This is a genomic window from Ciceribacter sp. T2.26MG-112.2, assembly GCF_900492205.1.
In the GTDB taxonomy this organism is placed as follows: Bacteria; Pseudomonadota; Alphaproteobacteria; order Rhizobiales; family Rhizobiaceae; genus Allorhizobium; species Allorhizobium naphthalenivorans_A.
On record NZ_UEYQ01000016.1, the window covers coordinates 1 to 55,978 of the forward strand.

The window sequence follows — 55,978 nt, forward strand, 5'->3', positions numbered from 1 at the left end:
TACATCCGCTACTACAACAATGATCGAATCCGGATGAAACTGAAAGGGCTGAGCCCTGTGCAATACAGGACCCAGCCCTTAAATCATTCCAGCCAATGAACCGTCCAAATTTATGGGGTCAGTTCACTGCCGATCCGGGTTTTTGTTTTTGAGCTTCAGGGACGGACGGTCAGTTGCCGGGCCCGCCCAGTGCCGTCCATTCCTTCATCACCTGGTCGAAGACAGCAACGCCCGCGGCGCCCTTGTCGAGCGTCAGCAAGGCGCGGCGGCCGTTGCGATAGCTGATCGGGATATCGATCCAGCCACGGGTCGCCAGAAGGTCGAGATTGGCCTTCATGATGTCCTCGAAGTCGTTGAGCGCCACCAGATAGGTGTCGTCGGTGACCTTGGCCGCGACGGCGACGAGCGGATCGCCGCGATCCTGCTCCGTCCGCTTCATGGCGATACGCTCCAGCTTGTCCACCGCCCCACCTTCGAAATCCGGCGGCACGGAGAATACCACCTCGATCAGATGGCTGGCCGGCAGCGAGCTGTCGGTGTTGCGCTTGATGGTGATCAGCGCGGTCAAGCCGCGATCCGGAATAGTGATCTTGCCCTGGATCTCTGGATTGGGCTTGCCGTCCTCGCCGGTTTCGCGCAGCGCGCTCCAGGCGATCGTGCCGGGCACGGCGGTCGGCGTGGTCTGGCCGAGACGTTCCTCATAGAGGAAGGCCCGCTCACCGTTCGCGGCCGGCGCCACGCTGTCGCCGGTGGAGGGAGCCGTGGTGGTCGGTGTGGCCGGCTGTGCAACCCCGGCATTGGTTCCAACCGCCGGCTGGTCGGTCGGCTCCACGGTCGAGGCGACATTCTGCTCGGAAACCGATTTGCCTTCGCTCGACGGACCACCCGCAGCGGTCGTGCCGGCGCCTTCGTCGACTTCCGTTCCGTCCGGCATGAGGCGCTGGGTGAACTTCTGTCCGGCGACCGATCCGTCGTCCGCAGCACCATTGGTCGGTTGACCCGTCTCGGCGGCCGGCGCGGGCGTGCCCGTTGCCGTCTCCGCACCATTGCCCGCTTCGGGCGCCGGTTGTTCGTTGACCGTGGCCGGCACGGTGTCCGTCAGGCCGCTGACATATTGGGTGATCTGATCGCGATAGGTCCAGGCGGCAAAGCCGCCGCCTGCGACCAGAGCGACACCCAAAAGGCCGAGCACGACCGGTGCATAATTGCGCCGCTCCTTGGGCTCGATGCGATAGGCACGCTGCTGGGTTTCGGCGAGGAAGGCGTCGACGTCCTCCACGCTGCTTGACGCCGGCGCTGCGTCCGCAGTCACAGGCTGCGGCCGAATGACCGTGTCGGCGACCGGCACGACAGCGGCCGCACCCTCATCGGCCGCAGTTTCCTTCGGCTTGTCATAATCGGCGAACCAGTCGGAAAAATCGTCGCTCGCCACCGGCATGTCCGTGGATGGGCCGTCCTTGGCCCCCGCGGACGGCAGAGCATAGGCCGTGCTGTCCCAGTCGAGGGCGTCGAGCGTCCCCGGTGCCGCAGGCTCGGACTTCACGCCAGTCACATCGCCGGACGGTGTGGCAAGCGCGTCGGCGTCGGCCGGTCGAGCCGGTTCGCTGCGCCAGGATGCGTCCGCGGGAAGCTCCCACGGCTCGTACGCCGCCGGCTGCACCGTTGCCGCTTCCGGCTCTGGCGCCACCGCCTGATCCTGTTCGGCACCGGCATCCGCCGCGCGCCTGGGCATCCAGTCGTCTTCGCCCGTTACCGGGATTTCGACCAGCCGGTTATAGGAGGGAACCGTGGGCGCAACCTCAACCGCTGGCGTTTCCGCCTCCGTCTCAAGCACTTCGGCCTGGGCTTCGGCTGCGCGCTGGCTCTCGCGATACTCTTCCGGTTCTTCCGCGGTAACCGGAGCGGCATAGCCTTGCTCCGGCTCGACCGTCGAAACGACATCGCGATCGGCGTCCGAATAGGCCGGGAACGCGGCCGGTGCGAGCGCCTCGACGGCCTCGACCGGCTCCTCGGCCCATCGAACGGGCTCTTCCTGAGGCGCCGGTTCGAACACATGCGCTGGCTGAGGCTCGGGCGCGGGCTGAAGTTCGGGTGCCACCTCGGCAATTTCCGGGGACGGCTCCACCTGTTCCGCCTCGAAGCGCCGTTCGGCTTCCGCATGGTCTTCCGGCTCGGCCTCTTCGGGCGCCGCCTGTTCGGGTTCGGCAGGCGCCGCCCAAGGATCGGGCTCTGCCGGGGCCGCTTCTGCCTGCCATGCCTCGGACGCTGTTTCAACCGGCCGTTCGGGCTCGACTGCGGCCTCTTCTGCCTGCTCGGCCGCCGGCTCCTGCCAGTCCTGCGCGATGGCAGGCTGAGGCGTCATCGCCTCCTCGAAGGTTGCGGCGGCCTCATCGTCCGGCAAGGCTTCGGCATGCTCCGCCTCGACCTCGAGGATCGCGGCGTCCAGCTTCGCCAGCTGCCGCTGCAGCATCTGCTCCGGCGGTCGCGGGTTCATGTTCTCCAGCTGCCGCAGCACGGCGCTGCGTGCCTTGTCATAGACCTTGGCACGCATCTCAGGTGTATTGTTCGACAGGCCGTCCACGGCACGCCGGATAACCGCAATGAAGTCAGCCATCAGCACTTTCTCGTTGTCGCCGGCGCGCGCCGGCTGGCAAAAGCTTAACGAAATCCAAGCTTAGTCTTCAAATGGATCAGTCACAAGTATGGTGTCGTCGCGCTCGGGGCTGGTGGAAAGCAGCGCCACAGGCGCACCGATCAACTCCTCGACCTGACGGACATACTTGATCGCCTGGGCCGGAAGATCCGCCCATTTGCGGGCACCGACAGTCGATTCCTTCCAGCCTTCGAGCGTGATGTAGATCGGCTCGACCCGCGCCTGCGCCGCCTGGGCGGCCGGCAGATAATCGATTTCCTGGCCGTCGAGCTTGTAGCCGACGCAGATCTTCAATTCGTCGAGGCCATCGAGAACGTCGAGCTTGGTGAGCGCGATGCCGGTGATGCCGTTGGTCGCTACCGACTGGCGAACCAGCGCGGCATCGAACCAGCCGCAGCGACGCTTGCGGCCGGTGACGGTGCCGAACTCATGGCCTTTTTCGCCGAGGAACTGGCCGATTTCGTCGGTCAGTTCGGTCGGGAACGGGCCTTCGCCGACGCGGGTCGTATAGGCCTTGGTGATGCCGAGGATATAGCCGAGCGAGCCCGGCCCCATACCGGAACCGGCAGCGGCCTGGCCGGCGACGGTGTTCGACGAGGTGACGAAGGGATAGGTGCCGTGATCGATGTCGAGCAGCGAGCCCTGCGCGCCTTCGAACAGGATGCGCGAGCCCTTGCGGCGCTCCTTGTCGAGCAGAACCCAGACCGAATCCATGAACGGCAGGACGCGATCGGCGATTGAGGTCAGCTCCTCCATGATCGTCTTGTGTTCGACCTCGGGCGCGCCGAAACCGCGGCGAAGCGCATTGTGGTGAGTCAGGATACGTTCGACCTTGCCTTCGAGCGCGTCGAGATCGGCGAGGTCCATGACGCGAATCGCACGACGGCCGACCTTGTCCTCATAGGCCGGGCCGATGCCGCGACGGGTGGTGCCGATCTTTGTGCCGCTATTGGTGGCCGCATCTTCGCGCATGCCGTCGAGTTCGCGGTGCAGCGACAGGATCAGCGTGGCGTTCTCGGCGATTCGCAGATTGTCCGGCGTCACCTCGACGCCCTGATCCTTGAGGCGGCCGATCTCGGCGATCAGCGCATGCGGATCGACGACGACGCCATTGCCGATCACGGCCTTCTTGCCGGGCCGAACGACGCCCGAGGGCAGCAGAGACAGCTTGTAGCTGATGCCGTCGATCACCAGCGTATGGCCGGCATTGTGGCCGCCCTGGAACCGGACGACGATATCCGCCCGTTCGGAGAGCCAGTCGACAATCTTGCCCTTGCCCTCGTCACCCCACTGCGAACCCACAACCACGACATTCGTCATTTCGAAATCCTGTCTATCGCGCAACAGACTGCGCCTTATCCAAACCCGCGCATCTATACTGTGTTGTTTTTGTGAAATCGACTCGTTATGCGGGCGAAATCGGCTTTTTGCGTGACAAAACGCTGCTCCTCGCCTATCTGATCCGGCGGATCAAAGCCTTAGCGCGCCCTCCCGCCCAACCTCCCGGTGCAATCCTGTGCTTCTCAGAGCCTATTTCTTTCTGACCGTTGCAACGCTTTTTTGGGGCGGAAACACCGTGGTGGGCAAGCTGGCCGTCGGCCATGTCAGCCCGATGGTGCTCAATTTTTCGCGCTGGTCCATCGCGCTGATCATCATCTGTTCGATCTCGGTGCCGCAACTGAAAAAGGACTGGCCCGAACTGAAGCGCCACTGGCTGCTGCTGCTCGGCTATGGCGCGATCGGCTATACCGCCTTCAACGGCTTTCTCTATACCGCCCTCAAATACACCAGCGCGGTCAACGGCGCGATCGAGCAGGGCGGCATTCCGGTGCTGATCTTCATCCTGAACTTCCTGCTGTTCCGCATCCCGGTCTCCGCGGTCCAGATCCTCGGCTTCGCCATCAGCTTCGTCGGCGTGGCGCTGACCGCAACCCGTGGCGATCTTGATGTGCTGCTGTCGCTGGCGCTTAATTTCGGCGATGCGCTGCTGCTGCTCGCGGTTGCCGCCTATGCCATTTATACGATCGCGTTGCGCTGGAAGCCGGCGATCCACTGGAAGAGCCTGATGGCCGCCTCCGCGCTGGGCGGCGCGCTGACCGGCCTGCCGCTCGTTCTTTGGGAAGAGGCCAATGGCACGATGATCCTGCCGGATCTCGCCGGAATGGGCATGATCGCCTATGCCGCCCTGTTCCCCTCGCTGATTTCGCAGGTCTTCTATGTGCTGGGCGTCGAGGGCATCGGCGCCAACCGGGCGGGCCTGTTCATCAATCTCGTCCCGGTATTTGGCACGCTTTTGTCACTCGCGGTGATCGGAGAGGCGCTTCAGCCGCTGCACCTGATCGCGCTTTCGCTGGTTCTCGGCGGTATCGCCATTGCCGAATGGGGCAAGCCCAGACCGACCGCCTGACGCGCTTCGCGCAAGACCTGGTGCCGACCGCAAGCTACCGCTCGCTTTAAGGCAGCACCCTGCACGCAATATGGTGCTTTTCCAAGCCCACCCAAGTGTCCTATCGATTCTCCTGATACTTGCGAGGGAGCCGACCATGGCCAAGCCATTCTTCTGGAACGAACTGAACACTGCCGACTTCGCCGGGCTTTCCCCCGACACCACCATCGCCATACTGCCGATCGCCTCGACCGAGCAGCACGGCCCCCATCTGCCGATCGCCACCGACGTCGCAATTGCCAACGGCATGCTCGCCGAATTGAAGAACCAGCGTCCGGACGATCTCGATTTCCTCGTCCTGCCGACCCAGGAAATCGGCAAGGCCAACGAGCACATTTACGGCCCCGGCACGCTGTCCTTCGGCCCGGAGATCCTGATCCCCGCCTGGACCGCGATCGGCTCCAAGGTGGCCGAGGCCGGCATCCGCAAGATGGTCATCGTCAACTCGCATGGCGGCAATGTCGACGTGATGAGCATCGTCGCCCGCGAACTCAGGGTGCGCCACCAGATGGCCGTGGTCTCCACCCAGTGGGGCCGCTTCGGCAATCCGGACGGCATGATCTCGGAACACGAGACCCGATACGGCATCCATGGCGGCGAGGTCGAGACCTCGCTGATGCTCCATTTCCGCCCGGATCTGGTGCGCATGGACAAGGCCGGGAATTTCGTCTCGCGCGCCGAGGAGATGAAGGCCAGTTCGAAATACCTGACCCCGCTGCCGCCGCATTCGCTGGCCTGGATCGCGCACGACCTCAACCCGAACGGCGTGGTCGGCGATGCCTCGAAGGGCACGGCGGAAAAGGGTGCGGCGATCTGCAGGCACCAAATCGCGGGCTTCATAGAACTCTTGCGCGACCTGACGCGCTATCCGCTGGCCAATCTCTATTCGCGCTGATCTTCGTCGCGCATCGCAAGGGCCCGCTCGCCCGGCTTCTCGCCCGCCGGTATATGGCCCTTGCCCTGCAGTTCGTGCACCAGACCCACCAATTCCTGCATCAGATACTCGACGAACAGGCTGGTCGCCGCATCGAGCGGCGCCCGCGCCCGGGCAAAGAGCTTCATCGGCTGGTGGCGCAACTGGCCCTCGAGCAGCGGACGGAAGACCAGTTCCCCGGCCCGGCACTCGCTGATCACGTCAAGCGGATTGAGCAGCGTCAGCCCCACCCCGCATTTGACCAGTTGCTTCATCAATTCGGATGAATTCGTCTCCAGCACCGGCTCGACCGGCAGCGGCACCGGTGCGAGCGCCAGGTCGATGATGTTGCGCAGGCTGGTGCCCGACTGCGCCAGCACCAGCTTTTCCTGCACCACATCGGCGAGATCGATCGGTCCCGCCTCGTGCGACAGCGGATGGCCGGGCGGCAGCACGACGCCGACCGGCACATCGAAATTGGCAAGCGTGCGAATGCCGGGGGTCGCTGGGATGTTGAAGCCTAGGCCGATGTCGACCTCGCCGGTCAGCACCGGGTTTATGGTCGTCGAACCGCCGTCATTGCGCAACTGGATGCGGACCCGCGGGTGCGATTCGAGAAAGCGCGCCAGGATTTGCGGCAGGGGACCAGCGGCCAGGCCCACCGTCGTCACCAGCGTCACCTTGCCGGCCTGCGGCATTTTCAGGCCGCGAATGCGGGATTCGAGCTTTTCGTAGTTCTTCAGCACGTCGCGGATATGCTCTACGCACAGCTCGCCGGCAGCCGTCAGGCGAAGACCGCGCGGCAGCCGCTCGAAGATCGGCGCCCCGAGTTCATCTTCGAGCGCCAGGATCTGCCGGTTGACCGCCGACGAGGCGACGTTGAGCCGCGCCGCCGCCTTGCGGATCGAGCCGCAGCGGACGATTTCATTGATGTATTGAAGCTTTCGGGAATGAAGCACCGGGTCACCATTGCATAATTTTTAATCGAATAGCATAAATTGGGCATCAACCTGCACAGCGGTGCAAAAAAGGCATCAATGCGGACGAATTTTGATGCTTTTCAAAGCGCAAGGCAACCGCTCAAATATGGAAAACGGAGCCCAATGGCGGAGCTTCGGCGAATGGACAGGGGAACTCGATCGACATGCGCGACACTCTCAGCAAGACCACCTTCCTCGCCCTTCTCGGGCTCGGAACGGCGCTTTCGGCACAGCAGGCCTATGCCCTCGACGAGGTCAGCTACGGCACCAACTGGCTCGCCCAGGCCGAACATGGCGGTTTCTACCAGGCCGTCGCCGACGGCACCTATGAAAAGCACGGACTCAAGGTCACCATCGTCCAGGGCGGCCCGAACGCCGCCAATCGCGCGTTGCTGATCGCCGGCAAGGTCGATTTCTACATGGGCAGCCCGCTCGGCGAGATGGATGCCGTCAAGCAGGGCATTCCGCTGGTCGACGTCGCCGCGATCTTTCAGAAGGATCCGCAGGTCCTGCTCGCCCATCCCGACCAGGGCATAGAGACCTTCGCCGACCTCGCCAAGCTCGATGCGATCTTCATGGGCAAGGACGGCTACGTCACCTATTTCGAGTGGATGAAGAAGAACTATCCAGGCTTCAAGGACGAGCAGTACAAGCCATACACCTTCAACCCGGCGCCGTTCATCGCCGATCCGAAGTCGGCCCAGCAGGGCTACCTGACCTCGGAACCCTATGAGATCGAGAAGCAGGCCGGCTGGGCACCGAAGGTCTTCCTGCTCGCCGACAACGGCTACAACCCCTATTCGACGATGATCACCACCACCGCCACTATGGTCGAGACCAAGTCCGACCTGGTCCAGCGCTTCGTCGATGCCTCGATCGAGGGTTGGTACAATTATCTCCACGGCGACAACAAGGCCGCCAACGATATGATCAAGAAGGACAATCCGGAAATGACGGATGGCCAGATCGAGTATTCCATCGCCAAGATGAAGGAATACGGCATCGTCGAATCCGGCGAAGCGCTCGACAAGGGCATCGGCTGCATGACCGAGGAGCGTTACAAGAAGTTCTTCGACGACATGGTCTCGATCGGCGTCCAGACCGCCGACCTCGACTACACCAAGGCCTTCACCACAAAGTACGTCTGCAAGGGCGTCGGAATGGCCCTGAAGAAGTGACACCGCCCCCTTCTCCCCCGCGGGGAGAAGGGCCGAGCGGATGCAAGGCGATGAGGGGGAGGCCGGAGGCCTTGCTGACGCCCCCCTCATCCGGTCCTTCGGACCACCTTCTCCCCGATGGGGAGAAGCGGGAATGCGCCGATCCCGACCAACAAGAAGCAATCAAGGCCCGAAATGACATCTCCAGACGCCGAGACGGCAACCTCCTCCGCCCAGAACGGCGCATCGCCGACCGACGCGCGGCACCGGCCGCTCGTCGTCATGGACCAGGTGACGAAAGTCTTTTCCAGCGGCACCGTGGCCCTCTCCGACATGTCGCTCACCGTCAATGGCGGCGAGTTCGTCAGCCTGCTCGGCCCCTCCGGCTGCGGCAAGTCGACGGCGCTCAGGATCATCGCCGGACTGGGCGACGTCTCGACCGGTATGATCGACTGGCCAAGCTCGCGCATCAATTCCAAGGGCCTGCCCGAAGGCGACATTTCCTTCGTCTTCCAGGAACCGACGCTGATGCCGTGGCAGACGGTGTTCGGCAATGTCCACCTGCCGTTGAAGCTCAAGGGCATTTCCAAGGCCGCGGCGCGCGACGAGATCATGGCGACGCTTGCGACCGTTGGCCTTGAGGATTTCGCCGAGGCCTATCCGCGCGAACTCTCCGGCGGCATGAAGATGCGCGTCTCGATCGCCCGCGCGCTGGTCACCCGGCCGAAGCTGCTTTTGATGGACGAACCCTTCGCGGCGCTTGACGAAATCACGCGGCAAAAGCTCAACGACGACGTTCTGCGCCTGTGGAAAGAGACCGGCATCACCGTCGTCTTCGTCACGCATTCCGTTTTCGAGAGCGCCTATCTGTCGAGCCGCATCGTCGTGATGAAGTCGCGGCCCGGCCGGGTCCATGCCGACTTTGCGCTGCACACCAGTCTGGAGCGCGACGCGCACTACCGCACCTCGGAAGAATATCGCCAGGCCTGCGAGACCGTTTCGGAAACACTGCTGGAAGCCATGGACGGAGAGGACGCACACTGATGGTTACGAGCCCCTCCTCCCCGATCGCGGCCAAACCCGTCGCAGCCTCCCGTTCGCGCGACACGCTGTTGAAGATCATCGTGCCGATTATCGTGGTCTTCACGCTTCTGTCCGCCTGGCAGATCGGCGTCGTCCTGTCCGGCGTTCCGCAATACATCCTCCCGAGCCCGATTGCCGCGGGCACCGCGCTCGTCACGGACTGGGGAACACTGGCGCCGGCACTCTGGGTCACGACCAAGATCACCCTTGCCTCGCTGGCGCTGGCGCTGATCGGCGGTGTCGGTATCGCCATCTTCCTCGTCCAGTCGCGCTGGATCGAGCTCGCCTTTTATCCCATCACCGTCATCCTTCAGGTGACCCCGATCGTCGCGATCGCCCCGCTGATCCTGATCTACGCGCCATCGACCCAGGTCGCGCTCCTGATCTGCGCCTTCCTCGTCGCCTTCTTCCCGATCCTGTCGAACATGGTGCAGGGCCTCAAAAGCGTCGACCACAACCTCTTGAACCTCTTCGACCTCTATGGCGCGACACGGCTCCAGACGCTGCTCTACCTTAAGCTCCCCGCCTCGCTTCCCTATTTCATGACGGGGCTTCGCATCGGCGGCGGCCTTGCCCTGATCGCCGCCGTGGTCGCCGAATTTGCCGCGGGCTCGGCCGGCGCCGGCTCGGGCCTCGCCTTCCGCCTGCTGGAGGCACAGTATCGACTGAACATCCCCCGCCTCTTCGCGGCCCTCTTCCTGCTGTCCTGCCTCGGCGTCCTGATCTTCGCGATCACCTCCTTCCTGTCCTGGCTCGCCCTGCATCGCTGGCACGAAAGCAGCCTCAAGAGAGAAAACTGATGCCCTTTCCCGCCTTATCCCTGCCCACCGCCGACCGCTATGTCCTGACGAACGCCACGCTGCCGGCCATCACCGTCGATGGCTTTGCCGGGCCGAGCGGCCGCGAAGGTCTGATCGATGCGGATATCGTTATTGCCGACGGCAAGATCGAAGCGATCCTGCCCGCCGGCTCCACGCCGACGGATATGCCGGCCACGGACCTCGCACAGGGCATGGCATGGCCATGCTTCGCCGACATGCACACCCATCTCGACAAGGGCCATATCTGGGACCGCCGACCCAACCCGACCGGCGATTTCGTCGGTGCGCTCGACGCCGTGCGCAGCGACCGTGAGGCCTGCTGGTCGGCAGCCGACGTGCGTGCCCGCATGGAGTTTTCGCTAAAGACCGCCTATGCCCACGGCACCGGCCTGATCCGCACCCATCTCGACAGTCTGCCGCCGCAACATCGCATTTCCTTCGAGGTCTTCTCCGAACTGCGCGATGCCTGGAAGGACAGGATCACCCTCCAGGCCGTCGCCCTCTTCCCGCTCGACATGATCACCGACGAGGCCTTCTTCGGCGACCTGACCGACGTGGTCGCAAGCCATGGCGGCCTGCTCGGCGGCGTGACCTACCTGATGCCGGATCTCGAAACCCGCCTCGACAAGCTGTTCCGCACCGCTTCCGAGCGTGGGCTGGACATCGACCTCCACGTCGACGAGACCCAGGACCACGAGGTCCTGACCTTGAAGACCATCGCCGAGGCAAAGATCCGCAACGGATTCGAAGGCGCCGTTACCGTCGGTCACTGCTGCTCGCTCGCCCGCCAGAACGACGAGCTGGCCAAGGCGACGATCGATGTCGTGGCAAAGGCCGGGCTTTCCGTCGTCTCGCTGCCGATGTGCAACATGTACCTGCAGGACCGGGCGCCGAACCGCACGCCGCGCTATCGCGGCGTGACGCTGTTCCACGAACTGGCGGCGGCCGGCATCCCGACCGCGATCTCCTCCGACAATACCCGCGACCCGTTCTACGCCTATGGCGACCTCGATCCGGTCGAGGTGTTCCGCGAAGGGGTGCGCATCCTCCATCTCGACCATCCGCTCGACGAGGCCGCGCGCGTCGTCACGCGGACGCCCGCCGACATTGTCGGCCGTGCCGACCGCGGGCGCATCGCCGCCGGCCTTCCCGCCGACCTCGTGCTGTTTTCGGCGCGACGCTGGAGCGAATTCCTTTCCCGTCCGCAGGCTGACCGCATCATCGTGCGGAATGGCAAGGGCATCGACCGCAGCCTGCCGGATTACCGTGACCTTGACCCGCTGATGAAAGACTGACCATGGCCGACTACCAGCAGATCAAAAAGGAACTCGAAGGCATTGCGGTCGAAGACAATCCGGCGCTCGTCAAACAGAAGAGCCGCGACTTCTATTGGTACTCGCCGATCCTCAAGGCCCAGCTCGACAATGTCGTCGGAGACCTCGTCGTCTCGCCGAAGAGCGAAGAGGAAGTCATCCGTACGCTGAAGGTGGCTTACGCCCACGGCGTGCCGGTCACGCCGCGCGGTGGCGGCACCGGCAATTACGGCCAGGCCATGCCGCTCTCCGGCGGGATCATCCTGAACCTGATGAACATGAACAAGATCAAGGCGATCCATCCGGGTCGGGTGATCTGCGAACCGGGCGTCATCGTCTCCGAACTCGACAAGGAGACCAAGGCCCATTCCGGCCAGGAGCTGCGCTTTCATCCCTCGACCGCCCAGACCGCGACGATCGCCGGCTTCATCGCCGGCGGCTCCGGCGGCGTCGGCTCGATCACCTGGGGCGGCTTGCGCGACCTCGGCAACATCCTGCGCCTGCGCGTCGTGACCATGGAAGCGGAACCGCGCGTGCTCGAACTTTCGGCCTGGGACCTGCAGAAGGTTTCCCACGCCTATGGTACCAACGGCATCATCACCGAAGTCGAGATGCCGCTCGCCCCGGCTTACGACTGGGTCGACGTCATCGTCGGCTATGACGACTTCATGGATGCAGTGCGTTTCGCCGATGCGCTCACCCATCGCAACGGCATTCTTCTGAAGGAAGTCGCGCCGATTGCCGCCCCCGTGCCTTTTGAGTATTTCACCCGCCACAAGCCCTGGCTGAAGGAAGGCCAGTCGGTCGTGGTGCTGATGGTTGCCCCGCATTCGATGGAACCCTTCGCCGCCTATGTCGAGAAGATGAAGGGGGAAATCCGTTTCCGCTCCGACACGGTCGACAGCATGAAGGGCATACCGCATGCCTATGAACTGGCCTGGAACCACACCACGCTGCGCGCCCTGAAACTCGATCCGGGCTTCACCTATCTGCAGGTCCAGTATCCCGGTCCGGACCATGTCGAGAAGGTCGGCAGAATGGTGGAGATCTTCGGCGACGAGGTGATCGGCCACCTCGAGTTCATCAAGTTCGACGGCGCGATCCAGTGCTCGGGCCTGCCGCTGGTGCGCTACACCACGCCGGAACGGCTCGAAGAGATCATCAGGATCCACGAGGACAACGGTTGCCCGATCTTCAACCCGCACCGCTACACGCTGGAGGAAGGCGGCATGAAGCAGACGGACACGGTTCAGCTCGCCTTCAAGAAGGAAACCGATCCGAAGGGCCTCCTGAACCCCGGCAAGATGATCGCCTGGGACAATCCCGATTTCGACTTCAAGGCCGGCAAGAACTACCTCTTCCCCGGTCTCCAGGCATTCATGGAGACCTGATACCGCCACGACAGACAGAACATCCGAAGGTACTCCCGATCGGGGCTGACAAACGGCCTCGACGCATGGAAACGACCATGGTGGTCAAAGGCCCGGCTATGGCGGCGGGCCGCTGATCATCGGGACAAACGGCGCGGAAAATTTTCACTCAACGCTCGGCGGCATTCGGTGCCGGGCCACGACATGGAGCTTTTCAACACGATGCGCGTACTTGTCCTGCATTCCCATCCGCTCGACGAAAGCTATGGCCGGGCGCTCTATCGCCAGACCTGCGAGAGCCTGACCAAGGCGGGCCACGAGGTCGATGGCTGCAATCTCTATGAGGAAGGTTTCGACCCCGTCCTCTCCGCCCACGACCGCACCGTCTACCACGACTATCCGGAAAACACCGTCCTGGTGAAATCCCATGTCGAGCGGCTGAAGGCGGCGGAAGCCCTCGTCATCGTCACCCCGGTGTGGAACTTCGGTTTCCCCGCCATGCTCAAGGGCTATTTCGATCGCGTCTGGGTCAAGGGCGTGTCGTTCGACCTGGAGGACGGCAAGCTGACGCCGACGCTGCGCCACATCCGGAAGCTGGCCGCGGTGATGACCTATGGTGCGACGCCCTGGCGCGCCTTTCTGGTCGGCAATCCACCGAAGAAGATCGTCACCCGCGTGCTGCGCGCACAGATCAAGATCGGCGCGCCGGTGAAATATCTCGCCCACTACGACATGAACAACTGCACCGAGGAGACACGAGCGGCTTTTCTCGCCCGCGTCCGCAAGGTCATGGAAGACTTCTGATCATGAAAAAGCCGGCCCCCCTCATGGGGAGCCGGCCTTTTGCACGAAGCTGGGCAGCGAGGGGGTTACTGGCCAGCCGGTGCGGGGGTCGTGGACGGAGCAGGAGCGGCCGGGGCAGCCGGAGCGGCATCGGTCGAAGGAGCCGGCGTTGCCGGGGCAGCCGGAGCCGGAGCGGCATCGGTCGCGGGGGCAGGATCAGCCGGTGCCGAGCTGGTAGGAGCGGTGACGTCTACGTCAACCGAATCGCCGTTCAGGGAGAAATCGGTGAACATGAAGACGGCGCCGATGCCGAGTGCGACGGCAACCAGAAGGGCGACAGCCCAGCCGGCACCGCTGCTGCGGTCATTGTTGACGACCGTCGCTCCACGGTCCGCCGGGGTTCTCGGATCCTGCGGATGGACGGGACGGGTGGTGTTGGTCTGATAATCGGTCATGTCAGGTCTCCTCGGTTTCAGCGCCCGAGATCGAGCGCGTGGGTCGGATCGGGGAAAAAGCGCGGCCCCACCCGACGAATGTTCAGTCTGTTCTCAGGGATCGGACGCGGTGCGAATACATCGACCGGCCGATTGGTTACGACATCCTGCGGTTCCTGTTGAAGCGCCGCCTCCACCCTCCATCCTGCGGCTTGCGCCTCCGGCTGGAGTACGACCGCCTCTTCAGGGCGATCGCTGGATTGACTTGCGGCCTTCACCGAAAGGGCGACGGAAAGACCGATGACTAACGCACTCAGTGCGAGGACCGACGTTTTCATCGCCCGCTCCTTGATCAGGGTTATCAGAATGTCAGAATGTTGGTGGATGCCGCCGGGCAGCTATGCGCCGCCCGGCATCATCATTGATCGTTACTCGACGACCTGGACGACCACATGAGTCTGCGGGTCGACGATGACTCGCTGATTGTTGACCACGGCATAGGAATAGGTCGGGTCTTCGGCGACCGGGGTCAGCACGACCGTTTCCGGGATCGGCTTGCCGACGACGATCGGCTGTTCGATCACGACGGTTTCGGTCGGAACAGGCTGCTGGCGGACATAGGTCACGACCTGGGCCGGCGGCGGAGCAACGGCAGTGCCGGCAATGGCGCCAACGACGCCCCCGACGGCCGCGCCGACCGGACCACCGACGATCGCGCCAGTCACGGCGCCACCGGCAGCACCCGTGACGGTGCCTTCCTGGGCGATGGCAGGGACAGCGATCGAGCCGAGCACGATGGCGCTAACTGCAAGAATCTTCGTCTTCATGGCGGTATCCTTTCTTGTTGATGTGCCATTGACCGTAAGAACTTGCGGGGCTCCCTTTTGTTCCTGAAAATACCCTTCGAATGGTGGGGGAAAATCCGCGCGTCGGCACGGAAATGTCCAGCAAGCAGCCGCCAGCAGGCATTCAACGCCGCAAATGCGGGCGTTTCAGACGAGTTTTGCCGCCGTAACCTCGACCTCGACGAGAAACTCCGGCCGGGTGAAGCCACCGACCACGATCAGTGTCGATACCGGCTTCGGTTCCAGCGTGTACCGGTCCCGAACCGCCATATAGGCCGCGAAGTCCTCCCGCCGTGTAACGAAGCCCGAGATCCGGACGACGTCGGCAAAGCTCATCCCGGCCTCCTCCAGAATGGCCTTGATCGCCTCGAAGCACAGTTCCGCCTGGCCGGTCACATCGTCAGGAATGCTGTCATCGGGACGAATGCCCAACTGGCCCGACGTCACCAGAAGGCTCGCGCCCGGCGGTACGAGCAACCCGTGATTATATTGGCCGAAGGGAGGGCGAACGGATGGCGGATTGAAGACGCGTTTCATCGTGAAGAAAGGCCCTTGGACATCGGGTGGACGGTGCAATCAGTTAAACGGCAAGCGACGGCGCTTGCAAGGCCGCGGCGACCGATCATCGCCTCGACAGGCTTTGCCTCCCCGGGTCGTATCCGCGAACTCGACCGAACATCGGCTACCCCTCCAACCCGTCCAGCATACGATACCAGGCGATCGTGACGCCGACACCAAGCGCGCGAAGCGAATGAAACGGGATTGGGCGGATCGGCGTCAGTGGAAACGGCAAGGCAGCCGGATCGCCACTCTGGATGTAATCGACCAGACGGGGCCCGAGCGCGGTCATCAATCCGACACCCCGTCCCTGGCAGCCGGCAACGGCCAGCAGGCCCCTTTCCGGTTCATGGACATGCGGGAAGTGGTCCGGCGTCATCGCCACGCGACCGAACCAGCGGTGCTCGACGGTCACGCCCTCAAGCGCCGGAAAGAGCCGCACCATCGCCCTTTGCAGATGGACCCAGTCGGCTTCGCTTTTCGGCTCTGCCATCCGGCCACGCCCGCCCAACACCAGGCGGCCGTCCGGGCTCTTGCGGTAATAGACCACGATACGGCGACTGTCGGAAACGGCCTGCCCATGCGGCAGGATGGTCTCCCGCAGGTCCGGCGGCAAGGGCGCGGTGGCGATCTGAAAGGAATGCAATGGCAAGAGGCTTCGCGCCAGCCCCGCAACGAGCCGGTCGGAATAGGCATTGGTGGCGACCACGACCGAGCGGGATGTGACCGGATATCCAGCCGAGGTATCGACCAGCCAGTCCGCCCCCTCGCTCCGCAACCCGATCGCTCTCGTTGCCGTGGCGATCCGGGCACCGGACTGGGTCGCCAGACGTGCCAGTTCGAAGACGAAGGCAAGCGGATCGATGGTCCCGCCGCGGCGATCGAGCCAGCCACCGAGATAGCCGCTCGCCCCGGTGAGCAGCGCCACTTCCGCGCCGTTCAACAGCATCACATCGGCGCCCCGCGCCCGCCATTGACGATTGCGTTCCTCGGCGGCCGCAAGGGCCGCCGGCGTATGGGCGGCCTGAATCCACCCGGACCTGACATGTTCGACGTCCAGCCCCTCCGTCTGGATCAGGTCGAAAACCGCATCGGCGGCGCCCGCGGCAAAATCGATCAACGCGCTGCCTCGGGTTTGGCCGAAATGCTGCAGCAGCCAGTCCGGATCCTGTTTCAGGCCGGCAATGACCTGTCCGCCGTTCAGGCCGGATGCCCCCTCACCCAGTTCGCGCGCCTCGATCACCCGCACAGAAAGGCCCCTACGTGCCGCCGCATAGGCCGTCGAAAGCCCCAGCAGGCCGCCGCCGACGACGGTCAGGTCGACGCGCTCCGGCGAGGATATCGGCTCGCCGGCGAACAGGGCGCGCGGGGGCCGCCGCCAGAGTGGCTGCGAAAAATGCAACGGGGTCATGCCAATACGTCCTGAAAAATGCCTTCAAAAATCAGCGGGCATGCTGGACCGGGCAAAGGCCAAAATCAATAAAATTTTAGGGAGTATACGGAGGGTCGACTACAGTTCAGGATGGTTCCCGAGCGGCGCATCCGGCAGTCTCCAATCGATCGGATCGAGCCCCCGCGAAACGAGGAATTCGTTCGCCTTGGAGAAATGCCGGCAACCGAAAAAGCCGTTATGGGCGGATAGCGGCGAGGGATGCGGCGCCTTCAGCACCAGATGGCGCTTGCCATCGACGAAAGCCGCTTTCTTCTGCGCATAGGAACCCCAGAGCATGAAGACGACATTGTCGCATTCGTCGTTGACGGCCCGGATGACCGCATCGGTGAAGCGCTCCCAGCCTCGGCCCTGATGGGCGCCGGCGCGCGCCTCCTCGACGGTCAACACGCTGTTGAGCAGCAACACGCCCTGTCGCGCCCAGCTCTCGAGGAAGCCATGGGACGCGCGCGGTATGCCCAGATCGCTCTCCATCTCCTTGTAGATGTTGACCAGCGACGGGGGAATGCGCACGCCGGGCCTGACGCTGAAGCACAAGCCATGGGCCTGTCCCGCGCCGTGATAGGGGTCCTGGCCGAGAATGACGACCCGCACGCGAGAAAGCGGCGTCAGGTCGAGGGCGCGGAAATACTCCGCACCCTTGGGAAAGATACGCTTGCCGTCGCCTTTCTCGGCAAGCAGGAACTCCCTGAGCTGGCCCATGTAAGGACTTGCGAATTCCGGCCCGAGCACCCTCTTCCAGCTTTCCTCGAGACGAACATCAGAAGCGTTCATTGCCGCAACGTGCCTTTTCCGTTTAGATGATCGCGGACGATTGAAAGCCAGAGACCACGGCTGTCAAGTCCGGCCTCGGGCGACATGGAGAATTCGGTGGGGAACGACAGGTGACGGCTCTTGCGATACTTTGGCAGCGCCATCGCCTGCTGCTCGGCGGTTTCCTGGGCGCGACGCTGATCGCCTTGTTTTTTGCCGCCCGCTTCCTGCTTTCCGTGCTCTACTGGAGCGACCCGGCCCACCGCAACCAGCCGCTCGAAGGCTGGATGACGATCGGCTACATCGCCCATTCCTACGAGGTGCCGCGCGACCGCTTGATCGAGCTCCTCGACCTTCAGCCGCCGGACAATCAGGACCGGAAGACACGGCCGACGCTCGAGCGGATCGCCCGCGAACGGGGCCAGCCGCTCGACGCATTGGAGAAGGACATCGAGGCCGCGATCGCACAGCTGCGTGCCGAAGAGCAAGTCAGATGACGGATCAGTTGCTGGCGCTCCTGCCCATCTACGGCCTGCCCCTGCTCGCTGCCGTCACCGGCTTGAGCTGCCTTGGCCTGCCGCTTCCGGCCTCGATCGTCATGATGCTGATGGGTGCCTTCGCCGCCGCCGGCGACTTCAACCTGACCGCGGTTTTCTTGACGGCGCTTGGCGCGGCGGTGCTCGGCGACCAGACGGGCTTTGCCATCGGCCGGCTGGGCGGCGCCACCATCGTGTCGCGGTTGGCAAAAACCCCGGCTCGACAACAGGCACTCGCCAGCGCGCAAGAGCGGATCAACACCCGTGGCGCTGTTGCCGTTTTCCTCACCCGCTGGCTGCTCGCCCCGCTCGGGCCCTATGTCAACCTGCTCGCCGGAGCCACGGCATTCTCCTGGGCGCGCTTCACCTTCTACGGCGTGGCCGGCGAAGTTTTCTGGGTCGGCGGCTATACCAGCCTCGGCGTGACCTTCAGCGACAATGTCATGACCATTGCCGAGATCGTCGGCGATCTGAGCGGTTTCCTCGCCGCCGGCGTGATCGCGCTCTACCTCGGCTGGCGCATCCTCCGCATCCTGCGGTACAAGGAAGGCAAGGCCTAGCGGCGCTCGTGAAGCGCCTGGCGCCGCTCCACGACTTGGCGCGCGTCTGACGGGAGGCTATGGTTGCCGAACTGTCATATGCCGGTGCTATGCCGGAGCGCCCCCGCCATGAGGATGTGCCATGACTGTCTTGTTCTGGATCTGCGCAATCGCCCTTTGTGTTCATCTGCTCAGCATCCTGATCGTACTGATACGCAAGAAGCGGGCGGAACCCGATGCGACCTGGACCGTCCGCCCGGCCGTCACCATTCTCAGGCCCTTGTGCGGGCGCGAAAACAATCTGGCCGAGACGCTTGCCTCGACCTTTCGCCTCGACTGGCCCGACTATGAAGTGGTCTTTTGCGTCGCGTCAGCCAACGATCCAGCCATCAAGATTGCCCGCGACTGCATGGCAGCGCACCCGGACAGGGCCTCGCGGCTGATGGTCGGCGAGGACGTGTTCAGCGTCAACCCGAAGATGAACAATCTGATCAAGGGTTGGCGCTCGGCCCAGCATGACTGGATCGTCATTGCCGACAGCAATGTGCTGATGCCGCCCGACTACCTGCAACGGCTCTTCGTCCGATGGACAACCGGGACCGGTCTGGTTTGCTCGCCGCCGATCGGCGCAGCCCCCCAGGGCTTTGCAGCCGTTCTCGAATGCGCCTGGTTGAACAGCTTCCAGGCGCGCTGGCAATTGCTGGCGGATGCCATCGGGATCGGCTTTGCCCAAGGCAAAACCATGCTGCTCAATCGTCAGGTCATGGCGCGCGCCGGCGGTTTCGAGCGCCTCGGCGAGGAAGTGGCCGAAGATGCGGCCGCGACGGACCTCGTAAGAAGCCTCGGCCTCAAGGTGAGGCTGGTGACCGAGCCCTTCGACCAGCCGCTCGGCCGGCGCACGCTCATCACCGTGTGGGGGCGGCAGCTGCGCTGGGCCCGCCTGCGCCGCTCGTCCTTCCCGCTCTTCTTCCTGCCCGAACTTCTCGCCGGCGGCGCGCTGCCGATCCTGACGCTTGCCGGCCTGACCGCGGCCGGCATCTGCTCGCCGCTGACCTTCATGCTCTACGTGCTCGCCTGGTATGGTGGCGAGATCCTGCTGACCCGCGCTTTCCATTGGCACATGGGACGCCTGACGCTGCCCGCCATGATCCTTCGCGATCTCGCTTTGCCAGCCCTCTGGATCACCGCCTGGTTCGGCGATGGCTTCGTCTGGCGCGGCAACCCGATGACCGTCGCCTCGGGCACGCAGGACAGGGCGCCGGCCACCGTGCGCATCCGCCGCATCGTCGACAAGACGAAGGAACGCGCCAAGGCGTTTACGGCGCTGCGCCACTGACCCCGACCGACGCCTGACGAAGACCGCCCCCTCCGATGGATGAGAACGTCGGGTTCGGCGGTCAACCCATGCGCAACGGGAACGGTGTCTTCGCACCGCCCCCGCCCGCAGGGAGGTTTCCGTCAGATCGAACCGGCGCCCATCTGTTCGGCGATGTAGTCTGCTTGCCGGATCGCCAGCGTCACGATGGTGAGCGTCGGGTTCTCCGCGGCCCCGGTGGTGAACTGGCTGCCGTCGGAGACGAACAGGTTCTTGATGTCGTGCGTCTGGCCATGCTTGTTGACCACGCCGTCCTGCGCCTTCTCGCTCATGCGATTGGTGCCGAGATTGTGGGTCGACGGATAGGGCGGCGTCGGGAAGGCGCGGGTTGCCCCCACAGCCTCGTAGAGCTTGACGCCCTGGCTGTAGGCGTGATTGCGCATGGCCTCGTCGTTCGGGTGGTCGGTGAACCACACATCCGGGATCGGCATGCCGTATTTGTCTTTCAGCTCGCCATGCAGCTTAACCGCATTCTGCTCCTGCGGCATGTCCTCGCCGACGATCCAGAGCCCCGCCATGTTGGCATACTGGTCCATGGCCGAGGCAAACGACCGGCCCCAGCCACCCGGATCGAGGAAGGCCGCCATGAACGGGATGCCGAGCGCCAGCGTCTCCAATTCGTAGCCGCCGACGAAACCGCGCGACGGATCATGCCTGGCCTCGTCGCGGATGATGCCGGCCATGGTCGTGCCGCGATAGAAATGCACCGGCTTTTCGAACACCGCATAGACCGAACCTGTCGTATGGCGCATGTAGTTCTTGCCGACCTGACCGGAGGAATTGGCAAGGCCGTCGGGGAACATCGAAGAGTGCGAGTTGAGCAGCAGGCGCGGGCTTTCGATCGAATTGCCGGCGACGCAGACGATGCGCGCCTTCTGGCTCTTCATGTTGCCGTCCTTGTCGGCATAGACGACGGCCGTCACCTTGCCCGACTTGTCGTGCTCGATCTTGACGACATGCGAATTCGGTCTGACTTCCAGCTTGCCGGTCGCCTCGCCCTTGGGAATTTCGGTGTAGAGGGTCGACCACTTGGCGCCCCATTTGCAGCCCTGGAAACAGAAGCCGGTCTGCTGACAGCTGTTGCGGTCGTCGCGCTGCGCCGAGTTGATCGCCATGTTGCCGGTGTGGCAGTCCTTGTAGCCGAGCTTGTCGGCACCGGCCTTGAGGATCTTGAAATTGTTGTTTCCGGGCAGTCCTTCGATGCCGTTGGTGCGGGTCACGCCCATCTTGTCCTCGGCCTTGGCGTAGTAGGGCTCGAGATCGGCAAGGGTGATCGGCCAGTCGAGCAGGTTGGCGCCCTCGACCTTGCCGTAATTGGTCAGCGCCTTGAACTCGTGCTCCTGGAAGCGCAGCGAGGCGCCGGCCCAGTGGGTGGTGGTGCCGCCGACCGCCTTGACGATCCAGGCCGGCAGGTTGGGGAAATCCTTCGCCACGCGCCAGCCCCCGCCGGTGGTGCGGTTGTCGAGCCAGGCGAGTTGGGCAAAACTGTCCCATTCGTCGTTGATGAAATCCTCGACCTCGTGCCGGCTGCCGGCTTCGAGAATGACGACGTCGATGCCCTTCTGGGCGAGTTCGTTGCCGAGCGTGCCACCGCCCGCACCCGAACCGATGATGACGACCACGCTGTCGTCGTTGAGATCATAAGGCGCTGCCATGATTTCCTCCCAGGAATGTCAATTCGGCATTTTCGGAATAGGCCGCCGTTCCCATCCGCGATGGGCCTCCTTAGGCGGCTATGCTGTCTCTTGGGCCGGCGTCAGAGCCATTCGATGTCGTCGAAGCCGCGCTCGATATAACCGCCCTTGGAATAGGACTCGCCCTCGTAGCCGAAGATCGGCCACAGCTCCTTCTGGTTATAGAGGCTGACGACGAGGTCGCCGCGCACCGCCTGGAAGAAGGGCGTCGTCTCGATATCGCGCAGGATGGCCACCCGGTCGTCCTCCCAGCCGAGGCCGCGATAGCCGCCCGGACCGGCCCGCTTGTCGAGATCGGCGATGCCATCCTCGATCAGCGTCTTGTGGGCCTCGTCCTTGCCGGCGCGATCGTCCTGGCCCTTGACGGCGATCGCGTAGAAGCGGTCGGCCAGTTGGTCGTGCGGATAGATGTCGCGGGCGAGCTTGATCAGCGTCGCCATGGTCTCGGGTTTCAGCGCCTTGGCCTCCAGCGCCCAGGCGGCCTGCGGACAGATCACCGCCGAGCCGCTGATCACCAGCAGCGCGCCGACGCTGCCGCTGCGCTTGAGCAGGTCGCGGCGGGAAATCCCATTCGATTTTTCGTAAAGCGTAACCACGTCAGTCTCCTCCCAGGGTCATGTGGCATGGTCGACGGACCGTTCTCCTGCCGGTCCGTCGTCGGGCGGCGCGGCGGCCGCGCCCTCCCCTTTCAAGAATATGCCAAGCTCGCGGAGCCTCCCGTCCCGCGGCGGCTTCCGTCCTTACTTGTAGCGCCCGTGGCGCTGCAGAACCTCGATCTTGTAGCCATCGGGGTCGGTCATGAAGAAGAAGCGGGCAAGCAACGCCCCGTCGCGGTTGAACTCGACGATCTTGCCGGGGTCGAGCCCAAGATCGGTCACCCGTTTGTGCTCGGCATCGAGGTCGGCGACGCTGACGGCGAGGTGGCCGTAACCGGTGCCCAGATCATAAGCCTCTTCCCGCCCCTTGTTGACGGTCAGTTCGAGCTCGAACTCGCTCTCTGAATTGCTGAGATAGATCAGCGTGAAGGTGTCGAAATCCAGCCGCTCGGCAATGTCGAGCCCGAAGGCCTTGCTGTAGAAATCGAGCGATCGGGCTTCTTCCATTACCCGGATCATCGAATGGATCATTTTCGCCAAGGGATGCTCCTCGTTTCAGGCAAATCATCGAATGGTCGAAGTTTCCGCCACCGGCGGCAAATCGGGTAGCAGCCCGCTACCGCACCGACAATTTTTGCCGGATCGGCAGCTGCCAGGCTGCGGCCCGCGCGAAAAACCGCCACGTTTTGGGAAATTGACCGGCAAACCATCGGGCCGCATAATGCGTATCAAAAGAAAAGCCGGAGGAGCATGCCATGTGTGAAGTCTTTGCGGGACAGGACCCCGCCCGTTACCGCGCGGTCAACCGATCGGTGAGGATCGCCGGCCATTCCACCAGCATCCAGATCGAGGCCGCGTTCTGGGACCTGATCGACGAAATTGCAGGCAGCCAGTCGATGTCGACCTCGCGTTTCCTGTCGACGCTCTATGACGAGGCGCTGGAGATCAACGGCTCCGTGTCCAACTTCGCGTCGCTCCTGCGCACCAGCTGTCTGATCTATCTGATGGGCAAGGCACAGCACCCGGAAGCCCATCACGAGTTCCACATCATCGCGGCGGAATGAACCGAGCCGATTGGCGCGTTTCCCTTTACGACGGATGAAGGTTCATTCGTCTCCGTCGTCGCTTGGCTCGCCCTCGCCTCCGCGAAGCGGCAGCTGAATATTGGCCATCACCGCTTCCAGGTCTTCGAGCAGCTTCTGCATCTCCCGCATGCGCTCGGCACCGAAGGCACGGGTGATTTCGGCATATATCTCCTCCGAATGGGGAGAAACCTTTTCGATCAGGTCGAGACCGGCCGCGCTGATGGTAATGCGCGCGCGACGCAGATCGTTCTCGTCGGGATGACGCTCGATCAACTGGCGGGCCTCGAGATCGCGCAGGATGCGCGACAGGCTCGGGCCGAGCAGGAAGGTGGCGCGGGCAAGCTCGGTCACCTCGATTTCCTTGACGGTCATCAGGGCCCTAAGGATGCGCCACTGCTGCTCGGTCAGGTCATACATCCGCAGCGAATTGCGGAAGTGTTTCATCACCGATTCTCGCGCCCTGAGCAGAAGCATCGGCAGGGAGCGGGAGAAATGCCGGAGCCGCACGCGGGGCACAGGTCCCCCACTCTCGCGCGGCGGCTCGGCGTTCTCGGACTGATCCGCGGTCTTGTCCGCCATTTCCTCTCCCGCTCTAAGGGCCAAGGCTCAACCCTTCTTGACCTCGGCGAGGAGCGTCTGTGCGCCCTTCGCCAGGACCCCGACATCGCTGCCGACGGCGATGAAGCAGGCGCCGGCGTCGCGGGCAAGCCGGATCATCGTCGGATCGGTGGTCATGATGCCGGCCGGCTTGCCGAGCAAGACGACCTTGCGGATCAGCGCATCGACTGCCGCCATCACGTCGGGATGACGCGGATTGCCGGTATGGCCCATATCGGCGGCAAGGTCCGAAGGCCCGATCAGCACCCCATCGACGCCCTCCGTGGTGACGATCGCCTCGGCATTGTCGATGCCAAGCTGGCTCTCGATCTGCACGATCAGGCAGATCTGCTCGTTGGCGGTTTCGACATAGTCGGCGATCCGGCCGAAATCGGAGGCACGGCCGAGACCTGCCCCCATGCCGCGAATGCCCTCCGGGGGGTAACGGCAGGCACGGGCAAGCCGCAGCGCCTCTTCCCCCGTCTCCACCATCGGAATCAGCAGCGACTGCGCGCCGATATCCAGCGCCTGCTTGATCAGCCAGGTTTCACCGACCGGAAGGCGGACCACCGGATGGGCGGCATGACGCGCGACGGCGGCGAGCTGCGCGGCGATCAGCGGAATGTCGTTCGGCCCGTGCTCGGCATCGATCAGGATCCAGTCGAAACCGGAGCCGGCAGAGACTTCCGCTGCATGCGGGCTCGCCAGCGCGACCCAGAGACCGTAGAGCGTCTGGCCATCGAGAATGGCCTCCTTGAAGACATTGACCGGTGCGGGCATGAACATTTCTCCTTAGGCAAAATAGCAGCTGACGGTGCCGTGCGGCCCGAAATCACTGGTGATGGTGTCGCCGTGGCGGGCCTCGATCGGACGGATGAACGACCCGGCCAGTACGACCTGCCCCGCTTCGATCTTTCCGCCATACTGATGCAGCCGATTGGCAAGCCAGGCAATGCCGCGGGCCGGATGATTGAGCACGCCGGCACCGAGACCGGTTTCTTCCACCTCTGCATTGCGCGAAACGATCGCGCCCATCCAGCGCATGTCGACCTGATCGGGGCGCATCGCCCGGCCGCCGAGCACGATTCCCGCATTGGCGGCATTGTCGGAAATGGTATCGACGATGGTGCGCGACTTCATCGTCTCGGGATCGACGCGCAAAATGCGCGTATCGAGGATTTCCAGCGCCGGCGTGACATAGTCGGTGGCGTTCAGCACGTCGAAGACGGAAACGCCGGGGCCGGACAGATCCTTCTTCATGATAAAGGCGATCTCGGCCTCGATGCGCGGCTGGATGAAGCGATGATCGGGGATCACCGCGCCGTCGTCGAAACGCATGTCGTCGAGCAACACGCCGGAATCCGGAATGTCGATGTTCAGCGCATACTGCATGGCCTTGGAGGTGAGCCCGATCTTCCAGCCGATCGAAGTGCGCCCCGCCGCCATCTTCAAGCGAACCCATTCGGCCTGCACGGCATAGGCATCGTCCATCGTCATGCCCGGATAGGCGAGCGACAGGAGCCCGGTCTGCTTGCGGGTTCTTTCCGCCTCGTCGAGGCTTTTCGCAGCGGCGGCGACCTGTTCAGGCGTCATCATCTTCAAACCTCGTCTTTGACCGTGTTGCGCAGGATACCGATACCGTCGGCCTCGACCTCGATCACGTCGCCGGGTTTCAGCCAGATCGGCGGATCGAATCGCGCGCCCGCCCCGGTCGGCGTTCCGGTGACGATGATATCGCCCGGCACCAGCGTCGTGAACGTCGAAACATAGGCGATGATCTTTCTGAAGGAGAAGATCATGCGGCTGGTGCGATCGCTCTGGCGCACCTCGCCATTGACCCGCGTCTCGAGCCTGATGTCGGCAATCTGGCTCTCGTCGGTGAAGGGCACGAGCCAGGGACCGATCGAACCGGAACGGTCGAAATTCTTGCCCTGGGTGACGTTGAACTTGGCATGGCGCACCCAATCGCGGATCGTGCCTTCATTGCACAGCGACAGTGCAGCGATGTGGGACAGTGCATCGGCTTCCGCAATGCGCCTACCGCCTTTGCCGATCACGATGACCATCTCGCCCTCATAGTCGAGTTGCTCGCTTTCCGGCGGTCGGATCAGCGGCTGGTCATGGCCCGTGAACGAGCGCGGGAAGCGGACAAACAGCGACGGGTTCGGCGGCGCCTCCTGGCCGTCCTTGTATTCGGCATTGCGGTCGGGAAAATTGACACCGACACAGATGATCTTTTCCGGCTGCGGGATCGGGATTTCGTAGGTGATCGCGCTGACGGGATCGTCCGGCTTCATCTCCGCCGCCGCCGAGACGAGTTCACCGAGCGCTCCTGCCTCGATCACTTGCTTCAGCGTCGGCCAGCGGGCACCGAAGCGGGTCGAAAGATCGACGACGCCGTCATCGGTAATGGCACCATAGGCGGCACGGCCGTCGATCGTGAAGCTTGCCAGTTTCGTCGTCATTGTCATTCCTCTTCAAGACCCCTCCCCGACCCTCCCCACAAGGGGGAGGGAGTCTGTCGCGCCAGACGCGCCGGCTTCAGTCAGTCGACACCGTCCGTAGTCTTTCGACACCGCCCGTCTGACCAAACCGAGGACCCAACCGGCTTGCCACAAACTCGACCCGCCCCCTCCCCCTTGTGGGGAGGGTTGGGGAGGGCTCACGCCACCGTCTCACGGCGCGATGATCGGTTGCGCCTTCAAGATCGCCTCGCTGACTTCCGTCCCGGCAAACAGGCTGCCGTGCTCGAACCAGGAACGCGGCGCCGGCGCGCCCCACAGCGTCTGGCGCTGCGGGTCTTTCAGGTCCCACTTGATCGGCTCCAGGTCCGGATCGACCGTCTGGTAGTCGGAGCAGTAGATCTCGATGCGATGGCCGTCCGGATCGAGGATGTAGAGGAAGAAGGCGTTGGAAATGCCGTGGCGGCCGGGGCCGCGCTCGATATTGGCGAGATAGCCGGTGGTCGACATCAGGTCGAGCAGGTCGATGATGTTGAGCGGCGTCGGCACCCAGAAGGCGGTGTGGTGCAGGCGGGGCCCGAGACCATTGGTGAACGCCATGTCGTGCACGCCGCCCTTGCGATGCATCCAGGCCGCCCAGAGCCGCTTCGACTCGTCGTCCTCGGTATATTCGGTGACGCGAAAGCCCATCTCGTTGTAGAAGGCGACCGAGGCATCGACGTCTGGCGTGAAGCAGTTGAAGTGGTCGATCCGGAGCGGCTTGACGCCGTGATAGAGCTTGTACTGCTGGTGGATCGGCGCCAGGCGGTCCATCTTGAAGTAGAATTCCAGCGGCGTGCCAAAGATGTCGATCGCCCGCAGCGTGCGGCCCTGATACGGACGCTCCACCCAACCGTTCGCCAGCCCCTTGGCGTCGAAGAAGGCCTTGGCCTTGTCGAGGTCATCTTCCGCATAGACCTTGAGCGAAAGCGCGGCGACTTCCGATTTCTCGCCCTTGCGCAGCACCATGCAGTGATGGCCGCGTTCCTCGAGCGCGCGCAGATAGATCGTAGAGGCATCCTCGTCGGTCACCTGCAGGCCGAGCGTGTCGACATAAAAGGCGCGGCTGGCGGCCAGATCTTTGACGATGAATTCGACATGGCTGAGGCGCACGACGTTGAAGGGCGGATAAAGATTGGGCTGTGGTATCGGCATCGGGTTCTCCTCCTCTCCGTCCGAGCGGCCGGGCCGGTGACGGATCATCTCAAAGACAATTCAGGGCGCGGACCGGGATCGCTCGCCGCCGCCCGCGCCTAGGCAATCGGTTCAGCCGCCCAGCTTCGGGATGGCGTGGGCGCCGGTGGCAAAGGCGATATTCTTGGTTTCCATGTAGAAATCGAAGGACCAGTCGCCGCCGTCCCGGCCGATGCCGGAATTCTTCACCCCGCCGAACGGCGTCGGCAGGTGGCGGACGTTCTCCGAGTTCACCCAGATCATCCCGGCCTCCAGCCGGTCCGAGAAGCGGAAGGCGCGTGTCACGTCGGAGGTCCAGACATAGCCGGTCAGGCCGTACTGGACGTCATTGGCGAGCGAAAGTGCCTCGGCCTCGTCCTTGAACGGGATGGCGGTCAGCACAGGCCCAAAGATTTCCTCCTGGGCGATGCGCATCTTGTTGTTGGCGCCGGTGAACAGGGTCGGCGAGACATAGCAGCCGCCGCCCGGGCCGTCGAACCTGGCGCCGCCGGCGGCAACCGTCGCCCCCTCGCCCCGGCCGATGTCGATATACTCCAGCACCTTCTTTTCATGCACCGGATGGATCAGCGGACCGACCACGGTTTCCGGATCGAGCGGATGGCCGACGTTGATGCGCTTGGCCTTTTCCGCGACCTTGGCGGTAAAGGCATCGTAGATGCTTTCCTCGACCAGCAGGCGCGAGGACGAGGTGCAGCGCTCGCCGTTCAGCGAATAGATCATGAAGACGGCGGCGTCTGCTGCGCGCTCCAGATCGGCATCGGCAAACACGATCACCGGGTTCTTGCCGCCGAGCTCGAAATGTACGCGTTTGAGGGTATCGGCACCCTGGCGCATGATCATCGAACCGGTGCGGCTTTCGCCGACGAAGCCTATCGCCTTGATGTCGGGATGTTCGGTCAGCGCCTTGCCGGCCTCTTCGCCAAGACCGTTGACGAGGTTCCACACGCCCTTTGGCAGGCCGGCCCCTTCTGCGATCTCCACCAGCAGCCGGGCAGTGAGCGGCGAAAATTCGGCCGGCTTGTGCACCACCGTGCAACCCGCCGCGAGCGCCGGCGCGATCTTCCAGGTCGACAGCATGAAGGGCGTGTTCCACGGCGTGATGACGCCGACGGGACCGATCGGCACGCGCGTGGTCATATTGGTCTGATCGCTGGTGCGAAGCACCTTGCCGTCGCGCGCCTCCGGCGCCTTGTCGGCGAAGAAGCGGAAATTCTCCGCCCCGCGCAACGCCGCCTTGGACATGAATTTCAGCGCCTGGCCCGTATCCATGCACTCGACAAAGGCGATTTCCTCGGCGCGGGCGACGATGGCATCGGCAATCTTGTGCATCAGCTTCTTGCGCGCATCGCCGGGCATGGCGGCCCATTCGGCAAAGGCACCCTTGGCGGCCTTGGCGGCACGGTCGACATCCTCGGCCTTGCCGCGCGCAACCTTGGCCATAGGCTTGAGGTCGACGGGAGAGATAATCTCGAAGGCCGTCCCGTCGGCCGCCGGAACGCTTTCGCCGGCAATGTGATTGAGGACACCATCGGCCTTGAAACGGGCGAGATAGCCCTCGGCCTTGGCGATGTTTTCGTCGAGCTTCGACATGGTCAGGTCCTTTGTCTACCCCGGATGCGGGCTATTGATCCCTGAGGCGGGCATGCATCGAATTCTTCTTCCAGCTCAGCGCCGGGTCGATCTCGACGACCTCGAGCGAGAGCGCGAAATGCGGGGCAGCCAGAAGCGGAGCGAGCTCGGCAGCGACCGCCGCCATGATCGCGTCGCCGGCGCGCTTCTTGTCTTCGGCGCTGCGGCCGGCGCCCAGGCGAAAGACCATGTCGACAAAACCGTTTTCGATGTGCCGGTCGGCGATGGCATAATGCGGTGCGGGATAGGCGCGCACGCGCGGAGCCCCAATCTCGAACAAGCCGGTAGACAGGATCGCCTCATGCGCCGCGCGACAAACAGCGGACATGTCCGCCTTTTGGTCGAGATTGGCGGAATACTCCAATCGCAGATGCGGCACGTGCTCTCCTCCTCGTCCCGTCCATTTATTTAACGTGTTAATTAGAATGGCGGAGTGTGTCAAGGGGAGGACGCGCCACTCCCCCGCCGGACTTGCGACCGAAACGATTCACTTAACGCGTTAATGAGGCAGGAACGACGGCCTGCCCTCAGGCGCTACGGGCGCGCATCCCCGCCAACCGGCGCGCCGGCATGCTGTCCTTCGCGCCAGACGCCCGGTGGCTCGCCCGTGCGCTGGCGGAAGAAGCGCGAGAAATAGGCCGGATCCTTGAAACCGGTCTCGTAGGCAATGTCCTCCACCGTGCGGACGGTGAAAAGCAGCAACCGCTTGGCCTCCAGCAGGCGTCGATCGTTGATCAGCTCTTTCACCCCCTTGCCATGCACCAGGGAAGCGGCCTTGGCGACAAGATGCGGGGTCGAGCCCAGCATCCCGACATAGTCGCCGACGCTTCTATCCTCGCGAAAATAGAGGTCGATCAGTCGCTTCAGTTCGCTTGCCAAGGCTACAGGGCCTGCCGATCGCATGATGGCGGCCTGCGACGAGAGCCGCGCCATGAAGGACAGCACGGCGGAGGCGAGCGGCAGCACGATCTTCTCCATGCCCGGCTGGCCCGTCAGGTATTCCTCATGCGCCATCAGCATCAGCGCGCGCATTCGCTCCCAGGTCGGGTCACACCGCTCCGAGCGCAACATGATCGGCCGGTCGAGCGGCAGCAGACTATGGGCCGCGACCAGCGGCAATACACCGTCGGCGATCGAGATCACCACGGCATCCGAATTCGGCCCCACATCGAAGCCATGCACGACATGGCTCGGCACGAAGCTGATCGCCGGCGCCGAAAATTCCAATGTTTTGTCTTCGATCAGGTAGGACCCGCCGCCCCGGGTCCAGAAGGTCACCTGCGCCAACTGCTCGTGCATGTGCGGTTCCGCCCGGCCGTGATGGATATGCTGCCGCTGCGAAATCAGCTCGACGTGCAGGAAGCCGATATCGAGCGGACGGGGGGTCTCGCCATAAATGAAATAGCTCGGAATGTCGTTCACACGTTAACCACCGAAAAAAGTACAAGCGATTTCGCCATTCTGTGCATGGGCGGAGCTCTCATCAAGACCTAATTTGGACAAAGAGGAACAGGGAGGAAACCATGAGATCCGAAGACTACCGCGCCGACACCAGGCGTCCGTTCACCGGCGCCGAATACATCGCCTCGCTGCGCGATGGCCGCGAGGTCTATATCAACGGCGAACGCATCGCCGACGTCACCACCCATCCTTCGATGCGCAATTCGGTGCGCTCGCTGGCGCGCCTCTACGATGCCCTGCACGATCCGGCCAAGAAGGACCTGCTGACCACGCCGACCGACACCGGCAATGGCGGCTATACCCACAAGTTCTTCAAGATCGCCCGCTCCGTCGACGATCTGGTCGGCCAGCAGGCGGCGATCACCGAATGGGCCCGCATGTCCTATGGCTGGATGGGCCGCACCGCCGATTACAAGGCGGCGCTCATGAACACGCTCTCGGCCAATGCCGAATGGTATGGCGACTATAAGGACAATGCCATTGCCTGGCACAAGCGGACCCAGGAATCGGCCTTGTTCCTCAACCACGCGATCGTCAACCCGCCGATCGACCGCCACAAGCCGGCCGAGCACGTCAAGGACGTCTTCGTCCACGTGACCAGGGAAACCGACGCCGGCATCTATGTTTCCGGCGCCAAGGTCGTTGCGACCTCGTCGGCGCTGACCCACTACAACCTTCTGGCACAGGCCTCTGCGACGGTCACCGAGGACCCCTCGCTGTCGATCACCTTCATCGCCCCGATGAATGCACCGGGCATCAAGATGTTCTGCCGCACCTCCTATGAGCAGACAGCGAACACGACGGCCGAACCGTTCGACTATCCGTTGTCCTCGCGCTTCGACGAGAACGACGCGATCCTCGTGCTCGACAATGTCTTCGTGCCCTGGGAGGATGTGCTGATCTACAAGGATGCCAAGCGCATCCTGTCGTTTACGGTCATGTCGGGCTTCATGCACGGCTACTGTTTCCAGGGCTGCAACCGCTTCGTCGTCAAGCTGGAATTCCTCGCCGGCCTGTTGGCCAAGGCGCTGCGCGCCACCGGCGGCGACGCCTTTCGCGGCAACCAGGCCATGCTGGGCGAGGTGATCGCGCTGCGCCACAAGTTCAAGAGCTTTGCCGACACCATGGCCCGCAACCCGATCGAATGGGTGAACGGCACCAAGCTGCCGAACCTTGAGGCGGCGCTCTGCTACCGCACTTTCATGTCGGACGCCTATCCCCGCATCATCGACCTGATCCGCCGCACCGTCGCCTCGGGCCTGATCTACCTGCCTTCCTCGGCCAAGGATTTCGCCAATCCGGAGATCGACCGCTATCTGGCGCAGTATGTGCGCGGCTCGAACGACATGGGTCATATCGAGCGCATCAAGATCATGAAGCTCCTGTGGGACGCGACCGGGACCGAATTCGGCGGGCGCCACGCGCTTTACGAACTGAACTATGCCGGCGCCCCGGAAGACGTGCGTCTGCAGGTGTTGAAGGGCGCAGAGAAGGGCACGATCCTGCGCGACATGGAGGCTTTGGTCGACACCTGCATGAACGACTACGACGAGAAGGGCTGGACCGGCGACACCTGGCTCGGGCCGATTGGCAGCGAACCACCGCTGCGCAGCGCAGCCGAATAGGGAGAGCGCCATGCAGGCCGGTGTATCGAAGACCGAGTTCCGCAATGCCATGGCGCGCGTCTGCGCCCCCGTCAACATCGTCACCACCAACGGACCCGCCGGACGCGGCGGGTTCACCGCCACCGCCATGTGCTCCGTGACCGACGAACCGCCGACGCTCCTCGTCTGCATGAACGGCCGCTCCACCCAGACCGGCCTGTTCCTCGAGAACAAGCGCTTCTGCGTCAACGTGCTGAGCCCGGAGCATCAGGGTCTCGCCAACCTCTTTGCCGGCGGCAGCGCAGATATGGGCGCGCGCTACGCCGCCGCGAACTGGGTCGGCATGACGGGTGGCACCGAGGCGCTGGCCGATGCCATCGTCTCCTTCGACTGCCTGCTCGAGGACGTGCGTCAGGTCGGCACCCATCATGTCTTCATCGGCCGGGTCGAGAGCCTCCGCGCGCGCACCGACGGTCACGCCCTGGCCTATTTCGACCGCAGCTATGTCCAGGTGCCGAGCCTGCTGGCGGGCTGAGTTGCCTCGGCCGACACACGACACCTGCAACAAATTGAGCCGCGGCGATGATCTCGCCGCGGCTCTTTCTCTTCCAGTCGCTCGAAGGCTGTCCGGTCAGTTCGACAGCATATGCGGCAACCACAGCGATATCGCCGGGAAGGCAATCAGCAGCGCCAGGCGCACCAGCTCGCCGAGGAAGAACGGGAAGACCCCCTTGAAGGTCTGGCCCATCGGCACGTCCTTGGCGAGCGAACTGATGACGAAGACGTTCATCCCCACCGGTGGCGTGATCAATCCGAGTTCGACGACGATCAGGGCGAGGATACCGAACCAGATCTTCACGTCTTCCGGGTCCATGCCGAAGTCGAGTTCGCTGACCACCGGCCAGAAAAACGGCATGACCAGGAGGATCATCGACATGGAATCCATCAGGCAGCCGAGGATGATCAGCGCGATCAGCAAGAGGATCAGGATCACCATCGGCGAGAGGCCGGAATTGACCATCATCTCCGCCGCCGCCTGGGGAACGCCGCCACGCGACATGAAGATCTTCAACAGTTCCGCGCCGAGCAGGATCAGGTAGATCATGCCGGTGGTCTTGGCAGTCTCGAGCAGGGCCCAGCGATAATCCTTGAGGTTTACGCCGCGCCGCAGCGAACCGTAGATCGCCACCAGCGCCACCCCGACGGCCGCCGCCGGTGTGGGATTGTAGAAGCCGACATAGATGCCGCCGATGACGATGACGAAGATCGCCAGCACCGGCACGACGCCGAAGGTCGCCGACAGCCATTCCGCCCGCGACAGCTTGTCGCCGGCCGGACCCGATTCGGGCGAGACGCGCACATAGATGGCGATCACCAGGATGAACAGCGCAACCGCGATCAGGCCGGGGAAGAGGGCTGCGGCAAACATCGAGACGATGTTGGCCTCGACGATGATCGCATAGACGACCAGCACCACGGAGGGAGGGATCAGAATGCCGAGCAATCCGCCGGCCGCGAGCGTCCCGGTCGCCAGCGCGCCCGAATACCGGTAGCGCTTGAGTTCCGGCAGAGCCACCTGGCCCATGGTCGTGGCGGTGGCAAGCGAGGAGCCGCAAACCGCGCCGAAGCCCGCGCAGGCCGCGATCGCCGACATGGCCACACCGCCGCGCATGCGCCCGAACCAGGCATTGGCCGCGCGAAACAGGTCCTGGGACAGGCCGGCGCGGGTGGCGATATAACCCATCAGCACGAACATCGGGATGACCGACATGTCGTATTTTGAGAACTGGCTGAAGCCGAGCGTCTTCAACTGGTTGAGGAAGACACCGGGTCCATTGAGGGCGATCGTGCCGACCGCGCCGACGACGATCATCGCATAGGCGATCGGTACACGGATGCCGATCAGGACGATCAGTGCGCCAAGGCCGACCAGCCCGAGGAAAAGACTATTATCCATCAGTGATACACATTCCTGCTGGGGTGGGCGATATCCTGATAGCTCTCGGCGAGCGTGACGACGGCGGCGACGGCGACCAGGATCAGCGAAATGACGATCGGCACGAAGGCATAGCCGATCTGAATTTGCAGGATGGCAGTCTGGTAATCATAGGAGAACTGGTCCTGCGTGCCGATCCATGTCCGCCAGGCCATGACGACGGAGAACACCAGGGCGATGATCGCGGAGAAGAACACGAGAACCGCTTGCCAGCGGCGGCCGAGCCCGGAGGTGAAGATGTCCGCGGTGACATTGGCGCCGGTCAGTTGGCAATAGGGCAGGAATGCGAAGGCGCCGACGGCGACCCCGAGTTCGGTCAATTCGAAATCACCCGGCAGCGGATGGCCGAACGCGCCGGTGACGACGCTGATGCTCTGGATCGCGACGACGGCGAGGATGACGACCCCGCCGAGCAGTGCCCAGGCCTCGATAAGGCGGTGGGTGAGGCCTTTCGGCCCCACCCTTTCTTCGTTTTGCGTGGTGGCGTCCATCGCGCTTACTTGCCCGTATTCGCCGCGACGAGTTCGCGGGCCTTGGCGACGAGAGCAGCGCCATCGATGCCCTTGCCATCGACTTCCTTGACCCAGCGGTCGACGACCGGCTCGAGAACGGTCTTGAAGGCGTCGGTTTCCTCTTGCGTCAGCTGGATGTGCTTGTTGCCGGCATCCGTTGCGACCTTGATGCCGTTCTCGTCGATCTGGCGCCAGATATCGGCCGCCTTCTTCACCCATTCCTCGCCGGAATTGTCGAGGAAGGCCTTCTGGATGTCCTCCGGCAGCGAGTTCCACTTGTCGAGGTTCATCGAAACCTGGAACGTCGTGGTGCCGAGGCGGGTCTTGTTGATACCTTCGATCTGGTACTCGGTCTGATCCTGCAGCTTCAGCGCCGGGATGATTTCCCACGGGATCAGCGCACCATCGACGACACCCTTGGAGAAGGCCTGCGGGATATCCGGAACCGGCATGGCGGCGGGAGCGGCACCGAGCGCCTCGATCACCCAGGCGCCGGTGCGGGTCGGAATACGCATCTTCTTGCCGGCTAGATCGGCCGGCTTGCGCACTTCGTCCTTGGCCATCTGGATCGCCTGGCCGGCATGGGTGTGAAGGAACATGACCTTCACGCCCTTGTACTCGGGAGCGAGATACTCGTCGAACATGGCGCGCATGGCGAGGTTGGTGGCGCGGATGTCATTGGTGTGGATGAACGGCAGCTCGAAGGCTTCGGTGCGCGGGAAGAGGCCCGGCGTGTAGCCGTTCACCGTCCAGACGAGATCGACGACACCGTCGCGCACCTGGCTGACCAGTTCCGGCGGAGCACCGCCGAGCGACATGGACGGGTAGATCTCGATCTTGACCTTGCCGCCAGAGGCTTCCTCGATGCTCTTCGCCCAGGGCTCGAGCATCTGCGTCTGGGCCGGGGATTTCGGACCGAGGAAGTGGTGCAGTTTCAGCGTGACTTCCTGGGCGAGCGCCGAGGCGCTGAGCGCCGTGGTCGCCAGACCGGCAAGCAAGAGTGTCTTAAAGGATCTCATTGGCATTTTCCTCCCTGTTAAAGGCCATTGAATACGCTCCGCCGGCTGGCGGACTGTCTGTTACGCCACCCGAATATCGAGCAGCGCGGTACGTTTATTGTCCATCACCTCGGTGATCGCCGCCTGCAAGGCGGCGGCAAGGTCGCCGCGCTCCGTCACCTTGCGCGCCCAGGCATTGCTGGCTTCGGCGACCTTGGTGAAATCGGGGCTCGGCGAAAGACCGGTCAGCGGCATCTGGTTGGCCTTGGCCGCATAGCCGTCGGGATAGAGCATGGTCACCGACTGGCGCACCGCTCCCCATTCCGCATTGTTGAGAATGACGATCAGAACCGGAATGTCGTAGGCCTCCATGATCTGGTGGCAGGCGACCGGATTGGCGAACATGTAGGACCCGTCGCCGAGCGTGGCTATGACAAGCCGCTCGGGCTTGGCGAGCTTCATGCCCATGGCGCAGGGCAGCGACCAGCCGAGACCGCCGGAATGCGGCTCCTGGTACCAGGCCTGGGCGTGATCCAGCGTCATCGGCGCCAGCGGGCAGCCGAGTTCGGAAAGCACGGTCGCCTGACGTCCGGCGATCGCCTTGGATAATTCGAGCGACACATGGGCCTTGCTCATCACCGGTCCGGTCTCGCCTTCCGCGGAGGCGATCACCTGATGGCGAAGCTCTGATGTCCGGCGCTCGATCGTCGCGCGGCGCGCCGCCCGGCCTTCCGGATCGGGATCGCGACGGGCCCGAAGAGCCGACAGCAGCGCGACGATGCCCGTCGACGTCTCGCTGGCGATCGACAGGTCGGAGCGGAAATTGCGCACCGGGAAACGGCTGAACAGGGGATTGGGGCCAAGCTGGATCACCCTGGCCTCGTCCCGCGGATTCTGCAGGTCGGGCGCCCAGGGGGCGAGCGCATCGATCACCAGGATTACATCCGCCTCGGACAGCCACGGCTCTGGATTGCCGCCGGCAAACATCGCGTGATCGGTCGGAATGCCGATCTGCGTCGCCCAATAGTGCACCACGGGAATGGCAAATTCCGTGGCCAGCGCCGACAGTGCGGTAAAGCCTGCATCGTCGCCTGCCCCGCGCTGGACGAAGATCACCGGATTGCGGGCCGATAGCAGCCAGTCCGCTGCCATGTCGATCGCGGCAGCCGAGGCTTCCGCGACGGCCGGCGCCATGAGGGGTGTCTCGGCAATGCCGCCCGCATCGATCTGCTCGGACAGAACCTCGCGCGGCAGGCTGATATAGACCGGACCCTTGGGCGTCGAATTGGCGATCGCATGGCCGCGGTCGAGGATCTCGGCGATCTGCTCGGGAAAGCGCAACTCGTAGTCCCACTTCACCGCTTCCCGTACCAAGGCCGTCTGGTCGCGCATTTCCTGCCCCCAGCCGATCGGCACGGTGCGTGCGCCGAACCGTCCGCGCTCGACAGTCGGCGTGCGGCCCGACATCAGCACCATCGGCACATGGTCGGTGGCGGCATTGAGCGCACCGATCGCGCCGTTCGCCAGCCCGACATTGGTGTGCAGCATCACGGCCTGGGCCCGGCCCGTCAGGAAGTAATAGCCGTGCGCCATGCCGAGTGCGGCATGTTCATGCGGAATGGTAATGGCTTGCGGCAGGGCGATGCCGGATGCGGCGGCCTCGGCAAGGCCCTCGATGATGGGCGGGAAATCGGTTCCGGAATTGGCGAAGACATAGTCCACGCCGAGCGTCTTCAAGCGGCTGAAGATCACACTGCCGGCGCTGACCTCACCAGATTTTGCATTCCGAGCATCCAAGTTGCGACCCTCCCAAGTCGGCTTGACATTTCAATAATTGAAATACAAATTTCAATAACTATCACATTCTTGAGCCAGGCCGTCAAGGGTGAGAGATTGATGAGAATAACTAATGAATAAATGAGCGCGAGCGATAGAATGGCCACCCCTACCAATAACTCGATCGTCAAGGCCTTCGCCATCCTCGATCTTTTCGACGACCAGCGTGACGAGCTAACGACGGCGGACGTGGCCGAGCTCGTGGGGCTGAACACGATCACCGCACATCGCTTCCTCAAGACTCTGGTCTCGGTCGGCGCGCTGCACTCCCCCCGCAAGGGGATTTACCGGCCCGGCGGAAAGCTGATCGAATACGGCGAGCGAGCCCGGAGCGCCCGGCAACTGGCGATGCAACTGCAGCCCTTCCTCAATGCTCTGGCCGCCGAATCGGGCGAAGGCGCCATGGCCACCACCTTTGACGGCACGATGATCACCTGCATTGCCGCCGCGCATTCCAACAACGCCTATGTCTACAGTGCCCGTGTCGGCGCGCGTATCGAAGCCTATGCTACGGCCAATGGCAAACTCTGGCTTGCCTATTCGGGCAAGGAGGCTGTCGAGAGTTATCTGGAGGCCAACAAACTGGTGCCGCTGTCCCGCGCCACGCTGATCAACCGCGACAGCGTCTTGCGGGAAACGGAGGAGATCCGGCGAAAGGGCTATGCAGTCAACCGGGGCGAGCGCGAGGCGGGTCTGAGCGCCGTGGCCATGCCGATCTTTGCTCCGAATGGTGCCATGATCGCCGGGATCTCCATCTTCGCTCCCATCCCGGCACTGGACCAGCAAACCGAAACCAGCTTCACTTCCCTATTGAAGGTCGCGGTCGCCGCTGCTCAAGATACGCTCTTTCCTCCCTCGCAGCCGTGAGATCGCGCCCTCCCCTCCGACAGCGATTGAACTCGCGCATATCCGCGTGGTACGGGGGACATTCGTTTCCCGACCTTTGAAAGATCGCCATGCTCCCCTGGATCCAGCTCGATTCCGCCGTCATTCCCGGTGGGGGTGGCGAATTGCGCCTCAAACAGCGCGGCACCGAGTTCTCGATCATGCTCGGGACCAACGAGCTGATGAACAGCCGGCTGAGCGGTTCGGAAGAGGCGCTGGCGACGCTCGCCTGGGAACGGATCGTACCGCGCAAGCGCCCCCAAATCCTGATCGGCGGCCTTGGCATGGGCTTCACGCTGCGCGCCGCCCTCGCCGTCCTGCCGGCCGATGCGCAGGTGACCGTCGCCGAACTGGTGCCCGCCGTCGTCGCCTGGGCGCGGGGCCCTATGGCCGAGGTCTTCAAGGGCAGCCTCGACGATCCGCGGGTCAAGGTGCATGTCGGCGACGTGGCCTCGCTCATCCACACCTACCGCCACAGCTATGACGCGATCCTGCTCGACGTCGACAATGGCCCGCAAGGACTGACCCGGTCGGCCAATGACGGCCTCTACGACTATGCCGGCCTGCGTGCGGCCAAGGGGGCGCTACGCGCCAGGGGCGTGCTGGCCGTCTGGTCCTCAGGACCCAATCCGGGCTTCACGCGCCGCCTGGGCACCCTCGGTTTCAAGGTCAAGGAAGAGCACGTTCGCGCCGGCAAGAAGCGCGGCGCCCGCCATGTCATCTGGCTGGCAAGCCCGGATGGCGGGGACGGTGCCACGCAGCCATAACACCCTCCGGCCCCAGACTTTTCTATCGCGGCGACACCGTTCTGTGCGGATTCAGCCCCAGAGCGCCGGCTCCGGCATCTGCATCATCGACCCCTCGTAGCGGATCGGCGACGCGCGGTCGGCGGCGAGAAGCAACGGACCGTCGAGATCGGCAAAGCCCGCCCCTTGCGCGACGAAGAAGGCCGGCGCCATGGCAAGCGAGGTGCCGAGCATGCAGCCGACCATGATGTCGAAGCCTGAGGCGACCGCCGCATCGCGCATCAGAAGCGCCTCGGTCAGCCCGCCTGTCTTGTCGAGCTTGATGTTGATCGCATCATACTTGCCCTTGAGATGGCCGAGCGATGCCCGGTCGTGGCAACTTTCGTCGGCGCAGACCGGCAATATCCGCGCAATCGTCCTGAGGGCCTCATCCTGTCCTGCCGGCAGCGGCTGTTCGACCAGCGCCACGCCGAGGCGGATCAGCGTCGGCGCAAGCGCCAGATATTGCTCGACCGTCCAGCCCTCGTTGGCATCGACAATGATGCGGGAATTCGGCGCGCCGGCGCGTGCCGCCTCGATGCGGCCAAGATCGTCGTCGGTGCCGAGCTTGACCTTGAGCAGCGGACGTTCCGCATTCTTCGCCGCCGCCTCGCGCATGCTCTCCGGCGTGCCGAGCGAGAGGGTGAAAGCCGTTTCGATCGGTTTCGGGGATGAAAGGCCGGCCAACTGCCAGACCGGCTTTCCGGCCCGCTTGGCCTCGAGATCCCAGAAAGCACAGTCGAGCGCGTTGCGCGCCGCCCCAGGCCCTAGCCGGCTTTGAAGGCCGTGCCGGTCAAGACCCTCGTGCAGATCATTGGCAACCCCGAGAATTGCCTCCATCACGCCGTCGACCGTCTCACCATAGCGCGCATAGGGCACGCATTCGCCACACCCGACATGGCTGCCGTCGGACACCGTGACGGTCACCACCCGGATTTCGGTGCGCGACCCGCGCGAGATGGTGAAAGAGCCGGCGACCGGAAAAACGTCTTCGACGGCCGTGAGACTGAGTCCATTCACCATTTTACCGTCCCTCCATAAGGCGTCCGTGCCGCGTCGCGAATCGGCGCCCCTTGCGCGTTGCGACATTCCTTTCTATATCCGTCAACAATTAGGTCGAGGCCTCATCAGTCGACGGACTGCAATTTGCCCCAATCCCATACCAGCAAGCTGGCGATGGCGACAGGGCGTCCCGTGCCTCGCCTGCGAACGCATCAGATTGGCGGAAAAGCCCGTGAACACGCTGGATTTTGACAAGAAGCCGGAAGATACGCGCGTCGTCGTCGCCATGTCGGGCGGGGTCGACTCCTCGGTCGTGGCCGGTCTGCTGAAACGCGAAGGCTATGACGTCCTTGGCATAACGCTGCAACTCTACGATCACGGCGCCGCCGTCCACCGCGCCGGCTCGTGCTGCGCCGGCCAGGACATCGACGATGCGCGCCGCGTCTGCGAAACGCTCGGCATCCCCCATTACGTGCTCGACTACGAGCAGCGCTTCCGCGACACGGTGATCAACCCGTTCATGGAAAGCTATGTGGCCGGCGAGACACCGATCCCCTGCGTCGCCTGCAACCAGACCGTCAAGTTCGCCGACCTGCTGGCGACGGCCCGCGAACTCGGCGCCGATGCGCTGGCGACCGGCCATTACATCCGCTCGAAGTCGGTTCCTCTGCCGAACGATCCGGGCCACCGCGCGCTGTTCCGCCCGATCGACAGCGAACGCGACCAGAGCTATTTCCTCTTTGCCACCACCCAGGAGCAGATCGACTATCTGCGCTTTCCGCTTGGCGCCATGTCCAAGGCCGAAACGCGAAAGCTCGCCGAAGACATGGGTCTCGTCGTCGCCCAAAAGGCCGACAGCCAGGACATCTGCTTCGTGCCGCAGGGCAAATATGCCGATGTCATCAACAAGCTGCGTCCCGATTCGGCGCTCGCCGGCGAGATCGTCCATCTCGATGGCCGCGTTCTGGGTCACCATGATGGCATCCTGCATTACACCATCGGCCAGCGTAAGGGTCTCGGCGTGGCGACCGGCGAACCGCTCTACGTCGTCTATCTCGACGCCCGCTCGCGCCGCGTCATCGTCGGACCGCGCGAGGCGCTGGAAACCCACCGCGTCTATCTGCGCGACATCAACTGGCTGGGCGACCACGGGCTGGAAGAAACGGCCCGCGACGGCTTCGCCTGTTTCGCCAAGGTCCGCTCGACCCGTCCGCCGGCCCCTGCCGTGCTGCACGCCGACGAACGTGGCGTCTATGTCGACCTGGAAATCGGCGAAGCCGGTATCGCGCCGGGCCAGGCCTGCGTTCTCTATTCCGCGCCGGGTGCGGATGCGCGCGTCTATGGCGGCGGTTTCATCGACAGATCCGAACGCGCGGCAGACGCGGAAAGCCAGCTGAAGGCATTGCTTGCAAGCCCGGTCGCGGCCTGAGGCGAACGCCTCGCCCAAGTCCACAGAAGTGCTTCGGTTTTTGCTTGCCGCGCGCTTGACACTGGCAGGATCATCGCCTTATAAGCCGCCCATCGCTTCGGACGGCTCCGCTTTTCAGCAGGCCTTCGCGATGTGTGGCGGGGTAGCTCAGGTGGTTAGAGCGTGGGATTCATAACCCCAAGGTCGGCGGTTCAAGTCCGCCTCCCGCTACCAAATTTCTCTTCTTCGAAAATCTGAAAATCTCAACCGGACGCAACGTGTCAGGCACCGCCGGTTGCGGCATCTGCCGAGTCACGTGTCGTTGCGCCCGGTGCGGAAACGGTCGAAACCTTCAGCAAATCGGTCATCGTCGAACGGATAGAGCCAGCGGCCGAGCCGCCTGAGCGCGGGGTCGGACTGTTCGCGGAAGAATCCGATCGGATCGCGCCGATAGGAGGCCGCGTCGTCGGCATTGCCTATGCGGGCGACAAGCGGTCCGACGACCAGCGGCAGCAGACGACGCCAGCCGAGCAGGCCATATGCACCGAACGGTCGCCAGGGCGACGGGCGCCGTCGCGCCGAGAGCAGCCGGCGGCTGTCATCGGGCAGACCGTCCCTCTGCCATTCGACCATTTCGGCCAGCGTGGTCTCGAAGCACCGCTGGGCACCCGTGCGTGGATCGAAATAGCGCGGATAGATGAGATAGACCCCGGCGAACAGCGCCTCCAGGCTGAGTGCGCGGCCCCGGCGCGGGTTCGCCTGGCGATCGTCGGTCAGTCCCCAGCCGGCATAGAAGGGCGAGCCGGAGACCGTCACCCGTTTGCCCCGCATCAAGGCCTCGAAGCCGGCGAGCGAGGTGATCGTGTAGACGTGGTCGACGGCATCGAGCACGTCGGGCAGCGCCATAGGCGCGGTCAGGACATGGCAGAGATCCGCCACTTCGGCCGGATCGGAGCTCGGCCGTCGCACGCCCTTCAGCACGTCCGGATGCGGCTTGTAGAGGATCGTCGCGCCGGGATTTTCCCGCGCCGCCAAACGTACCAGATCATTGTTGAGGATCGGCCGCTCGGCGCCGTAGCGGATCGAGGCGTCGCTCTCGACCTGGCCGACCACCAGCACCTTGCGCCCCGGACCTCGAGGCAGCTCGACCTTCCCTCGCGCCTGCTGCCCGCCATACTTGCCGATCCGATGCGCGAGCATGGCGGCAATCCCCGCCCTCGCCCGCTCGATCAGCGCCGGATCGGCATCGAAATCATAGGTCCTCAGCAGGTCTTCCAGATCGGACGGCCCACGACTGTCGAAGAAGGGCCGTTGCCGGTCTAGGGTGAGCGAAAACGGCGCGCTCTGGCCGGCGGTGCCGCCGACCGAACGCAGGAAACCGTCCTCGATGAAGCTGACCGGGATGTTGCGGCTGGCGCAGAAATCCGCCGCTGCCTGCGGCAGGTTCGGCCCCCAGACGATCACGCTCGGGTTTTCGAGCGCCGCGAGGCGGGCCTGCCAGACGTCAACGAATTCCTTGTCTCCGACGAAGAACGGCATGTAGTGGAAGTCCCATTCCGGGAAATACGCCTCCAGCACCGACCGCTTCCACTCATGGATATGGAAGGCGACGACGGGCGGGCGATCGGTCAGGGGTCGCGGCATGGGCCGGGCTTGTTCCTCGTTGGCGGGCAACCGTTCATAACCCGGCGTGGCCGGGCCGACAATCGCCGCACTACCAGTTCGCCTCGCCACTCTGCTTTGGTTCACAGCCCCTGGCGCACCCGCCCGTCCGGGTGGGCGAGGACCATTAAGGATCCGAAAACCTTTCGTTAAATTTTAAGTAATATCCTGGCCGCCTGAATGAGGATGAACGATGCGTGGCGTAATTGTCGTTGGCCTTCTGCTGGCATTGACTGCTTGTGCGAAACCGCCGAGCCAGACGAAGAATGCCTGCGCGATTTTCGAGCAGCGCGACGGCCTGTTCAACAACTGGCGCCGCGCGGCCGAAAAGACCGAACGCGAATATGGCGTGCCGGTGCCGATCCTCATGGCGACGATCTACACGGAATCCGGCTTCCGCCACAACGCCAAGCCGCCGCGCAAGAAGCTGCTGGGCTTCATTCCCTGGAAGCGCAAGTCGTCTGCCTATGGTTATTCGCAGGCCCTCGACGGCACCTGGGATCGCTACCAGCGCGAGACCGGCCGATGGAGCGCGCGCCGAACCGACTTCTCCGACGCCATGCAGTTCATCGGCTGGTATCACCGCCAGACGGCGGAAAAGAGCGGCATCCCCCTCAACGATCCCTACAAGCTCTACCTCGCCTATCATTCCGGTCACGCCGGCTATGCGCGCGGCAGCTGGCGCAACAATTCCGAGGCGCTGAACGGCGCCAAGCGTTTCACCGACATCACCTACACCTATGCGCGGCAGTTGAAGAACTGCCCGAACTGAGCATCCACCGCCGGCAGACGCGAAAAGGCCCGCGCGAAGCGGGCCTTTTTGTCTGATGAAATGAGCCTTATTCCGGATCGCCGGAGGCCTGGATCGCCGAAATCTGCCAATCCGTGCCTGGGCGCCGGACGAAAGTCCATATCTCGGTGGATTCCGAGACATTGTCCGGATCGCCGCTGACGACCTTGCCGCTGGTACGGTCTCGCAGAACGTCGATGCTCTCGTAGCGCATGGCGACGGTTGCATAATCGACATTGCCCTCGCGCCAGCTTTCCGAAACGTCGCCCTGGACGAGATGCACGTCGCGCACCTCGTTCTTGACACCCTTGGTGGCGTTCTCGCTCAACTCCTCGGCGAGATAGGACATGGCTTCCGGCGTGGTGATGCGGCGCAGGCTCGCATAGTCTTCGTTGGCATAAGCCGCCTGCATTTCCTTCAACAGACCCTCGAACCGCTCGAGATCCTGCTGGCCGACACCGATTTCGTCGGCGGAACCGGAAGGCCGGCGCGGTGCGGCGGAAGCCGAAGAACCGCCAAGGTTCAGGCCGCCGATCTTCGGGATCTGGAAGCCCGGACCACCGGCAGCGTCGTTACGCGCCGATGAAGATGCCCCCGCGCCCGAATAGGACGGTTGGCGATTGGCAAACATGCGCATGGCGAAGCGGACCAGGAAGAAGATCAGCACACCCTGCAGCAAAAGGCCAAGGAAGCCGAAGCCGCCGCCGAAGCCGGAGCCCATCAGCATGCCGAACAGGCCACCCATCAGAAGACCGCCCATGAGACCACCGGCGAGACCGCCGAACAGGCCGCCCGTACGCCCGGCCGGGTTCTGCGCATTCGGAGCGGTAGCGGGGCGTGTCGCTTGCGACTGCGGCGTCATGGTGCGCTCGATCGGCGCAGCCGGCGCAGGCGCGGTGCGCGTGGCGGCCGGCGCCTGGAAGGTCCGCGTGCCACGGCTACCGAACCCGCCGCTCGCACGGCGTGCTTCGGCAAAGTCGGCGAGCGTCAGCATGGTCGCCAGACCAATTGCCAGAATTCCAAAAAACTTGCCGTAGCGCCGCATTTCGTCTCCTCGTTTTCAATGCCTTGCCGGATAAAAACATCCGCTTGGGCTCTCATATGGCGCGCCCTCGCGGAGAATTGAAGCCTTGGCCGCCTGTTTTTCGATCACAATCGCGCCATCCGCTGCCATCAGGCTCCGAGCGCCAGCTTGATGGCATAGGCGACCACCCCGACCGCAAGCACGCCGGCGAGCCACAATCCGACGAACCAACCGAGGCGCTTGATGAGAGAAGCATCCGCCATCAGTGATAGCCCTCCTCCGGATCGACCTTGCCGCGGAACACCCAATAGGCATAGCCGGTATAGGCCAGGATGATCGGCACCAGCACCGCCGCTCCGGCCAGGAGGAAGGCGAGGCTCGATTGCGGCGCCGCGGCGTCCCAGATGGTCAGCGAGGTCGGCACTATATAGGGATAGAAGCTGATGCCGATCCCGGCATAGCCGAGCACGAACAATCCCAGGGCCGCGACGAAGGGTTGGGCATCCTTGCCGGAGCGCAGGCCGCTAAGGATGAGGTAGAGGCATCCGAGCACCAGCAATGGCACGATGAAGGAGAAGATCGCCGTCGGATAGCCGAACCAGCGCTGTACGTAGAGCGGCTCGAGCCAGGGCGTCCACAGGCTGAACACGCCCATCGCGCCGACGGTTGCCAACGCGGCACCATAGGCGAGACGTCGCGCCTTCTCTGCCAGCGGCCCACGCGTCTTCATCACCAGCCAGGTGGCGCCGAGTAGCGCATAGCCCAGCACCAGCGCCAGACCGGTCGCCATCGAAAACGGTGTCAGCCAATCCCACCAGCCGCCGGCATAGGCGCGGTCGACCACGGGAATGCCCTGGACGAGGGCGCCGAGAGCCACCCCTTGGGCAAAGGCCGCCACCGTAGAGCCCCCGGCAAAGGCATAGTTCCACAAATGCTCGGCCCGCTTCGTGCGCCAGCGATATTCGAAGGCGACCCCCCGGAAGATCAGTCCGAGCAGCATGGCGATCAGCGGCGCATAGAGCGCCGGCAGGATCGTCGCATAGGCGAGCGGAAAGACCGCCATCAACCCGCCGCCCCCCAGCACCAGCCAGGTTTCGTTGCCGTCCCACACCGGGGCGACCGAATTCATCATCTGGTCGCGGTCGGCCTTTTCGGGAAAGAGCGGGAAGAGAATGCCGACCCCGAGGTCGAAGCCGTCGAGAATGACGTAAGCCAGCACGGCGAATGCGATGATGGCAGCCCAGATGAATGCGAGATCAAAGGCCATGCTTGCCTCCCTCGGTCTGCGCCGCCGGCGTTATGCCGGACGAGCGGATCGGTCCGTCGTCGAGATCGGGCATAGGGTCACGCGGCAGGCGCGCCATCAGCCTCAGGATGTAGAAGGTCCCTGCCCCGAAGACGAGGAAGTAGACGATGATGAAGGCGATCAGCGAGGCCGCGACGGCGGGTGCCGCGATCGGCGAAATCGAGTCCGCCGTCAGCAGATGGCCGTAGATCGTATAGGGCTGCCTGCCGACCTCCGTGGTGATCCAACCGGCCAGCACCGCCACGAAACCGGCCGGCGCCATGAGAAGCGCCACGCGGTGCAGCATCCGGTTTTCGAACAGCGTCCCGCGCCAGCGACACCACAGGCTGAACAGGCCGACGCCGAGCATGGCAAAGCCAAGCGCCACCATCACCCGGAACGACCAGAACACGATCGCCACCGGCGGCTCCTTGTCGTCGTCGATCGTGTCGAGGCCGGCCAGCGGCGCGTTGAGATCATGCTTCAGGATAAGGCTCGAAAGCTTGGGGATCTGGATCGCATAGTCGATCCGCTTCTCGGCCTGGTTCGGCAGGCCGAACAGAATGAGCGGCGCGCCGTCCGGATGGCTGTCGAAATGACCCTCCATCGCCATGACCTTGGCCGGCTGGTGCTCCAGCGTGTTGAGGCCGTGCGCATCACCGACGAGAATCTGGATTGGCGCGACGATCGCCGCCATCCACATCGCCATGGAGAACATCGTGCCGGCGCGCGACGGCGAGGTGCGGCGAAGCAGGTGATAGGCGCCCACGCCGCCGACGACGAAGGCGGTCGTCAGATAGGCGGCGATCACCATATGGGTGAGCCGATAGGGGAAGGACGGATTGAAGACGATCGCCCACCAGTCGACCGGAACGAACTGGCCGACATCGTTGATGGCGAAGCCGGTCGGTGTCTGCATCCAGGAATTGACCGAGAGGATCCAGGTGGCCGAGATCAGCGTGCCGAGCGCCACCATCAGCGTTGCCAGATAATGCAGGCCCAGCCCGACTCGCTCACGGCCGAACAGCATCACGCCGAGGAAGCCGGCCTCGAGAAAGAAGGCGGTGAGCACCTCATAACCCATTAGCGGCCCGATGACCGGTCCCGCCTTGTCGGAAAAGACGCTCCAGTTGGTGCCGAACTGGTAGGACATGACGATGCCGGAGACGACGCCCATGCCGAAGGCGACCGCGAAGATCGTCTTCCAGAAGTCGAACAACTCCAGATAGACCTTGTCCTTCTTCCACAGCCATAGCCCCTCCAGCACGGCGAGATAGCTGGCGAGACCGATGGAGAAGGCCGGGAAAATAATGTGGAAGGACACTGTGAAGGCAAATTGCAGCCGTGCCAGCAATTGCGCGTCGAAAATCTCGAACATCGTCCTGTCGCTCTCGTTGCCGTCTTGATCGAAGGTCCGAGCAAGCAAATAGGCTTCGTTCCATTCCGATCAATGCGACAGGCTGCCCTGCGTCAACTTGACGTCCATCAAGTCCTGCCGGGCGGCAAGCAGAAGGGGCGCGAGCGTTTCCGCCCGCGCCCCTGTGGATGTTCCCGGGAGGAACGGATCAGTCGACGTTGAAGATCAGCGGTTTCGCCTGCTTGATCGCGTGATGGGCGGTCAGCTTGTCGAGGACGTCCTGCTTGACCGGCTCGTCGACATAGAGAAGTGCGATCGCATCCCCACCTTCCTTCTCGCGGCCGAGCTGGAAATTGGCGATGTTGACGCCTGCATCACCGAGCGTGGTGCCCATGAAGCCGATCATGCCGGGCACGTCGGTATTGGCAATGTAGATCATGTGCGCGCCGACATCGGCATCCATGTTGATGCCCTTGATCTGGATGAAACGCGGCTTGCCGTCGGAGAACACGGTGCCGGCAACCGAACGGGTCTGACGCTCGGTCGTCACCGTCAGCTTGATGTAGCCGTCATAGACGCCGGTCTTGTCGCGCTTGACCTCGGAGAGCACGATGCCCTTCTCCTTGATCATGATCGGAGCCGAAACCATGTTGACGTCGGAGACTTGGTTGCGGATCAGGCCCGCGAGCAAGGCGCTGGTCAGCGCCTTGGTGTTCATCGTCGCGGTGACGCCGTCATAGAGGATCTCGATTTCCTTGATCGGGCTTTCGGTGACCTGCCCTGCAAACGAGCCAAGCACGTCAGCCAGCCGGATGAAAGGCTTCAGGATCGGCGCCTCTTCCGCCGTGATCGACGGCATGTTGATGGCGTTGGAGACCGCGCCCTTGATCAGATAGTCCGACATCTGTTCGGCAACTTGCAGCGCGACGTTTTCCTGCGCTTCCGTGGTCGAGGCTCCCAGATGCGGGGTGCAGACCACGTTCGGCAGGCCGAACAACGGGCTCTCGGTCGCAGGCTCGACTTCAAAGACGTCGAAACCGGCACCGGCGACATGGCCGGACTTGATGGCTTCGGCAAGGGCCGCCTCATCCACCAGCCCGCCGCGGGCGCAGTTGATGATGCGAACACCCGGCTTGGTCTTGGCGAGCGCCTCCTTGTTCAGGATGCCACGGGTCTTGTCGGTCATCGGCACGTGCAGGGTGATGAAGTCGGACTTGGCGAGAAGCTCGTCGAGTTCGACCTTGGTCACGCCCATTTCCTCGGCCCGTTCCTTCGACAGGAAGGGGTCATAGGCCAGAACATGCATGCCGAGCCCGATCGCCTTCTTGCAGACGATGCCGCCGATATTGCCGGCACCGATGACGCCGAGCGTCTTGCCGGTGATTTCGACGCCCATGAACTTCGACTTTTCCCACTTGCCGGCCTGGGTCGAGGCGTCGGCAGCAGGCAGTTGGCGGGCGACGGCGAACATCAGGGCGATGGCATGCTCGGCCGTGGTGATCGAGTTGCCGAACGGCGTGTTCATGACGATGATACCGCGGCGCGAGGCGGCCGGGATGTCGACATTGTCGACGCCGATGCCGGCGCGGCCGATGACCTTCAGATTGGTCGCAGCCGCGATCAACTTCTCGGTCGCCTTGGTGGCCGAGCGGATGGCGAGGCCGTCGTAATTGCCGATTATTTCGGCGAGCTTTTCCTTGTCCTTGCCGAGCTTCGGCTGGAAATCGACTTCAACGCCGCGGTCACGGAAGATCTGGACGGCGGTTTCCGACAATTCGTCGGATACGAGAACGCGAGGTGCCATGGGAGGCCTCCTTCAAAGGGGTTCAGGTCTGGTACGGATATGGGAATGTGCGGCCTCGCCTTAAGGGCGAAGCCGGATCAGTCTCAGGCAGCCTTGAGCGCGGCCTTCTGGGTCTCGAAAGCCCAGGTGAGCCAGGGCAGCAGCGCCTTCATGTCGGCGGTCTCGATGGTGGCACCGGCCCAGATCCTGAGACCCGACGGGGCGTCGCGATAGGCGCCGATGTCGAAGGCGACGCCTTCCTTGTCGAGCGCCGTGACCATGGCCTTGGCAAAGGCGGCCTGGGCGTCGGCATCGAGCGCCGCGACGTCCTTGTCGACGATGGTGAGGCAGACCGAGGTGTTGGAGCGGGTCTCCGGCAGCTTGGCGAGGTTGGCGATCCAGTCATTGGCCTCGACGAAGTCGAACAGCACCTTGGCATTGGCATCGGCGCGCGCCATCAGGCCGTCCAGACCACCGATCGACTTTGCCCAGAGGAGCGCGTCGATATAGTCCTCGACGCACAGCATAGACGGCGTGTTGATGGTTTCGCCGGTGAAGATGCCCTCGATCAGCTTGCCGCCCTTGGTCATGCGGAAGATCTTCGGCAGCGGCCAGGCCGGGACGTAGCTTTCCAGACGCTCGACGGCGCGGGGCGACAGGATCAGCATGCCGTGACCGCCCTCGCCGCCCAGAACCTTCTGCCAGGAGAAGGTGACGACGTCGAGCTTGGAGAAGTCCATGTCCTGGGCGAAGGCGGCGCTCGTAGCGTCGCAGATCGTCAGGCCCTTGCGGTCGGCGGGAATGAAGTCGGCGTTCGGAACGCGGACGCCGGACGTGGTGCCGTTCCAGGTGAAGACGACATCGCGGTCGAAATCGACCTCGGCGAGGTTCGGCAGTTCGCCGTAAGGCGCCTCGAACTTGCGCACGTCCTTGAGCTTCAGCTGCTTGACGACATCGGTAACCCAGCCGGCGCCGAAGCTTTCCCAGGCCAGCATGTCGACGCCGCGCTCGCCGAGCAGCGACCAGAGCGCCATTTCGACGGCGCCGGTGTCGGAAGCGGGCACGATGCCGATGCGGTAGTCCGCAGGCACGTTCAGAATTTCGCGGGTAAGGTCAATGGCCTGCTTGAGCTTGGCTTTGCCGACCTTGGCACGGTGCGAGCGACCGAGCGGGGCATCGGAAAGCGCATCGATCGACCAACCGGGGCGCTTCGAGCAAGGGCCAGAAGAAAAATGAGCATTTGCCGGACGCGCGGCGGGGGCGACGATATCAGCCATATAGATACCCTTCCAGGTAATTAGCCTCTCGTTGGGGAGAGGTGTCCCGCCGCTGGAACTACGCCTGTCGAAAATCCGCGTCAAGGAAAATCGATGTCGCAGCCAGAAGATTTTTTGCCGCACCCATCGAACCGCCCTGCCCCTCAAAATACACCCTGAACGCGAAAAGGCCGCCCACGGTGGGGCGGCCTCTCGCAATCCAGATGGGCGATGGGATTACTTGTAGACGATCGGCTGCGGCGGAGGCTCGTAGGCCACCGGCTGCTCGCAGCCGCCGAACATGTAGCGGGCGCCAACATGGGCCTCGTGGCTGTAGAAGCCCTTGTCGCGGCCGGGGCCGCCATTGTCCTGGAAGCCGAACATGCCGCCAGCCAGCGTATGGCGGAAGCGATAGCCGACATCGGCCTTGACGTTGCAGGTGACGTCGATCGAGGCGCCGGCCATCAGCTGGTAGGCAAACCGCCAGTTGTGGTAGCCCTTGTGGGTGACGGTGTCGTCACAGCCGCCGCCATCGTCCTGGCAGGCGGTGTTGCGCAGCTTGTCCCACTTGACGTAGGCGCCACCGATACCGCCGCCGACATAAGGGGTGATCATGCCGTAGGTGCCGACATCGACATAGGCATTGGCCATGAGGTGGTAAGCCCGCATCGCCGAGACATCGCTCGAGGTGCAGGGCTCGAGCGGCGTGCCGCAGGAACCGGTGGTCGAACCTTCAAAGTCCGACTTGAACATATAGTCGAGGGTCAGGTCCGTGCGCAGGTAGTTGTTGACCTGATAGCCGACGCCGACGCCGAGCGTGAAATTGTCGTCGAGGTTGGTATCGTCGAAATCGACCAGGTTGCCGTTGGAGCCCTGGAAGTACTCGGCTCCACGCATCTTGTTGAAGGAATAGCCGACGTCGCCGCGCAGATACCAGCCGGAGGCCTCGGTGATTTCGACCTCGGGTGCCGAGATCGGCGCGGGTTCAGGCTGATAGATGTCTGCAGAATGGGCTGCTGTGCCGGCGAGCAGGACGGCAGCCACGGCGAAAAGGCTCGTCTTCATGGCAAGATACTCCAATATCCATCGTTGATGCACGGGCCTTGTTGCGGCCGATGTTTTGATCAGGATGGATAATGAAGCACAAAGGTTAAGGTGCGCTTAACTACGTCTGTTTACCTTGACGAGCGGGGATATTCTTGCACGCCCGGCAGAATAGTAGGCAGCGGCCGCGCGTGAGACAGTCCTTGCCCCCTGAAACGACCAAGGGCCGGAAGCATGCTTCCGACCCTTCGAGTGATGGGTAACGTCGGGACAGGCCTCAGCTCGCCCGGCGCATGGTCCCGCCGAGGCCTGTGTCGCCGGCTAAATGCCCGCCGCCAAGCGAGAACTGCCCGAGCCGCTGGTCCATCTCGCCCGCCTCCTGGGCGAGCCGGTGGATCGCCGCCGTCGTTTCCTCGACCATGGCCGCGTTCTGCTGCGTCATGGCGTCGAGCTGGTTGACCGAACCGTTGATCTCGGAAAGCGTTTGGGCCTCCTCCCGGGTCGAGCTCATGATCTCGCTGATGCGGCCGTTGATCGCCAGAACGTGCGAGCCGATCCCCTGAAGGGCGGCCCCCGCCTTCTCGACCAGTGTGACGCCATGTTCGACCTCGGTCGTCGACTTCGCCAAAAGGCCGGCAATCTGCTTGGCTGCCGCGGCCGAGCGCTGGGCAAGCTCGCGCACTTCCTGCGCGACGACGGCAAAGCCCTTGCCGCTTTCGCCGGCCCGTGCCGCCTCGACGCCGGCATTGAGCGCCAGCAGGTTGGTCTGGAAGGCGATCTCGTCGATAACGCCGATAATCTGGTTGATCTCCTGCGACGAACCCTGGATCGCCTCCATCGCGGCGATCGTCTCGCGCATGATATGGCTCGACTGTTCCGTGTCGTTCTTGGCGTTGCGGGCAATCTTTTCCGCATCCTCGGCGCGGGCGATCTGGGTGCGCACGCCCTCGGTGATCGCCTTGATGGCGCTCGCCGTCTCGGTGAGCGCGGCGGCCTGCCGTTCCGTGCGCTCGGCCAACTGGTCGGCGCCGGAACGCATCTCGTCCGAACCTTCCCGAACGGCGACGGAGTTTCCGCCGATGCCGGCGAGCGTGGCGCTGAGCGTCGACAGCGCCTTGTTGAAGTTGTGGCGGAGCGATTCGAGTTCCTGTGGGAAGGTCGTGCGGATTTCGAAGGCGAGATCGCCGCGTGCCAGCCGGTCGAGGCCCTCGTCGAGAGCGGCGACGACCGCCTGCAGGCTCTGGGCTTCCGTTTCCCTCTCCGCCATGCGCTGGCGACGTTCGATGTCGGCGCGCTCGCGTTCGGAACGGGTCTCCGATTCGAGGCGCTGCTGTTCGATCAGGCCCAGGCGGAAGCGTTCGAGCGCCTTGGCCATGGTGCCGATCTCGTCTCGACGGTCCTGGTTGGCGACGGCCTCGTCGAGCTTGCCGTTGGCAACGTCACCGGTGACGGTGGCGAGCTTGGCAAGCGGAGCGAACAGCCGCCCGGTCAGATAACCGGTCGCGATTGCCATGACCGTGAGCACCACGACGGCCGTCACGAAAAGCGTCATGGCGATGTGCCAGGAACCGGCGCCGAGCTCGGCATGGGTGAGGCTCTCGACCACGAGATAGGTATCACCACCGTAGGAGACCGGACGACCATAGGCGTTGGCCGCACCATCGGCACGCTGGAACGAGGAGATGACGATCTCCTTGCCATTGATCGCCTCTGCCGGAAAACCGAAGGGTGCCGCGGAAATATCCGCAAGCTTGCCGTCGGCCGACAGGCTGATACCGGTTCCGTCTTGAGACAGGATGGCGGCCTGCTCGCCGCTGTCGGCGTCGATCCCCTTGGACAGGATGCTGGTGATGGCGCTGTCCTTGAGCTGAAACAGGATCGCACCCTTGAACGAACCGAACTTGACCACGGGCACGGCAAAATAGATGTCCGGCGACTGTGGATTGCTGCCCGCTTTCAGCCCGGAGAAACGCGTCGGGGCGGCATCGTCGACCGCCTTGCCGGCCTCTTCCACGCTGCGGGCAAAGGCGCGCCCGAGGCCCGTCCCGGCCAGGGGGCCGCTTGCCACGTTCTCGCCGAAGCTTTCGCCCTTCTTGTAGGAATAGATGACGTTGCCGGCCTGGTCGACGATCAGCAGGTCGCGGAACTGGGTGTCCTTGAGAAAGCCCGCGACCTGGGTCTGGACCGTCTCATGGCTCGAATAGTAGAAGCCGCTCGGGCCCTCCGGCTTCAGCAGTTTTTCGAGCTCGGCCGGATTGGGGTTCTTGGTGATGAAGACGTCGCGCAATTCCTTCCTGGCATCGCCAGAGGTCTTGACGATCGTGTTCCAGCCGCTCTTCATCGCGGTGATCGACTGCTGCAGGCTCTCGATCTTGGCGATCGAGGTCGCCTGGTTTTCCAGCTGCGCCAATTGCTCATTGAGAATGTCGCCGCGGAAAGTGAGCGTCGAGCGCATGGACCGGAAGGTCTGGTCCTCGAAGACGGCACTGGAAGTGGAATAGGCCAGAATATTCAGCAGTCCGACCGACAAGACCGTCAGCAGGAGAAATATGCCGATGACCTTGGAGGACAGCGAGTTGAAACGACTAGTCATCTTGAATCCCGTTTTCCGCGCCCCACTCTGCGCGTGTGTTTTTATAGCGTCGAAATGGCGGAGACGCGCACGTCTCGCCAATAGACGCCTTACGGTCGGGATTTTTCTTTAAACGCCGGTTAAAGCCCGCGGCAAATTCTCATCACAAAGTAGAATACGCGGAATTCTGGCTGGAATACCGGATTATTCTCGGAGATCAGCGAAGATTTCCGTGGATCGCAGTCGTGCCTCGACAGAATGAATGGGCATGGAGATGATCAATTCGTCGGCGCCCGTCATTTCGAGGAACGTATTCAGCCGCGATCTTGCCGTCGCCGGGGCCCCGACCACGGCATAGCGGAGCGTGTGCTCGACCCCGTAACGCTCGACTTCGTTCCAGATCCCTTCCATCGACTCGACAGGTTTCGGGAACGGCTTTCGCACATTGCGGCGCAGGTTGACGAACTGCTGCTGCGACGACGTGAACAGATGTTCGGCCTCGGCATCCGTTTCGGCTGCGACCCCCATGATGCCGACCATGACATAGGGCTTGTCGAGTTCGTCCGACGGCTGGAAGCGCTCGCGATAGATGGCGATCGCCTCCATCAACTGGTCCGGGGCAAAATGCGAGGCAAAGGCGTAGGGAAGTCCGAGCGCCGCGGCCAGATGGGCGCTATAAAGACTGGAACCGAGCAGCCAGAGCGGTACATGGCTGCCCATGCCGGGAACTGCAAGCAGCGCCTGATCCTCGGCGGGCTCGCCGAGCAGTCGCCTGAGTTCGATGATGTCGTGGGGGAAACTCTCCGCCCCCGCTTCCATATTGCGCCTGAGCGCCCTGGCCGTGCGCATGTCGGTGCCCGGCGCCCGCCCGAGACCGAGATCGACACGACCAGGAAACAGCGCCTCCAGCGTGCCGAACTGCTCGGCGATGACCAGAGGCGAATGATTGGGCAGCATGACGCCGCCCGAGCCGATGCGGATGCGCTTGGTGGCCTGACCGACATGGGCGATCACCAGGGAGGTTGCCGCACTGGCAATGCCCGGCATGCCATGATGCTCGGCCAGCCAGAACCGGTTGTAGCCGCAATCCTCCGCCTTGATCGCCATCAGCCGGGAGGCGTCGAGCGCTTCGGAAATCGTGTGGCCCTCGGCGATCGGCGAGAGGTCGAGGATGGAAAAGGGGATCATGGCTTGGGTCCGGTGTGGTTTCGCGGTCGCCCCTATGTAGATCCAAGACCCGCGAATGCCAAAGCCGGAATGACGACTTTCTCTGATCGTCACTTCAATGTTTTTGTTTTGTTCACTTAGTTCTGGCAGACCGGCGGGCAGGAAGCTAGAGTGACCCCATGCAGAACGCGATTCGAATTATCGGCATTGACCCGGGCCTCCGCCGCTGCGGCTGGGGCGTCATCG

The 55,978-nt window shown here is 63.5% G+C and carries 55 protein-coding genes and 1 tRNA gene (1 of these 56 cut by a window edge); 21 read left to right on the plus strand and 35 right to left on the minus strand.

The features are described from left to right. A partial coding sequence (locus DYZ14_RS17980) for an IS3 family transposase (RefSeq protein WP_154721963.1) occupies window positions 1-99 on the plus strand: 99 nt, incomplete at its 5' end. 70 nt (window positions 100-169) lie between these two features. On the opposite strand, the gene DYZ14_RS17985 is transcribed toward DYZ14_RS17980, so the two are convergent. Further along, window positions 170-2,614 carry a hypothetical protein gene (locus DYZ14_RS17985; protein ID WP_154721964.1) on the minus strand — a complete coding sequence of 815 codons (2,445 nt, stop codon included), beginning with the start codon at window positions 2,612-2,614 and terminating at the stop codon, window positions 170-172. A 60-nt stretch (window positions 2,615-2,674) separates the two neighbouring features. Next, window positions 2,675-3,973, minus strand: coding sequence for an adenylosuccinate synthase (locus DYZ14_RS17990; RefSeq protein WP_115669609.1), 1,299 nt, complete (start codon window positions 3,971-3,973; stop codon window positions 2,675-2,677). Between the two features lie 196 nt (window positions 3,974-4,169). Here DYZ14_RS17990 and DYZ14_RS17995 point away from each other — a divergent pair, with 196 nt between their 5' ends. Both DYZ14_RS17995 and DYZ14_RS18000 read left to right on the plus strand, forming a co-directional pair. Beyond that, the gene (locus DYZ14_RS17995; protein WP_154721965.1) at window positions 4,170-5,060 is read left to right on the plus strand and encodes a DMT family transporter; all 891 of its coding nucleotides are present in this window, start codon (window positions 4,170-4,172) and stop codon (window positions 5,058-5,060) included. 136 nt (window positions 5,061-5,196) lie between these two features. Further along, complete coding sequence (locus tag DYZ14_RS18000; RefSeq protein WP_154721966.1) at window positions 5,197-5,994, plus strand: creatininase family protein; 798 nt, start codon at window positions 5,197-5,199, stop codon at window positions 5,992-5,994. Here DYZ14_RS18000 and DYZ14_RS18005 read toward each other — a convergent pair. Beyond that, window positions 5,982-6,971 carry a LysR family transcriptional regulator gene (locus DYZ14_RS18005; RefSeq protein WP_154721967.1) on the minus strand — a complete coding sequence of 330 codons (990 nt, stop codon included), beginning with the start codon at window positions 6,969-6,971 and terminating at the stop codon, window positions 5,982-5,984. The genes DYZ14_RS18000 and DYZ14_RS18005 overlap by 13 nt on opposite strands. A gap of 185 nt (window positions 6,972-7,156) precedes the next feature. Between DYZ14_RS18005 and DYZ14_RS18010 the strand changes: the two genes are divergently transcribed. The 6 genes from DYZ14_RS18010 (at window position 7,157) to DYZ14_RS18035 (ending at window position 13,540) form a co-directional block, all read left to right on the plus strand. Further along, window positions 7,157-8,170, plus strand: a complete 1,014-nt coding sequence (locus DYZ14_RS18010; RefSeq protein ID WP_154721968.1) for an ABC transporter substrate-binding protein — start codon at window positions 7,157-7,159, stop codon at window positions 8,168-8,170. A gap of 174 nt (window positions 8,171-8,344) precedes the next feature. Then, the gene (locus DYZ14_RS18015) at window positions 8,345-9,193 is read left to right on the plus strand and encodes an ABC transporter ATP-binding protein (RefSeq protein ID WP_154721969.1); all 849 of its coding nucleotides are present in this window, start codon (window positions 8,345-8,347) and stop codon (window positions 9,191-9,193) included. Continuing rightward, entirely contained in the window at window positions 9,193-10,032 is an 840-nt protein-coding gene (locus tag DYZ14_RS18020) for an ABC transporter permease (protein ID WP_154721970.1), read from the plus strand. The genes DYZ14_RS18015 and DYZ14_RS18020 overlap by 1 nt, the downstream gene beginning before the upstream one ends. Beyond that, a complete protein-coding gene (locus DYZ14_RS18025) occupies window positions 10,032-11,348 on the plus strand; it encodes a cytosine deaminase (RefSeq protein WP_154721971.1) in 1,317 nt (438 codons plus the stop codon). The genes DYZ14_RS18020 and DYZ14_RS18025 overlap by 1 nt, the downstream gene beginning before the upstream one ends. A gap of 2 nt (window positions 11,349-11,350) precedes the next feature. Next, window positions 11,351-12,757, plus strand: coding sequence for an FAD-binding oxidoreductase (locus DYZ14_RS18030; protein WP_154721972.1), 1,407 nt, complete (start codon window positions 11,351-11,353; stop codon window positions 12,755-12,757). 201 nt (window positions 12,758-12,958) lie between these two features. Then, a complete protein-coding gene (locus DYZ14_RS18035; RefSeq protein ID WP_154721973.1) occupies window positions 12,959-13,540 on the plus strand; it encodes an NAD(P)H-dependent oxidoreductase in 582 nt (193 codons plus the stop codon). 65 nt (window positions 13,541-13,605) lie between these two features. Here DYZ14_RS18035 and DYZ14_RS18040 read toward each other — a convergent pair whose 3' ends face one another. From DYZ14_RS18040 to ung, 6 genes are all read right to left on the minus strand, one after another. Next, a complete protein-coding gene (locus DYZ14_RS18040; protein ID WP_154721974.1) occupies window positions 13,606-13,974 on the minus strand; it encodes a hypothetical protein in 369 nt (122 codons plus the stop codon). Between the two features lie 17 nt (window positions 13,975-13,991). Beyond that, window positions 13,992-14,291, minus strand: coding sequence for a hypothetical protein (locus tag DYZ14_RS18045; protein ID WP_154721975.1), 300 nt, complete (start codon window positions 14,289-14,291; stop codon window positions 13,992-13,994). A gap of 90 nt (window positions 14,292-14,381) precedes the next feature. Then, on the minus strand, window positions 14,382-14,780 hold the full coding sequence (locus DYZ14_RS18050) for a DUF1236 domain-containing protein (RefSeq protein WP_154721976.1): 399 nt from the start codon (window positions 14,778-14,780) through the stop codon (window positions 14,382-14,384). Window positions 14,781-14,945: 165 nt separating this feature from the next. Further along, window positions 14,946-15,335 (minus strand): RidA family protein, encoded by a 390-nt coding sequence (locus DYZ14_RS18055; RefSeq protein WP_115669620.1) that lies wholly within the window; start codon window positions 15,333-15,335, stop codon window positions 14,946-14,948. A gap of 145 nt (window positions 15,336-15,480) precedes the next feature. Then, window positions 15,481-16,767 (minus strand): NAD(P)/FAD-dependent oxidoreductase, encoded by a 1,287-nt coding sequence (locus tag DYZ14_RS18060; protein WP_154721977.1) that lies wholly within the window; start codon window positions 16,765-16,767, stop codon window positions 15,481-15,483. Window positions 16,768-16,866: 99 nt separating this feature from the next. Further along, entirely contained in the window at window positions 16,867-17,580 is a 714-nt protein-coding gene (ung, locus tag DYZ14_RS18065; protein WP_154721978.1) for a uracil-DNA glycosylase, read from the minus strand. Window positions 17,581-17,690: 110 nt separating this feature from the next. Between ung and DYZ14_RS18070 the strand changes: the two genes are divergently transcribed. From DYZ14_RS18070 to DYZ14_RS18080, 3 genes are all read left to right on the plus strand, one after another. Next, window positions 17,691-18,056 carry a hypothetical protein gene (locus DYZ14_RS18070; protein WP_154721979.1) on the plus strand — a complete coding sequence of 122 codons (366 nt, stop codon included), beginning with the start codon at window positions 17,691-17,693 and terminating at the stop codon, window positions 18,054-18,056. Next, window positions 18,053-18,655, plus strand: a complete 603-nt coding sequence (locus tag DYZ14_RS18075; protein WP_154721980.1) for a DedA family protein — start codon at window positions 18,053-18,055, stop codon at window positions 18,653-18,655. Before DYZ14_RS18070 ends, DYZ14_RS18075 begins: the two co-directional genes overlap by 4 nt. Before the next feature lie 121 nt (window positions 18,656-18,776). Next, a complete protein-coding gene (locus DYZ14_RS18080; RefSeq protein WP_154721981.1) occupies window positions 18,777-19,970 on the plus strand; it encodes a ceramide glucosyltransferase in 1,194 nt (397 codons plus the stop codon). 122 nt (window positions 19,971-20,092) lie between these two features. Here the strand turns inward: DYZ14_RS18080 and DYZ14_RS18085 are convergent, their stop codons facing one another. The 3 genes from DYZ14_RS18085 to DYZ14_RS18095 form a co-directional block, all read right to left on the minus strand. Beyond that, a complete protein-coding gene (locus tag DYZ14_RS18085; protein ID WP_154721982.1) occupies window positions 20,093-21,664 on the minus strand; it encodes a GMC family oxidoreductase in 1,572 nt (523 codons plus the stop codon). A gap of 101 nt (window positions 21,665-21,765) precedes the next feature. Next, window positions 21,766-22,299, minus strand: coding sequence for a twin-arginine translocation signal domain-containing protein (locus DYZ14_RS18090; RefSeq protein WP_115669628.1), 534 nt, complete (start codon window positions 22,297-22,299; stop codon window positions 21,766-21,768). Window positions 22,300-22,443: 144 nt separating this feature from the next. After that, the gene (locus DYZ14_RS18095; protein ID WP_154721983.1) at window positions 22,444-22,839 is read right to left on the minus strand and encodes a VOC family protein; all 396 of its coding nucleotides are present in this window, start codon (window positions 22,837-22,839) and stop codon (window positions 22,444-22,446) included. 215 nt (window positions 22,840-23,054) lie between these two features. On the opposite strand from DYZ14_RS18095, the gene DYZ14_RS18100 reads away from it, so the two are divergent. Then, complete coding sequence (locus tag DYZ14_RS18100) at window positions 23,055-23,363, plus strand: ribbon-helix-helix domain-containing protein (RefSeq protein ID WP_154721984.1); 309 nt, start codon at window positions 23,055-23,057, stop codon at window positions 23,361-23,363. 42 nt (window positions 23,364-23,405) lie between these two features. On the opposite strand, the gene hpaR is transcribed toward DYZ14_RS18100, so the two are convergent. The 8 genes from hpaR to DYZ14_RS18140 all read right to left on the minus strand — a co-directional run bounded on the left by hpaR (window position 23,406) and on the right by DYZ14_RS18140 (window position 30,727). Continuing rightward, the gene (hpaR, locus tag DYZ14_RS18105; protein ID WP_154721985.1) at window positions 23,406-23,963 is read right to left on the minus strand and encodes a homoprotocatechuate degradation operon regulator HpaR; all 558 of its coding nucleotides are present in this window, start codon (window positions 23,961-23,963) and stop codon (window positions 23,406-23,408) included. Between the two features lie 27 nt (window positions 23,964-23,990). Further along, window positions 23,991-24,761, minus strand: a complete 771-nt coding sequence (locus DYZ14_RS18110; protein ID WP_154721986.1) for an aldolase/citrate lyase family protein — start codon at window positions 24,759-24,761, stop codon at window positions 23,991-23,993. A gap of 12 nt (window positions 24,762-24,773) precedes the next feature. Beyond that, complete coding sequence (hpaH, locus tag DYZ14_RS18115) at window positions 24,774-25,577, minus strand: 2-oxo-hept-4-ene-1,7-dioate hydratase (protein ID WP_154721987.1); 804 nt, start codon at window positions 25,575-25,577, stop codon at window positions 24,774-24,776. Window positions 25,578-25,579: 2 nt separating this feature from the next. Then, window positions 25,580-26,446, minus strand: a complete 867-nt coding sequence (locus DYZ14_RS18120; protein ID WP_154721988.1) for a fumarylacetoacetate hydrolase family protein — start codon at window positions 26,444-26,446, stop codon at window positions 25,580-25,582. A 210-nt stretch (window positions 26,447-26,656) separates the two neighbouring features. Then, window positions 26,657-27,637: a 3,4-dihydroxyphenylacetate 2,3-dioxygenase gene (hpaD, locus tag DYZ14_RS18125; protein WP_154721989.1), complete on the minus strand. Its 981-nt coding sequence runs from the start codon at window positions 27,635-27,637 to the stop codon at window positions 26,657-26,659. 111 nt (window positions 27,638-27,748) lie between these two features. After that, on the minus strand, window positions 27,749-29,266 hold the full coding sequence (hpaE, locus tag DYZ14_RS18130) for a 5-carboxymethyl-2-hydroxymuconate semialdehyde dehydrogenase (RefSeq protein ID WP_154721990.1): 1,518 nt from the start codon (window positions 29,264-29,266) through the stop codon (window positions 27,749-27,751). 31 nt (window positions 29,267-29,297) lie between these two features. After that, entirely contained in the window at window positions 29,298-29,684 is a 387-nt protein-coding gene (locus DYZ14_RS18135) for a 5-carboxymethyl-2-hydroxymuconate Delta-isomerase (protein ID WP_154721991.1), read from the minus strand. A gap of 155 nt (window positions 29,685-29,839) precedes the next feature. Next, on the minus strand, window positions 29,840-30,727 hold the full coding sequence (locus DYZ14_RS18140) for a helix-turn-helix domain-containing protein (protein ID WP_154721992.1): 888 nt from the start codon (window positions 30,725-30,727) through the stop codon (window positions 29,840-29,842). A 101-nt stretch (window positions 30,728-30,828) separates the two neighbouring features. On the opposite strand from DYZ14_RS18140, the gene DYZ14_RS18145 reads away from it, so the two are divergent. Together DYZ14_RS18145 and DYZ14_RS18150 are read left to right on the plus strand one after the other, a co-directional pair. Beyond that, window positions 30,829-32,391 (plus strand): 4-hydroxyphenylacetate 3-hydroxylase N-terminal domain-containing protein, encoded by a 1,563-nt coding sequence (locus DYZ14_RS18145; RefSeq protein WP_154721993.1) that lies wholly within the window; start codon window positions 30,829-30,831, stop codon window positions 32,389-32,391. Window positions 32,392-32,401: 10 nt separating this feature from the next. Beyond that, window positions 32,402-32,905, plus strand: a complete 504-nt coding sequence (locus DYZ14_RS18150; RefSeq protein WP_154721994.1) for a flavin reductase — start codon at window positions 32,402-32,404, stop codon at window positions 32,903-32,905. A 96-nt stretch (window positions 32,906-33,001) separates the two neighbouring features. Here the strand turns inward: DYZ14_RS18150 and DYZ14_RS18155 are convergent, their stop codons facing one another. Genes DYZ14_RS18155 through DYZ14_RS18170 form a run of 4 tightly spaced genes read right to left on the minus strand, consistent with a single transcriptional unit; the run spans window position 33,002 to window position 37,673 of the window. Further along, complete coding sequence (locus tag DYZ14_RS18155) at window positions 33,002-34,327, minus strand: TRAP transporter large permease (RefSeq protein WP_154721995.1); 1,326 nt, start codon at window positions 34,325-34,327, stop codon at window positions 33,002-33,004. Beyond that, window positions 34,327-34,857 (minus strand): TRAP transporter small permease, encoded by a 531-nt coding sequence (locus DYZ14_RS18160; protein ID WP_154721996.1) that lies wholly within the window; start codon window positions 34,855-34,857, stop codon window positions 34,327-34,329. Before DYZ14_RS18160 ends, DYZ14_RS18155 begins: the two co-directional genes overlap by 1 nt. 5 nt (window positions 34,858-34,862) lie before the next feature. After that, complete coding sequence (locus DYZ14_RS18165; RefSeq protein ID WP_154721997.1) at window positions 34,863-35,897, minus strand: TRAP transporter substrate-binding protein; 1,035 nt, start codon at window positions 35,895-35,897, stop codon at window positions 34,863-34,865. Between the two features lie 60 nt (window positions 35,898-35,957). Continuing rightward, window positions 35,958-37,673 carry a thiamine pyrophosphate-requiring protein gene (locus tag DYZ14_RS18170; RefSeq protein WP_154721998.1) on the minus strand — a complete coding sequence of 572 codons (1,716 nt, stop codon included), beginning with the start codon at window positions 37,671-37,673 and terminating at the stop codon, window positions 35,958-35,960. 138 nt (window positions 37,674-37,811) lie between these two features. On the opposite strand from DYZ14_RS18170, the gene DYZ14_RS18175 reads away from it, so the two are divergent. Further along, window positions 37,812-38,579 carry an IclR family transcriptional regulator gene (locus DYZ14_RS18175; protein ID WP_195950014.1) on the plus strand — a complete coding sequence of 256 codons (768 nt, stop codon included), beginning with the start codon at window positions 37,812-37,814 and terminating at the stop codon, window positions 38,577-38,579. An 89-nt stretch (window positions 38,580-38,668) separates the two neighbouring features. After that, window positions 38,669-39,364 carry a spermidine synthase gene (locus tag DYZ14_RS18180; protein ID WP_154722000.1) on the plus strand — a complete coding sequence of 232 codons (696 nt, stop codon included), beginning with the start codon at window positions 38,669-38,671 and terminating at the stop codon, window positions 39,362-39,364. A 51-nt stretch (window positions 39,365-39,415) separates the two neighbouring features. Here DYZ14_RS18180 and dgcA read toward each other — a convergent pair whose 3' ends face one another. Then, window positions 39,416-40,405: an N-acetyl-D-Glu racemase DgcA gene (gene dgcA / locus DYZ14_RS18185; protein ID WP_154722001.1), complete on the minus strand. Its 990-nt coding sequence runs from the start codon at window positions 40,403-40,405 to the stop codon at window positions 39,416-39,418. A gap of 211 nt (window positions 40,406-40,616) precedes the next feature. On the opposite strand from dgcA, the gene mnmA reads away from it, so the two are divergent. After that, window positions 40,617-41,813, plus strand: coding sequence for a tRNA 2-thiouridine(34) synthase MnmA (gene mnmA, locus DYZ14_RS18190; protein ID WP_154722002.1), 1,197 nt, complete (start codon window positions 40,617-40,619; stop codon window positions 41,811-41,813). Between the two features lie 136 nt (window positions 41,814-41,949). Next, a tRNA-Met gene (locus DYZ14_RS18195) sits at window positions 41,950-42,026 on the plus strand. 78 nt (window positions 42,027-42,104) lie between these two features. Here the strand turns inward: DYZ14_RS18195 and DYZ14_RS18200 are convergent. Beyond that, window positions 42,105-43,436 carry a capsular polysaccharide export protein, LipB/KpsS family gene (locus DYZ14_RS18200; RefSeq protein WP_154722003.1) on the minus strand — a complete coding sequence of 444 codons (1,332 nt, stop codon included), beginning with the start codon at window positions 43,434-43,436 and terminating at the stop codon, window positions 42,105-42,107. A gap of 211 nt (window positions 43,437-43,647) precedes the next feature. Here DYZ14_RS18200 and DYZ14_RS18205 point away from each other — a divergent pair, with 211 nt between their 5' ends. Beyond that, the gene (locus DYZ14_RS18205; RefSeq protein WP_154722004.1) at window positions 43,648-44,226 is read left to right on the plus strand and encodes a transglycosylase SLT domain-containing protein; all 579 of its coding nucleotides are present in this window, start codon (window positions 43,648-43,650) and stop codon (window positions 44,224-44,226) included. Between the two features lie 67 nt (window positions 44,227-44,293). Here the strand turns inward: DYZ14_RS18205 and DYZ14_RS18210 are convergent, their stop codons facing one another. The 9 genes from DYZ14_RS18210 to DYZ14_RS18250 form a co-directional block, all read right to left on the minus strand. Next, window positions 44,294-45,289, minus strand: coding sequence for a Tim44 domain-containing protein (locus DYZ14_RS18210; RefSeq protein ID WP_154722005.1), 996 nt, complete (start codon window positions 45,287-45,289; stop codon window positions 44,294-44,296). A 128-nt stretch (window positions 45,290-45,417) separates the two neighbouring features. Beyond that, entirely contained in the window at window positions 45,418-45,531 is a 114-nt protein-coding gene (locus tag DYZ14_RS18215) for a DUF2474 family protein (RefSeq protein ID WP_115669651.1), read from the minus strand. Further along, window positions 45,531-46,535 (minus strand): cytochrome d ubiquinol oxidase subunit II, encoded by a 1,005-nt coding sequence (gene cydB / locus DYZ14_RS18220; protein WP_154722006.1) that lies wholly within the window; start codon window positions 46,533-46,535, stop codon window positions 45,531-45,533. The genes DYZ14_RS18215 and cydB overlap by 1 nt, the downstream gene beginning before the upstream one ends. Beyond that, a complete protein-coding gene (locus DYZ14_RS18225) occupies window positions 46,525-47,931 on the minus strand; it encodes a cytochrome ubiquinol oxidase subunit I (protein ID WP_154722007.1) in 1,407 nt (468 codons plus the stop codon). Before DYZ14_RS18225 ends, cydB begins: the two co-directional genes overlap by 11 nt. A gap of 187 nt (window positions 47,932-48,118) precedes the next feature. After that, a complete protein-coding gene (gene serA / locus DYZ14_RS18230; RefSeq protein ID WP_154722008.1) occupies window positions 48,119-49,714 on the minus strand; it encodes a phosphoglycerate dehydrogenase in 1,596 nt (531 codons plus the stop codon). Between the two features lie 83 nt (window positions 49,715-49,797). Further along, window positions 49,798-50,970 (minus strand): phosphoserine transaminase, encoded by a 1,173-nt coding sequence (locus tag DYZ14_RS18235; protein WP_154722009.1) that lies wholly within the window; start codon window positions 50,968-50,970, stop codon window positions 49,798-49,800. A gap of 216 nt (window positions 50,971-51,186) precedes the next feature. Then, window positions 51,187-52,014 carry an outer membrane protein gene (locus DYZ14_RS18240; protein WP_154722010.1) on the minus strand — a complete coding sequence of 276 codons (828 nt, stop codon included), beginning with the start codon at window positions 52,012-52,014 and terminating at the stop codon, window positions 51,187-51,189. Between the two features lie 256 nt (window positions 52,015-52,270). Then, window positions 52,271-54,586 carry a methyl-accepting chemotaxis protein gene (locus tag DYZ14_RS18245; protein WP_154722011.1) on the minus strand — a complete coding sequence of 772 codons (2,316 nt, stop codon included), beginning with the start codon at window positions 54,584-54,586 and terminating at the stop codon, window positions 52,271-52,273. A 183-nt stretch (window positions 54,587-54,769) separates the two neighbouring features. Then, window positions 54,770-55,753 (minus strand): LLM class flavin-dependent oxidoreductase, encoded by a 984-nt coding sequence (locus tag DYZ14_RS18250; RefSeq protein ID WP_154722012.1) that lies wholly within the window; start codon window positions 55,751-55,753, stop codon window positions 54,770-54,772. Between the two features lie 158 nt (window positions 55,754-55,911). Here DYZ14_RS18250 and ruvC point away from each other — a divergent pair, with 158 nt between their 5' ends. Then, window positions 55,912-55,978, plus strand: the 5' portion of a protein-coding gene (gene ruvC / locus DYZ14_RS18255) for a crossover junction endodeoxyribonuclease RuvC (RefSeq protein ID WP_154722013.1). The gene runs 446 nt beyond the window's last position; the window shows 67 of its 513 coding nt (coding positions 1-67); the start codon lies at window positions 55,912-55,914; its stop codon lies beyond the right edge, outside the window.

Excerpts from the sequence above, each read along its gene's own strand:
- DYZ14_RS17985 (WP_154721964.1), bottom strand. The coding sequence starts at position 2,614 with ATGGCTGACTTCATTGCGGTTATCCGGCGTGCCGTGGACGGCCTGTCG.
- DYZ14_RS17990 (WP_115669609.1), bottom strand. The coding sequence starts at position 3,973 with ATGACGAATGTCGTGGTTGTGGGTTCGCAGTGGGGTGACGAGGGCAAG.
- DYZ14_RS18000 (WP_154721966.1), top strand. The coding sequence starts at position 5,197 with ATGGCCAAGCCATTCTTCTGGAACGAACTGAACACTGCCGACTTCGCC.
- DYZ14_RS18010 (WP_154721968.1), top strand. The coding sequence starts at position 7,157 with ATGCGCGACACTCTCAGCAAGACCACCTTCCTCGCCCTTCTCGGGCTC.
- DYZ14_RS18015 (WP_154721969.1), top strand. The coding sequence starts at position 8,345 with ATGACATCTCCAGACGCCGAGACGGCAACCTCCTCCGCCCAGAACGGC.
- DYZ14_RS18020 (WP_154721970.1), top strand. The coding sequence starts at position 9,193 with ATGGTTACGAGCCCCTCCTCCCCGATCGCGGCCAAACCCGTCGCAGCC.
- DYZ14_RS18025 (WP_154721971.1), top strand. The coding sequence starts at position 10,032 with ATGCCCTTTCCCGCCTTATCCCTGCCCACCGCCGACCGCTATGTCCTG.
- DYZ14_RS18030 (WP_154721972.1), top strand. The coding sequence starts at position 11,351 with ATGGCCGACTACCAGCAGATCAAAAAGGAACTCGAAGGCATTGCGGTC.
- DYZ14_RS18035 (WP_154721973.1), top strand. The coding sequence starts at position 12,959 with ATGCGCGTACTTGTCCTGCATTCCCATCCGCTCGACGAAAGCTATGGC.
- DYZ14_RS18040 (WP_154721974.1), bottom strand. The coding sequence starts at position 13,974 with ATGACCGATTATCAGACCAACACCACCCGTCCCGTCCATCCGCAGGAT.
- DYZ14_RS18045 (WP_154721975.1), bottom strand. The coding sequence starts at position 14,291 with ATGAAAACGTCGGTCCTCGCACTGAGTGCGTTAGTCATCGGTCTTTCC.
- DYZ14_RS18050 (WP_154721976.1), bottom strand. The coding sequence starts at position 14,780 with ATGAAGACGAAGATTCTTGCAGTTAGCGCCATCGTGCTCGGCTCGATC.
- DYZ14_RS18055 (WP_115669620.1), bottom strand. The coding sequence starts at position 15,335 with ATGAAACGCGTCTTCAATCCGCCATCCGTTCGCCCTCCCTTCGGCCAA.
- DYZ14_RS18060 (WP_154721977.1), bottom strand. The coding sequence starts at position 16,767 with ATGACCCCGTTGCATTTTTCGCAGCCACTCTGGCGGCGGCCCCCGCGC.
- ung (WP_154721978.1), bottom strand. The coding sequence starts at position 17,580 with ATGAACGCTTCTGATGTTCGTCTCGAGGAAAGCTGGAAGAGGGTGCTC.
- DYZ14_RS18075 (WP_154721980.1), top strand. The coding sequence starts at position 18,053 with ATGACGGATCAGTTGCTGGCGCTCCTGCCCATCTACGGCCTGCCCCTG.
- DYZ14_RS18080 (WP_154721981.1), top strand. The coding sequence starts at position 18,777 with ATGACTGTCTTGTTCTGGATCTGCGCAATCGCCCTTTGTGTTCATCTG.
- DYZ14_RS18085 (WP_154721982.1), bottom strand. The coding sequence starts at position 21,664 with ATGGCAGCGCCTTATGATCTCAACGACGACAGCGTGGTCGTCATCATC.
- DYZ14_RS18100 (WP_154721984.1), top strand. The coding sequence starts at position 23,055 with ATGTGTGAAGTCTTTGCGGGACAGGACCCCGCCCGTTACCGCGCGGTC.
- hpaR (WP_154721985.1), bottom strand. The coding sequence starts at position 23,963 with ATGGCGGACAAGACCGCGGATCAGTCCGAGAACGCCGAGCCGCCGCGC.
- DYZ14_RS18110 (WP_154721986.1), bottom strand. The coding sequence starts at position 24,761 with ATGCCCGCACCGGTCAATGTCTTCAAGGAGGCCATTCTCGATGGCCAG.
- hpaH (WP_154721987.1), bottom strand. The coding sequence starts at position 25,577 with ATGATGACGCCTGAACAGGTCGCCGCCGCTGCGAAAAGCCTCGACGAG.
- DYZ14_RS18120 (WP_154721988.1), bottom strand. The coding sequence starts at position 26,446 with ATGACGACGAAACTGGCAAGCTTCACGATCGACGGCCGTGCCGCCTAT.
- hpaD (WP_154721989.1), bottom strand. The coding sequence starts at position 27,637 with ATGCCGATACCACAGCCCAATCTTTATCCGCCCTTCAACGTCGTGCGC.
- hpaE (WP_154721990.1), bottom strand. The coding sequence starts at position 29,266 with ATGTCGAAGCTCGACGAAAACATCGCCAAGGCCGAGGGCTATCTCGCC.
- DYZ14_RS18145 (WP_154721993.1), top strand. The coding sequence starts at position 30,829 with ATGAGATCCGAAGACTACCGCGCCGACACCAGGCGTCCGTTCACCGGC.
- DYZ14_RS18150 (WP_154721994.1), top strand. The coding sequence starts at position 32,402 with ATGCAGGCCGGTGTATCGAAGACCGAGTTCCGCAATGCCATGGCGCGC.
- DYZ14_RS18155 (WP_154721995.1), bottom strand. The coding sequence starts at position 34,327 with ATGGATAATAGTCTTTTCCTCGGGCTGGTCGGCCTTGGCGCACTGATC.
- DYZ14_RS18160 (WP_154721996.1), bottom strand. The coding sequence starts at position 34,857 with ATGGACGCCACCACGCAAAACGAAGAAAGGGTGGGGCCGAAAGGCCTC.
- DYZ14_RS18165 (WP_154721997.1), bottom strand. The coding sequence starts at position 35,897 with ATGAGATCCTTTAAGACACTCTTGCTTGCCGGTCTGGCGACCACGGCG.
- DYZ14_RS18175 (WP_195950014.1), top strand. The coding sequence starts at position 37,812 with ATGGCCACCCCTACCAATAACTCGATCGTCAAGGCCTTCGCCATCCTC.
- DYZ14_RS18180 (WP_154722000.1), top strand. The coding sequence starts at position 38,669 with ATGCTCCCCTGGATCCAGCTCGATTCCGCCGTCATTCCCGGTGGGGGT.
- dgcA (WP_154722001.1), bottom strand. The coding sequence starts at position 40,405 with ATGGTGAATGGACTCAGTCTCACGGCCGTCGAAGACGTTTTTCCGGTC.
- DYZ14_RS18200 (WP_154722003.1), bottom strand. The coding sequence starts at position 43,436 with ATGCCGCGACCCCTGACCGATCGCCCGCCCGTCGTCGCCTTCCATATC.
- DYZ14_RS18205 (WP_154722004.1), top strand. The coding sequence starts at position 43,648 with ATGCGTGGCGTAATTGTCGTTGGCCTTCTGCTGGCATTGACTGCTTGT.
- DYZ14_RS18210 (WP_154722005.1), bottom strand. The coding sequence starts at position 45,289 with ATGCGGCGCTACGGCAAGTTTTTTGGAATTCTGGCAATTGGTCTGGCG.
- DYZ14_RS18215 (WP_115669651.1), bottom strand. The coding sequence starts at position 45,531 with ATGGCGGATGCTTCTCTCATCAAGCGCCTCGGTTGGTTCGTCGGATTG.
- cydB (WP_154722006.1), bottom strand. The coding sequence starts at position 46,535 with ATGGCCTTTGATCTCGCATTCATCTGGGCTGCCATCATCGCATTCGCC.
- DYZ14_RS18225 (WP_154722007.1), bottom strand. The coding sequence starts at position 47,931 with ATGTTCGAGATTTTCGACGCGCAATTGCTGGCACGGCTGCAATTTGCC.
- serA (WP_154722008.1), bottom strand. The coding sequence starts at position 49,714 with ATGGCACCTCGCGTTCTCGTATCCGACGAATTGTCGGAAACCGCCGTC.
- DYZ14_RS18235 (WP_154722009.1), bottom strand. The coding sequence starts at position 50,970 with ATGGCTGATATCGTCGCCCCCGCCGCGCGTCCGGCAAATGCTCATTTT.
- DYZ14_RS18240 (WP_154722010.1), bottom strand. The coding sequence starts at position 52,014 with ATGAAGACGAGCCTTTTCGCCGTGGCTGCCGTCCTGCTCGCCGGCACA.
- DYZ14_RS18245 (WP_154722011.1), bottom strand. The coding sequence starts at position 54,586 with ATGACTAGTCGTTTCAACTCGCTGTCCTCCAAGGTCATCGGCATATTT.
- DYZ14_RS18250 (WP_154722012.1), bottom strand. The coding sequence starts at position 55,753 with ATGATCCCCTTTTCCATCCTCGACCTCTCGCCGATCGCCGAGGGCCAC.